General features: G+C 46.2%; 47 protein-coding genes. 17 read left to right on the top strand and 30 right to left on the bottom strand.

Annotated elements, in window-relative coordinates; translation table 11 throughout:
- Positions 1–172: 172 nt before the first annotated feature.
- From BLV62_RS16390 to BLV62_RS16380, 3 genes are all read right to left on the bottom strand, one after another.
- The gene (locus tag BLV62_RS16390) at positions 173–3,121 is read right to left on the bottom strand and encodes an efflux RND transporter permease subunit (protein WP_211118330.1); all 2,949 of its coding nucleotides are present in this window, start codon (positions 3,119–3,121) and stop codon (positions 173–175) included.
- Positions 3,122–3,202: 81 nt separating this feature from the next.
- Positions 3,203–4,357, bottom strand: coding sequence for an efflux RND transporter periplasmic adaptor subunit (locus BLV62_RS16385; RefSeq protein WP_089763044.1), 1,155 nt, complete (start codon positions 4,355–4,357; stop codon positions 3,203–3,205).
- Positions 4,354–4,827: a superoxide dismutase gene (locus BLV62_RS16380; protein ID WP_089763043.1), complete on the bottom strand. Its 474-nt coding sequence runs from the start codon at positions 4,825–4,827 to the stop codon at positions 4,354–4,356. The genes BLV62_RS16385 and BLV62_RS16380 overlap by 4 nt, the downstream gene beginning before the upstream one ends.
- A gap of 269 nt (positions 4,828–5,096) precedes the next feature.
- On the opposite strand from BLV62_RS16380, the gene BLV62_RS16375 reads away from it, so the two are divergent.
- Both BLV62_RS16375 and BLV62_RS16370 read left to right on the top strand, forming a co-directional pair.
- Positions 5,097–5,711: a helix-turn-helix transcriptional regulator gene (locus tag BLV62_RS16375; protein ID WP_089763042.1), complete on the top strand. Its 615-nt coding sequence runs from the start codon at positions 5,097–5,099 to the stop codon at positions 5,709–5,711.
- Between the two features lie 286 nt (positions 5,712–5,997).
- A complete protein-coding gene (locus tag BLV62_RS16370) occupies positions 5,998–7,329 on the top strand; it encodes a RagB/SusD family nutrient uptake outer membrane protein (protein ID WP_089763041.1) in 1,332 nt (443 codons plus the stop codon).
- A 108-nt stretch (positions 7,330–7,437) separates the two neighbouring features.
- Here the strand turns inward: BLV62_RS16370 and BLV62_RS16365 are convergent, their stop codons facing one another.
- Positions 7,438–8,682, bottom strand: a complete 1,245-nt coding sequence (locus BLV62_RS16365; RefSeq protein WP_089763040.1) for a GTP-binding protein — start codon at positions 8,680–8,682, stop codon at positions 7,438–7,440.
- 429 nt (positions 8,683–9,111) lie between these two features.
- Between BLV62_RS16365 and BLV62_RS16360 the strand changes: the two genes are divergently transcribed.
- Positions 9,112–9,702, top strand: coding sequence for an SUKH-4 family immunity protein (locus BLV62_RS16360; protein ID WP_168927876.1), 591 nt, complete (start codon positions 9,112–9,114; stop codon positions 9,700–9,702).
- Between the two features lie 45 nt (positions 9,703–9,747).
- The gene (locus tag BLV62_RS16355; protein ID WP_089763038.1) at positions 9,748–10,131 is read left to right on the top strand and encodes an SRPBCC domain-containing protein; all 384 of its coding nucleotides are present in this window, start codon (positions 9,748–9,750) and stop codon (positions 10,129–10,131) included.
- 6 nt (positions 10,132–10,137) lie between these two features.
- On the opposite strand, the gene BLV62_RS16350 is transcribed toward BLV62_RS16355, so the two are convergent.
- Positions 10,138–10,959: a metallophosphoesterase family protein gene (locus BLV62_RS16350; RefSeq protein ID WP_211117810.1), complete on the bottom strand. Its 822-nt coding sequence runs from the start codon at positions 10,957–10,959 to the stop codon at positions 10,138–10,140.
- 214 nt (positions 10,960–11,173) lie between these two features.
- Here BLV62_RS16350 and BLV62_RS16345 point away from each other — a divergent pair, with 214 nt between their 5' ends.
- Positions 11,174–12,688, top strand: coding sequence for a malate:quinone oxidoreductase (locus tag BLV62_RS16345; RefSeq protein ID WP_089763037.1), 1,515 nt, complete (start codon positions 11,174–11,176; stop codon positions 12,686–12,688).
- Between the two features lie 70 nt (positions 12,689–12,758).
- Here BLV62_RS16345 and BLV62_RS16340 read toward each other — a convergent pair whose 3' ends face one another.
- The gene (locus BLV62_RS16340) at positions 12,759–13,604 is read right to left on the bottom strand and encodes a helix-turn-helix domain-containing protein (RefSeq protein WP_089763036.1); all 846 of its coding nucleotides are present in this window, start codon (positions 13,602–13,604) and stop codon (positions 12,759–12,761) included.
- Between the two features lie 184 nt (positions 13,605–13,788).
- Between BLV62_RS16340 and BLV62_RS16335 the strand changes: the two genes are divergently transcribed.
- Both BLV62_RS16335 and BLV62_RS16330 read left to right on the top strand, forming a co-directional pair.
- Positions 13,789–14,079, top strand: coding sequence for a helix-turn-helix domain-containing protein (locus BLV62_RS16335; protein ID WP_089763035.1), 291 nt, complete (start codon positions 13,789–13,791; stop codon positions 14,077–14,079).
- Complete coding sequence (locus BLV62_RS16330; RefSeq protein WP_089763034.1) at positions 14,080–15,330, top strand: type II toxin-antitoxin system HipA family toxin; 1,251 nt, start codon at positions 14,080–14,082, stop codon at positions 15,328–15,330. It begins immediately after the preceding gene.
- Between the two features lie 34 nt (positions 15,331–15,364).
- Here the strand turns inward: BLV62_RS16330 and BLV62_RS16325 are convergent, their stop codons facing one another.
- The 4 genes from BLV62_RS16325 to BLV62_RS16310 all read right to left on the bottom strand — a co-directional run bounded on the left by BLV62_RS16325 (position 15,365) and on the right by BLV62_RS16310 (position 19,247).
- Positions 15,365–16,582 (bottom strand): amidohydrolase, encoded by a 1,218-nt coding sequence (locus tag BLV62_RS16325; RefSeq protein WP_089763033.1) that lies wholly within the window; start codon positions 16,580–16,582, stop codon positions 15,365–15,367.
- 18 nt (positions 16,583–16,600) lie between these two features.
- Complete coding sequence (locus BLV62_RS16320) at positions 16,601–17,926, bottom strand: amidohydrolase (RefSeq protein ID WP_089763032.1); 1,326 nt, start codon at positions 17,924–17,926, stop codon at positions 16,601–16,603.
- Positions 17,927–18,014: 88 nt separating this feature from the next.
- Positions 18,015–18,407, bottom strand: a complete 393-nt coding sequence (locus BLV62_RS16315; protein WP_089763031.1) for a DUF1634 domain-containing protein — start codon at positions 18,405–18,407, stop codon at positions 18,015–18,017.
- Positions 18,408–18,410: 3 nt separating this feature from the next.
- The gene (locus BLV62_RS16310; protein ID WP_089763030.1) at positions 18,411–19,247 is read right to left on the bottom strand and encodes a sulfite exporter TauE/SafE family protein; all 837 of its coding nucleotides are present in this window, start codon (positions 19,245–19,247) and stop codon (positions 18,411–18,413) included.
- Between the two features lie 122 nt (positions 19,248–19,369).
- On the opposite strand from BLV62_RS16310, the gene BLV62_RS16305 reads away from it, so the two are divergent.
- On the top strand, positions 19,370–20,200 hold the full coding sequence (locus tag BLV62_RS16305) for a CvfB family protein (RefSeq protein ID WP_089763054.1): 831 nt from the start codon (positions 19,370–19,372) through the stop codon (positions 20,198–20,200).
- A gap of 91 nt (positions 20,201–20,291) precedes the next feature.
- On the opposite strand, the gene BLV62_RS16300 is transcribed toward BLV62_RS16305, so the two are convergent.
- Positions 20,292–20,510, bottom strand: a complete 219-nt coding sequence (locus BLV62_RS16300) for a hypothetical protein (protein ID WP_089763029.1) — start codon at positions 20,508–20,510, stop codon at positions 20,292–20,294.
- 644 nt (positions 20,511–21,154) lie between these two features.
- On the opposite strand from BLV62_RS16300, the gene BLV62_RS16295 reads away from it, so the two are divergent.
- The 4 genes from BLV62_RS16295 (at position 21,155) to BLV62_RS16285 (ending at position 27,294) form a co-directional block, all read left to right on the top strand.
- Complete coding sequence (locus BLV62_RS16295; RefSeq protein WP_089763028.1) at positions 21,155–22,786, top strand: DUF1800 domain-containing protein; 1,632 nt, start codon at positions 21,155–21,157, stop codon at positions 22,784–22,786.
- Between the two features lie 18 nt (positions 22,787–22,804).
- A complete protein-coding gene (locus BLV62_RS16290) occupies positions 22,805–24,385 on the top strand; it encodes a DUF1501 domain-containing protein (RefSeq protein WP_089763053.1) in 1,581 nt (526 codons plus the stop codon).
- 53 nt (positions 24,386–24,438) lie between these two features.
- On the top strand, positions 24,439–24,768 hold the full coding sequence (locus tag BLV62_RS28115) for a hypothetical protein (protein ID WP_139170207.1): 330 nt from the start codon (positions 24,439–24,441) through the stop codon (positions 24,766–24,768).
- A gap of 72 nt (positions 24,769–24,840) precedes the next feature.
- On the top strand, positions 24,841–27,294 hold the full coding sequence (locus tag BLV62_RS16285; RefSeq protein ID WP_211117808.1) for a TonB-dependent receptor: 2,454 nt from the start codon (positions 24,841–24,843) through the stop codon (positions 27,292–27,294).
- Here the strand turns inward: BLV62_RS16285 and BLV62_RS16280 are convergent, their stop codons facing one another.
- The 3 genes from BLV62_RS16280 to BLV62_RS16270 all read right to left on the bottom strand — a co-directional run bounded on the left by BLV62_RS16280 (position 27,295) and on the right by BLV62_RS16270 (position 30,245).
- Positions 27,295–27,696 (bottom strand): hypothetical protein, encoded by a 402-nt coding sequence (locus tag BLV62_RS16280; protein ID WP_139170205.1) that lies wholly within the window; start codon positions 27,694–27,696, stop codon positions 27,295–27,297.
- A gap of 314 nt (positions 27,697–28,010) precedes the next feature.
- Complete coding sequence (locus tag BLV62_RS16275) at positions 28,011–28,439, bottom strand: DUF983 domain-containing protein (RefSeq protein ID WP_089763025.1); 429 nt, start codon at positions 28,437–28,439, stop codon at positions 28,011–28,013.
- Positions 28,440–28,466: 27 nt separating this feature from the next.
- Complete coding sequence (locus BLV62_RS16270) at positions 28,467–30,245, bottom strand: ABC transporter ATP-binding protein (protein ID WP_089763052.1); 1,779 nt, start codon at positions 30,243–30,245, stop codon at positions 28,467–28,469.
- A 148-nt stretch (positions 30,246–30,393) separates the two neighbouring features.
- Between BLV62_RS16270 and BLV62_RS16265 the strand changes: the two genes are divergently transcribed.
- Together BLV62_RS16265 and BLV62_RS16260 are read left to right on the top strand one after the other, a co-directional pair.
- Positions 30,394–32,520: an elongation factor G gene (locus BLV62_RS16265; RefSeq protein WP_089763024.1), complete on the top strand. Its 2,127-nt coding sequence runs from the start codon at positions 30,394–30,396 to the stop codon at positions 32,518–32,520.
- Between the two features lie 233 nt (positions 32,521–32,753).
- On the top strand, positions 32,754–33,260 hold the full coding sequence (locus BLV62_RS16260; RefSeq protein ID WP_089763023.1) for a hypothetical protein: 507 nt from the start codon (positions 32,754–32,756) through the stop codon (positions 33,258–33,260).
- A 21-nt stretch (positions 33,261–33,281) separates the two neighbouring features.
- Here the strand turns inward: BLV62_RS16260 and BLV62_RS16255 are convergent, their stop codons facing one another.
- The 5 genes from BLV62_RS16255 to ubiE form a co-directional block, all read right to left on the bottom strand.
- Positions 33,282–34,820, bottom strand: coding sequence for a YifB family Mg chelatase-like AAA ATPase (locus tag BLV62_RS16255; protein WP_089763022.1), 1,539 nt, complete (start codon positions 34,818–34,820; stop codon positions 33,282–33,284).
- A 65-nt stretch (positions 34,821–34,885) separates the two neighbouring features.
- Positions 34,886–36,214: a MutS-related protein gene (locus BLV62_RS16250; protein ID WP_089763021.1), complete on the bottom strand. Its 1,329-nt coding sequence runs from the start codon at positions 36,212–36,214 to the stop codon at positions 34,886–34,888.
- A 101-nt stretch (positions 36,215–36,315) separates the two neighbouring features.
- Entirely contained in the window at positions 36,316–37,662 is a 1,347-nt protein-coding gene (locus BLV62_RS16245) for a dihydroorotase (RefSeq protein ID WP_089763020.1), read from the bottom strand.
- Between the two features lie 144 nt (positions 37,663–37,806).
- A complete protein-coding gene (gene porT / locus BLV62_RS16240; RefSeq protein WP_225889611.1) occupies positions 37,807–38,502 on the bottom strand; it encodes a type IX secretion/gliding motility protein PorT/SprT in 696 nt (231 codons plus the stop codon).
- Positions 38,487–39,233 carry a bifunctional demethylmenaquinone methyltransferase/2-methoxy-6-polyprenyl-1,4-benzoquinol methylase UbiE gene (ubiE, locus tag BLV62_RS16235; protein WP_089763018.1) on the bottom strand — a complete coding sequence of 249 codons (747 nt, stop codon included), beginning with the start codon at positions 39,231–39,233 and terminating at the stop codon, positions 38,487–38,489. Before ubiE ends, porT begins: the two co-directional genes overlap by 16 nt.
- 67 nt (positions 39,234–39,300) lie before the next feature.
- Here ubiE and yihA point away from each other — a divergent pair, with 67 nt between their 5' ends.
- Positions 39,301–39,909, top strand: a complete 609-nt coding sequence (gene yihA, locus BLV62_RS16230) for a ribosome biogenesis GTP-binding protein YihA/YsxC (protein WP_089763051.1) — start codon at positions 39,301–39,303, stop codon at positions 39,907–39,909.
- Positions 39,910–39,999: 90 nt separating this feature from the next.
- On the opposite strand, the gene BLV62_RS16225 is transcribed toward yihA, so the two are convergent.
- The 10 genes from BLV62_RS16225 to BLV62_RS16180 all read right to left on the bottom strand — a co-directional run bounded on the left by BLV62_RS16225 (position 40,000) and on the right by BLV62_RS16180 (position 51,105).
- Positions 40,000–40,473: a ribonuclease H-like YkuK family protein gene (locus BLV62_RS16225; RefSeq protein WP_089763017.1), complete on the bottom strand. Its 474-nt coding sequence runs from the start codon at positions 40,471–40,473 to the stop codon at positions 40,000–40,002.
- A gap of 304 nt (positions 40,474–40,777) precedes the next feature.
- Complete coding sequence (locus BLV62_RS16220) at positions 40,778–41,155, bottom strand: CoA-binding protein (RefSeq protein ID WP_089763016.1); 378 nt, start codon at positions 41,153–41,155, stop codon at positions 40,778–40,780.
- A gap of 18 nt (positions 41,156–41,173) precedes the next feature.
- Positions 41,174–42,121 (bottom strand): TIGR01777 family oxidoreductase, encoded by a 948-nt coding sequence (locus tag BLV62_RS16215; RefSeq protein WP_089763015.1) that lies wholly within the window; start codon positions 42,119–42,121, stop codon positions 41,174–41,176.
- A gap of 26 nt (positions 42,122–42,147) precedes the next feature.
- Positions 42,148–42,522: a hypothetical protein gene (locus BLV62_RS16210; protein WP_089763014.1), complete on the bottom strand. Its 375-nt coding sequence runs from the start codon at positions 42,520–42,522 to the stop codon at positions 42,148–42,150.
- Between the two features lie 52 nt (positions 42,523–42,574).
- The gene (locus tag BLV62_RS16205) at positions 42,575–42,997 is read right to left on the bottom strand and encodes a hypothetical protein (protein WP_089763013.1); all 423 of its coding nucleotides are present in this window, start codon (positions 42,995–42,997) and stop codon (positions 42,575–42,577) included.
- Positions 42,998–43,050: 53 nt separating this feature from the next.
- Positions 43,051–43,557, bottom strand: coding sequence for a GbsR/MarR family transcriptional regulator (locus tag BLV62_RS16200; protein ID WP_089763012.1), 507 nt, complete (start codon positions 43,555–43,557; stop codon positions 43,051–43,053).
- 262 nt (positions 43,558–43,819) lie between these two features.
- The gene (locus BLV62_RS16195; RefSeq protein WP_089763011.1) at positions 43,820–45,469 is read right to left on the bottom strand and encodes a pyruvate dehydrogenase complex dihydrolipoamide acetyltransferase; all 1,650 of its coding nucleotides are present in this window, start codon (positions 45,467–45,469) and stop codon (positions 43,820–43,822) included.
- A 114-nt stretch (positions 45,470–45,583) separates the two neighbouring features.
- Complete coding sequence (locus tag BLV62_RS16190; protein WP_089763010.1) at positions 45,584–47,488, bottom strand: DNA polymerase III subunit gamma/tau; 1,905 nt, start codon at positions 47,486–47,488, stop codon at positions 45,584–45,586.
- A gap of 84 nt (positions 47,489–47,572) precedes the next feature.
- On the bottom strand, positions 47,573–49,672 hold the full coding sequence (locus tag BLV62_RS16185) for a M48 family metallopeptidase (RefSeq protein ID WP_168927875.1): 2,100 nt from the start codon (positions 49,670–49,672) through the stop codon (positions 47,573–47,575).
- A 269-nt stretch (positions 49,673–49,941) separates the two neighbouring features.
- Positions 49,942–51,105 (bottom strand): hypothetical protein, encoded by a 1,164-nt coding sequence (locus BLV62_RS16180; RefSeq protein ID WP_089763008.1) that lies wholly within the window; start codon positions 51,103–51,105, stop codon positions 49,942–49,944.
- A 64-nt stretch (positions 51,106–51,169) separates the two neighbouring features.
- On the opposite strand from BLV62_RS16180, the gene BLV62_RS16175 reads away from it, so the two are divergent.
- Positions 51,170–51,787, top strand: coding sequence for a hypothetical protein (locus tag BLV62_RS16175; protein ID WP_089763007.1), 618 nt, complete (start codon positions 51,170–51,172; stop codon positions 51,785–51,787).
- Between the two features lie 15 nt (positions 51,788–51,802).
- A complete protein-coding gene (locus tag BLV62_RS16170; RefSeq protein WP_089763006.1) occupies positions 51,803–52,312 on the top strand; it encodes a GNAT family N-acetyltransferase in 510 nt (169 codons plus the stop codon).
- Positions 52,313–52,370: 58 nt separating this feature from the next.
- Here BLV62_RS16170 and BLV62_RS28110 read toward each other — a convergent pair whose 3' ends face one another.
- Positions 52,371–53,891 carry a DUF6600 domain-containing protein gene (locus tag BLV62_RS28110; protein WP_139170203.1) on the bottom strand — a complete coding sequence of 507 codons (1,521 nt, stop codon included), beginning with the start codon at positions 53,889–53,891 and terminating at the stop codon, positions 52,371–52,373.
- Between the last annotated feature and the right edge of the window lie 70 nt (positions 53,892–53,961).

Here is a 53,961-nt window from a genome sequence, read left to right as displayed (position 1 = left end):
ACACTATTGTCCGACTAAAATAATGTTTTAGGATGAAAAAAGGCAGTTCCGAAGAACCGCCCAATTTGGTAAGTTTGAGTTACCACACTTAAAATTACCATGGGCGAAAATAAAAGTTTTTCCGGACAGCCGGTATTATCTCAAATATTAGATGTAATACCCAGTGCTATAATCAATGCGGCAAACAGAAAGCATCAATCAAACCGTTATTATAAGCGCTTACCCTTGCTGATACCGCCGAACGTACCAGGCTTAAGCCGCTGTTCCTGCGTTGCACTGAGAACTCAACTATCAGGATCGCATTTTTCGCCAGCAGCCCAATCAGCATAATGAGGCTGATCTGCAGGAAGATGTTATTGTCTAGCCCCGCTATGCGCGCAAAGAGGAAAGCTCCTGCCAGTCCTATAGGTAACGATAACAATACGGCCAGCGGAAGTATATAGCTTTTATACTGGGCGCTTAGCAGGAAGTAAACGAAGATGAGGCAAAGCCCAAAGATGACCAGCGTTTGGTTGCCGCTGTTGATCTCTTCTCTTGTTAAAGCGCTGTAGTCGAAGTCGACGTTCCTGGGCAGGGTTTGTTGCGCTACTTCCCTGATGGCGCGGATGGCGTCCCCCGAGCTGTAGCCCGCATTCGGCGCACCGCTGACGGCTGCGGAAGTATACAGGTTAAAGCGGTTGATGAATTCAGGGCCGCTGGTTCTTTCCAGCGTCACGAAAGAAGAAACAGGCGCCATCTGGCCTTTGTCGTTGCGGACATATATTTTTTCAAGATCCGCTTCTTCTGCGCGGTAGCCGGGGGCAGACTGGATCAGCACTTTGTACTGTTTGCCAAACCGGTTGAAGTCGGATGCGTATATGCCTCCCAGGTAACCCTGCAAGGTCTTCAGCAGGTTATTAACATCTACTCCTGCTTCTTTAGCCAGCGGCACATTTACTTTTACCCTGTACTGGGGCAGGTTGGTGTTATATGGAGTAGCGGCATACATGATCTCCGGGCGTTTTCTCAGGCCATCCATAAACTTGTTAACCGATGCGCCGAACTGCTCGTAACTGCCGCCTGCCTTGTCGAGCAGCTGGATCTCGAAACCGGAGCTGTTGCCAAATCCCTGGAGCGTAGGAGCGGCAAAGAAGATGATGTTCGCGCCTTTGATATGCCGCGTTTGCGCAAAGAGTTTTTCTACCAGGCTGTTGATATCCTGTCCTTTTTTCTTTCTCTCTTCCCATGGTTTCAGTGCAATGAATAAGCAACCATAGGAGCCCCCGGTTCCGCTGATCAGGTTCATTCCTACCAGGCGGGAACTGACCTCTACTTCCGGAATAGTGCGTATGATACTATCTACCTCATCGGTGATCTTTGTTGTTTGTTCAAGGGTAGATGCAGGCGGCAAGATGATATCGCCGTAAATAGCGCCTGAATCTTCATTGGGAACAAAGCCGGTTGGCGTTGTTTTCAGGAAAAATACCAGCATCCCTGCAAAGGCTGCGATCCCGGCAATACTGATCCATTTGTGTTTTACCAGGAATTTTACAGAGCGTATATACCTTCCTGTTATTGCATTGAAGGCAGTGTTAAATGCCGTGAAGAAACGTTGCAGGGTATTCCTTTTATGCGAAGTATCTTCCTGGTGGGGTTTGAGGAACAGGGCGCAAAGCGCGGGGCTCAATGTCAGCGCATTGACCGCCGAGATAATAATTGCCACAGCCAACGTAAGCCCGAATTGTTTATAAAATACGCCTGCCGAACCCTGTATAAATGTAACAGGCACAAATACAGCAGCCATGATGAGGGTAATGGAGATGATGGCGGCGCTGATCTCGTGCATGGCGTGCAAAGTCGCTTTCCTGGCCGATCTTGCACCCTGGTCGATCTTTGCATGCACCGCTTCCACTACTACAATGGCATCATCTACCACGATACCTATAGCCAGCACCAGTGCAAAGAGCGTTAACAGGTTCAGTGTAAAACCAAATATCTTCAGGAAGAAGAAGGTACCAATGATAGAAACAGGAACGGCTATGGCCGGGATGAGAGTAGACCGGAAGTCTTGCAGGAAGATGAATACGATGATAAATACCAGGATGAAAGCTTCTACCAGCGTTTGCACCAGCTTGGCAATAGAGGCGTCCAGGAAGCTGTTGATATTATTGAACGTGGCCCATTTGACGCCCGGAGGAAAATTGGCTGCAGCTTTATTCAGCATTGCTTCCACCTGTTTGTTGATCTCATGGGCGTTGGCGCCGGCCGATTGGATCACGGATCCACCGGAGGACGGATGGCCGTAAGCGGTGAAATCCATGTTGTAACTGAACGCGCCCAGTTCTACCCTGGCCACATCTTTCAGCCGCAGGATCTGCCCCGTGTTCGTTGCTTTCAGCACTATGTCTTCAAACTGTTCCGGCGCTTCCAGCCTGCCCGTATATTTGAGTACATATTCGAAGGTCTTCTTGCTGTTTTCCCCGAGTTTACCTGGCGCCGCTTCAATGTTCTGTTCAGACAATGCCCTGATAACATCGTCTGGCACCAGCCCGTAGGCGGCCATTACGTCGGGTTTAAGCCAGATGCGCATTGAGTAGGCCTGGTCGCTCCATATTTCGAAATCGGCTACCCCGGGTATGCGTTTCAGTTCGGGAATGATGTTTATACGCAGGTAGTTATCCAGGAAGCTGACGTCGTACGACTTGCTTGTACTATAGAGGAAGAAACCGAATATCTGTGCATTCAGCCTCTTGGTAGTAGTGATGCCTGTTTTCAATACTTCGGGAGGCATTACGCCTGTTGCCTTTGCTACACGGTTTTGTACGTTCACCGCAGCCAGGTCGGGATCGGTTCCCTGTTCGAAGTTTACCGTAATAATGGCGGTACCGTCGTTGCTGGCTTTGGAAGTCATATAGGTCATGTGCTCCACTCCATTGATCTGTTCTTCGAGCGGGATGATAACGCTTTTCATGACCACATCGGCGTTGGCGCCCTGGTAAGAAGCTGTTACCTGCACGGTTGGAGGAGCAATTTCCGGGTATTGGGAAATGGGTAAAGTTGATAGTCCCAGTATGCCCAGTATGACGATGATGATGGAGATAACGGTTGAAAGGACCGGGTTATCCACAAATTTCTTTAACATGATTCAAGTTTTTCCGGGTAAAGCAGTAGCTAAGGCATGCCCTTTTGCAGGGCTGCCTGTACAGTCTGGCTGCCCGTTTAATTATCGTGCAGCCGTAGCCGTTACTATACTTTTAGGTTTGATCTTATCGCCATCCTTTATTGCGCCTACATCTTCAGAAACGATGCGGTCGCCTGTGGTCAAGCCACTTTTTACAATAAAGGAATCGCCTGCCGGCAGGGCGTTTACATTGATCTCTACTGAATGTGCAGTGCCTGTACTGTCGATCTTTACCACGAACTTTTTGCCCTGTACTTCGTAAGTTGCTTTGGCAGGTACGATGAGCGCATTTTTTACCGGCTGGGAAATACGGACAGTTGCGCTGCTGCCGCTGCGGATAATACCTGCTTTATTGGAAAATAACGCCCGCATGCTGATAGCGCCTGTGCCGGAGTTGATCTGTCCGCCCGTCGTTTCGATAATGCCTTTCTCTCCGTATACATTCCCGTTTGCCAGTACCAGTTGTACCGGTGGTAATTGCTTCAATGCTTCTTCCACGCTCCGGTTGCCGGTATGATCCACGAGGTCGAGGAACTGCTTTTCAGAAAAAGAGAAGTATACGTGAACGTTAGAGATATCCGACAGTACGGTGAGCGGCTGTTCTGCAGTGCTGCTCACCAGGCTGCCGGCTTTGTAGGGGAGGGCGCCTATCACCCCGGCGGCAGGGCTATAGATAGTAGTATAACCCAGGTTGGTGCTGGCATTCCTGAGCGCGGCCCTGGCCTGCGCCAATTCGGCCTGCCTGGCTTCCAGCTCCAGGTGTGCGGTTTGCAGGTCAAATTCGCTGATGATCCCCTTCTTTACCAGGGGTTCTGTTTTGGTTACTTTCATCTGCGCGGTATTGACAGCTGTTTCAGCTCTTTTTACCGAAGCCTGTGCCGTGATCACTTCCTGTTCGTAGATGGGATTGCTGATACGGAAAAGCAATTGGCCTTTCTTCACCTTGGCTCCCTCGTCTACGAAGATCTGCGAAATGTACCCATCGATCTTAGGGCGGATGTCGACATTCTGCTGCCCGCGTACTGTTGCCGGGTAATCGAAGTATATTTCGGCGTCCCGGGGTGCGAGGGTAATAACAGGAAATTCCTGGGGTGCGGATGGGCCGGCGTTTTGGTTTCCTTGTCCGCAACCCGCCAGCACTGCCAGCATTGCTGCTGCCAGGCCGGTACGCGTCACGGATCTGATATCTTGTATCATTTGTTGTCAGTATATAATTGAGAAGCTTGTTTCCAGTCTACTACCTTCCAGTATGCGTTAAGGTAGTCTGCCCGTTTGCGGATAAGCCATGCCCAGCCTGAACCGAAGCGGGAGGTAGCTGCTGTATTGAACTGTGTTTTGAATGCATCGAACGAACCGAATGTTGCGTTGATGTCGTCTGCCAGCAGTCCTTCCGGCGCTTCGCCGCCAGCGGGCGACAGGCTTTTCCAGAAGAAACTATGGTTCCAGTGTCCGCCGCCGTTATTCCTGACTGCTGCACTGATGGCGCCTGCATTGGCTACCAGTTCTTCCAATGACTTGTTTTCGTTGGTCGTTCCTGCAATGGCTTTATTAAGATTGTCGACATACGCCTGGTGATGTTTGCCATGATGTATTTCCATGGTCAATGTATCGATATATGGTTCCAGTGCGCTGTGCTCATATGGGAGAGATGGAAGTTGAAATGCCATAACATTAATTATTTGGTTAGAAATCTTGTTTGCCGGTTCAAAAGTAAATCAAAAATATTAAACCAAATAAACACTGTGTAAAATATGTTAAATATCAATACTGGTATAGAATTTATTAATAGGGCTAATCTTGATGTAATTTATTGATTAACAGATGTTTATGTTGAAAGAGGAAGACCTGGAACTTATGAGGCATGTCTCCGCAAAGAGCCTATACGCTTATTTAACCCAATATTCTTTTCGTATATTTGGCTTTTAATATTGATGTTATGATTGGAGAAAATGAAAAGGCCTTATTGATCCTGAAGAGAAACGGTCCTATGCCCCTGAGCGCATTGGCAAAGGAACTGGGACTGTCTACCGAAGGGGCGCGCTTTCACCTGATAAAGCTGGCCAATGAAGGTCTTGTGGTGTCATCAACTGAAGTGAAAGGCCGTGGGCGTCCTCAACAGGTTTGGGCGCTGGCGCCAGCGGGGCATTCCCGGTTCCCCGACGCGCATGCCGAAGTATCTGTGAAACTGATAAACAAAGTAAGAACCCTGTTTGGTGAAGAGGGATTAAAATCTGTTATCGCCGCCAGCGCACAAGACGCGAAAGAACGTTATATACGGAGTGTTGGCGAAGAAGAAGACCTTGAGTCGCGCGTTCGTAAACTGGCCGAAATACGCGACCAGGAAGGATATATGGCCCGTTATGAAAAAGACGGGGATAGTTATTTGCTGATAGAAGACCATTGCCCTATCTGCACCGCCGCTGCTGCATGCCAGGGCTTCTGCAATGCAGAGCTGAATACCTTCAGGGAAGTATTGAATGCTAATGTAAACCGTGTGGAACACGTACTGACAAACGGACGGCGCTGCACCTATAAAGTAGAACCAAGGTAACATCAATTCATCTCTTCTCTCTATACCCATACCTTAAAGACAAGGCTATTGACCTTTGGTCTATAATATTATTAACACCTTTTTGTTGTAGTATTTTGTTGAAAAAATACATTCGCTCCCCGCATCAGAACCGGATCATAACAGAACCAGGAATATTTTCTGAAAATTGGTAAATCAATTAAAAGAATGCTTAATTTTCATACAAGAAACTGATAAGGATAGAGAGAAGAAAAAGAATAAACATGTAAGAATAATTCCACGACATTGCCCTGCCAATGTTAAGTCAATGCTATATTTTCCTGGTCATACTTTTCTAATCCTCTCGTCCACTATTTTTGTTCATTCCAGTTTTGGAGGTATCAACGCCTGCAACCGCATCTATGAATTATTCCAGAATGCAGCGGATATTCCCGGAAAGCAGGCTTCCATTGCGGAGATCCGCACTATGCGCGCCCTGTACTATTATTTCATGATGGACCTGTATGCCAACATCCCGCTGATCACGAAGTTCAATGCGCCGGAGTTGCCAAAGCAGGCCAACAGGGCAACGATCTTTGCATTCATTGAAAAGGAATTGAAAGAAGTGATACCATCATTGACAGACAAAGTAAATCAGCAAACGTATTCACGTCCTACCAAATGGCTGGCATTTGCGATCCTTCAGAAAATGTACCTGAACGCGGAGGTTTATATCAATAAGTCTATGTACCCGGAGTCGGTAGCCATGGGCGACAGTATCCTGGCGGGTAACAAGTATAGCCTGAGCAGCGATTTTGCGTCTATCTTCGCGCCGGATAATGGGCCATCGACCCCGGAAATCATTTTCGCTATTCCTTACGATGCCAATATCATTGAAGGAAACCAGTTTTCCCGCTTTGGCCTGCATACAGGATTACAAAACAAGTATGGCCTGCCATTCCGTCCGAGTATTGCCATGAGTACCATTAAATCGTTCTACGAGAAATTTAACCTGCCTAACGATACACGCAATTCTACCTGGCTGGCTGGTAAGCAATACAATTTCGATGGTTCGCCCATTTTGATTTCCACAACAAATAAGGGACTAGACGATACGTATAGCGGCCCTGATCCTTCAGCCCCTGTTAAATGGCATCTTGAATTCACTCCTGAAATGCCGTTGAAGAAAGTAGAAACAATGGATGTAGGGAACGACGAATTAGGGAAGGCAAGAGGAGTGCGTAGTATCAAATACTATCCTGATAAAGGCGCTAACCCAAGTACCCGCAATTCCAATAACGATGTTCCTATTTTCAGGCTGGCAGATGTATTGCTGATGAAAGCGGAGGCTATTTTACGCGGCGCGGCGCCAACAGCGGTAGCAGGAGAAATGCAGACGGCGGATGTATTGGTGACCAAGCTCCGTACCCGCGCAAAAACAGAAGCAGCTAAAAACATCACGCTGGACGAGTTGCTGGAAGAAAGGGCCCGGGAAATGGCATGGGAAGCCTGGAGAAGGAATGACCTGATCCGCTTCGGGAAATATGAAGCCGCCTGGGGTTATAAAACAGACAATGATGTGCGTAAACGTATTTACCCGATCCCCGCTACAGAGATCACTTTAAATACGAACCTTACCCAGAACCCTGGTTATAATTGATAAATATTACAAGACGGAAAAAATACCTATCTCTTTTCAGGGAGATAGGTATTTTTTATTTGCGCTACATGCGCGTCACTCTGTACCGAAAAAAAACTAGGGTGTTCATTATAACTCAAGAGGGAAGGGATCGTGAAAACGCAGGCGTTTTTCGAAAAGTGCAATTTCATCGTCCCGGAGTAAACACTTTTCCAGGTCGGCAATGATCTTTGTTTTATCCATATCCTGGCCTATAAACACAAGCTCATTCAGCCTGTCGCCCCATTGGCTGCTCCACCTGCTTTCTATCACTTCTTTGTTGTAAACATAGGCGGCGTACCTGGTTCGCTCGGCATACGACATGCTGCACCACCATACGCCGGCTTTCTCTAATCGCGATGAGCCCCCGGCCTGGGAGAAGTTAAGCGCGTCGTTCGGTCTTGACGCCAGCCAGAATAAACCTTTGGCCCGTATAATGCCTGCGGGATATTCGTTCTGCAGGTAGTTCCAGAATCGTTGAGGATGGAAAGGTTTGCTGTTGCGGAATACGAATGAACTGATGCCATATTCTTCCGTTTCGGGCGTATGCTGTTCAGCTTCCAGTTCTTTCTGCCAGCCTGCAGACGTTTGCGCTTCTTCAAAATCGAATAGTCCTGTATTGAGTATGCAGGCAGGATCTACTTTCCCGAACGAGGAGGCGATTATCCTGGCGCCGGGATTAAGCTTATGGATAGCGGCTTTCAGGACATTCAGCGTAGTATCGTCAACCAGGTCTGTTTTATTGAGGATGATCACGTTGGCAAATTCTACCTGGTCGGTGAGCAGGTTTACGATAGTACGGTTATCTTCTTCCATATCTGTCAACCGCCTGTCGGCCAGCCGTTCGTTAGTAGAAAAATCTTTGAAGAAGTTGAAACAATCCACCACTGTTACCATTGTGTCTATATAACTGAATTTCGAGAGATCTATTCCCTGGTTCTCATCTGCATAAGAAAACGTTTGCGCAACCGGTACAGGTTCGCTGATCCCCGTACTTTCTATCAGCAGGTAGTCGAAACGCTGTTCCCTGGCCAGCCTTTCTACTTCCAGCATCAGGTCTTCCCTCAATGTGCAGCATATACAACCATTGCTCAGTTCTACCAGTTTTTCTTCGGTGCGCGATAAGCTGTTTTGTTCTTCTACCAACCGCGCGTCTACATTCACTTCACTCATATCGTTGACAATAACGGCAACCTTAAGCCCTTCTTTATTATGCAGGATATGATTGAGCAGGGTGGTTTTGCCTGCGCCCAGGAAGCCGCTTAATACGGTTACAGGCAATTTCTTTATCTCTTGCCGCCTGCCGGGAGGAGATATTTTTATTTGTTCTTGCATGGATGTCTCTTTTTATTTTATGCAACATTGTTGCAAATATATGGTAATAAATATAAAATGCAACTATGTTGCATAAAATAAAATAACAGCATAAAGCCTGCAACATGGCGGGCTTTATTTATTGTTACAACTTATGGTAGCTTCCAGGAGTGTGCCTGTTTTTACCTCCCATTTTTTTACTGAACAATTATAGGAGTTATAAATGCCATATACATTCTGTTGAGTTGCTGGCCTGGCAGTTCAAACGGCAGCTGCCTGTAGGTATTATCGTCTTCTATACCATTCAATATTTAGATAGCCAGTTGACCGGGACGAAGACAACGTCATTAGCTGCGCCCTGGGGATTTATAGGCGTTGACGATGTTTACAATAAAAAACATAAATTTAATCCCATATAAACATCAGGTAATCCTATTTAAATTCCGCCTTATGTACTATGATCAGCAAGCCTTCCGGAAAGACTGGGTCTCGCGATTCGGAGACCAGCGATTTTGCTTTTCAGGAGAGTTCGCCGCCTCGCTTGACCTTCCCGGGGAAGCAGCTGTGTTTCTCACGGAAATGGGATTACCCAGATCTGTACCTCCGTATTTGTATTTTGCTTCGGGAAAGAACGACGAAAACGGGAGCCGGCTTGCCGCCGGCAGGTTAAAGGATTTCCTTCCAGGGCATCCGAACGAAAACGCTATTGTGATCGGCACCGATGATGCCGGCAGTTACATAGTGCTGGACCCTACGCAAAACTATGCAGTGGTTTTACTGGAGTACGACGATTCTTTCCGGCCGGTATTCATGAATACCTCGTTATGGGAAATGGCCCGTTGTTTACTGGCGTACGCTGATTTCATTAAAATGTTAAGCCGGGAGAACGGGGAAGAAGCCTGGGAAGACGCTACCTGCAGCGAACAGCAGCTGGCCGATCTGCGGGAAGTGTTATGGGAGATAGATCCGCCCTGTGTGGAAAATGGTTTCTGGAAACAGGAGCTGGATGCTTACAACAATATTGACCCGGATTTTGACTAGGTCATAATTCTTCCTTCACAATGCAGAAATATGTAGTTTTGACCTATGAAGGATTATAAAAAACATTTCAAATTAGCCGCTCCGCCTGAAGAAGTATATGCAGCGCTGACCAATCCTGCTACCATCCAGCTATGGTCAGGGGAAGTGGCGGTGATGTCAACAGAACCCGGCTCTGAATTTTCGTTATGGGAAGACAGTATTGTTGGCAGAAACCTGGAGTTTGAAGAAGGAAAGAAGATTGTGCAGGAATGGTATTTTGGAGAAGATAGTGAAGAACACCCTTCCATCGTAACCATTAAGCTGCATGCAAACCCTAAAGGCACAGACGTGGAGCTGAAACATACAAACATCCCGGATGAGGCGTACGAGGATATCGTTGCCGGCTGGAACGAGCAATATTTCGGGGCGCTGATCGACTTCTATTCCTGATATTGTCTATTTAAATACCTTTTCTCCTTGTTTCTGGACAGGGTTCATGATATAGGAGAAAAGGCTTCCATCTTTCTTTAACTCCACCACGCGGAAGCCATGGTAGTTCACACCCCAGCTGCCTCCTACATGGCCGTCGAACAGGAAAGGAACTTTACAACCATCCAGCTGCTTTACGCCATCCTGGTCGTGATCATGGCCGCTGAAAACGCCTTTAATATTCGGGTATTTCCTTACCAGTTGCTGGAACTCCTGTGCATCTACCCCGTTGGCTGTCCACTTCACAGGGGTGATATGCACGAAAATGAAGATATGTTTAGCGTCTTTATATTGCTCCAGTTTCCGGGAAAACCAATCAACATCCGGCGATACGTATTTGCCTTCGATAGTGGCAGTATCTCCCAACAAGATAACTTTGTCTCCCATTACCACATCATGGTTTAATGGATGACCCCAGGCTTGTTGCCAGGCTTCGGGAGTAACCCTGTCGTGGTTTCCCCTGGTCACGTAAACGGCTGGATGAATAGTTTTTACCTTTTCAGCTGCCGGGAGAAGGAGATCCGGGTTGTTATGAAAGATATCGCCATTCAACACGAAGAACTCGCAAGGATTTTCGGCATTGAATTTTGTGAAGGCATTTTTAAGATCAGTAAAATATTGATCAGATGGCGTATTAGGCTCTCCGTAGTGCCAGTCGGAACCTACAGCAAAACGGAACGTGGTTTTCATGTCCAGGTCTGCAGGCGTAATGGCCCTGGCAATTTTGCCGCAGGCGGTAATAACAACGGCTGCAGATACTCCTTTGAAGAATTGACGTCTGTTCATCATGTGATAAAGATAAGGCTCGTAAATGAACAATTATTTAATATACAACGGCTTAACTAAAAGTTAAAATTAAATATATTGCGTCGAAATATTCAAAACTTTCAATCGATTCTGAAACAATTGTAATAAGTTTGTTAAAGTGTGGCAAAACAATCAATTTAAACTCCCTGTTTATGTGTTTAGATTGTAACTTTGCACCTCGAATAAAATAGGGGTTATGTTTATAAGCAAGAGTACGGCTGGAACAGGTCCGGATGTGGTCTTAATCGGCGCCGGAATCATGAGCGCAACGCTGGGAATGCTCCTGAAAGAGCTGGAACCCGGCTTAACCATTGCAATTTATGAGCGACTGGATGTGGCGGCAGCCGAAAGTTCAGATGCATGGAACAATGCAGGTACAGGACACTCTGCATTTTGTGAACTGAATTATACGCCACAAAAACCAGATGGGTCAGTTGACATTAAGAAAGCAGTGAACATCGCGGAACAGTTCGAAGTATCTCGCCAGTTCTGGGCTTATTTAGTTGAAAACAACATCATCTCCAATCCACATAGTTTTATTCAATCCATCCCTCACATGAGTTTTGTCTGGGGAGAAGAGAATGTAGACTACCTGAAAAAGCGTTTTACCGCTTTGAAGCAATGTTACCTCTTCAAGGAGATGCAATACTCCGAAGACAAAGAACAGCTGAAAAACTGGATGCCATTGGTTATGAATGGTCGCGATCCCAACCAGAAGGTAGCTGCTACCCGCATGGAGATCGGGACCGACGTTAACTTTGGTGCATTGAGCCGTGCGCTTTTCAACCATCTGCAGAAGATGGATGGCGTTACCATGCACTTCAACTACGACGTTCGCGACCTGAAAAAACAGGACGATGGCACCTGGAGAATAAAAGTGAAGAACCGCGAAACCCGCGATAAAGAATGGGTAACCACTCAATTCGTATTTATCGGCGCCGGCGGCGGATCTTTACCCCTGCTTGAAAAATCAGATATTCCTGAAGGAAAAGGCTTTGGCGGTTTCCCTGTAAGCGGTCAGTGGCTTCGCTGCACTAACCCTGAAGTGATAGAACAACACCGTGCAAAAGTTTATGGCAAGGCATCTGTAGGCGCTCCCCCGATGTCTGTACCGCACCTCGACACCAGGATGATCGATGGTCAGAAAGCCCTGCTTTTCGGCCCCTATGCAGGCTTCTCTACCAAGTTCCTGAAAAACGGTTCTTACCTGGATCTGCCTCTCTCTATCAAGGCGAATAACATCCGCCCTATGGTTTCTGCAGGTTTGGATAATATTCCGCTTACCAAATATCTTATTGCACAGGTACGTCAGAAACCTGAAGACAGGTTAGACGCCCTGCGTGAATATTTCCCGGAAGCTAAAATGGAAGACTGGCAGCTCGAGATCGCCGGCCAGCGTGTACAGGTAATTAAGAAAGATCCTGAGCACGGAGGTATCCTGGAATTCGGTACTGAAGTGGTAAGCGCAGCCGATGGTTCGCTCGCCGCGCTGCTGGGCGCTTCACCAGGCGCTTCTACCGCGGTGTCCATCATGCTTAACCTGTTGAAACGCTGCTTTAAAGAGCAGGTAGAAACAGCTGCATGGCAGGAAAAACTGAAAAAGATGATCCCTTCTTATGGCCAGTCATTGCTCAATAATACGGCGTTGACCGACCAACTCAGAGCCTGGACAACCCAGGTGCTGGAACTGGGAGAAATGCAACCCGCCTGATAATATTTTATTCGATATACCGCGCTCCATTCACGCCCCGTGAATGGAGCGTTCTTTTTTCCAGCCAGTTCTAAGATTGCAGCCTGAATGCAGTAGGCGTAGTGCCGGTAAGCGATTTAAAGAATTTGGTGAAATAAGCGTGATCATAAAACCCCAGCTCAAAACCAATTTCTTTAACTGAGAGGTCTGAGGCCTGCAACAGGCGCTTAGCCTCTAATACAGCCCTGCTTTGTATCAGGTAGGTTGCTGGTACTTTAAAATGCTTCTTGCTAAGGATGTTCAGGTAATTAGGCGTGATGTTTAACTGTCCGGCATAGAACGAAACGGAATGTTCTTCTTTAAAGTGCCGGTCGATCAGCGACAGGAATTTATTCAGGATCGGATGTGTGTGGTGGATATCCAGCTCTTTAAACTGCTTTTCTGCCGCCTTGCTTACCAGCAGCGCTATTACTTCATTTCGCGCCCGTATAAGCTCCCACAATACCTGTTTACTGCCCAATTCGTTCTTTACGGCGATTATTTCATTTAATATTTGCTGGTAAGCATTTTTAGTAAGATCTATGATTGGGTGGTTCCGGTAATATGCAAAGGTGAAACGGAAGGAAGGGGAGAAGCTCTCAAAAAGTGTTCGGCTTACCATAAGCTGGTGAGCTACTGTTTTGCGCCCGAAATTCCATTTATGCACCTGGCCGGGAAGCACCAGATGCACCTGGTGAGCCGATACAGGGTAGTCTTTAAAGTCGATGGTATGAGTACCGTTGCCGGATTCAAAAAGCATTATAATGAAGAAATCATGTTTATGCGCTTTTTCGATCTGCCTGGCGCCTTTAAGTTCGTGGTACAGCAGGTTAAGATCTGGCGTCCAGGATTCGCCGAATTCCTGCATGCTCAGCACAGGGAAATGATCTTTGTTCATACAAACCGGTTTGTAATAGCAAGATAACCTGATCTTTCGTTTTTCATGAAGCTATATTTGATTAGGATGGTTTGAAACGGTATCCGAACCGTAAATATGATAGAGTCCGCTAAATTAGAAAATGTCCGTTATTTCGTACAAAATGCGTATTTTTGTCTGAAATAACGGACATTTTGTTAAATGGATGAATAGAAAAAAACAGATCATTTTCCCGAAATATAATCGGCTGCTGGAGCAAATGGGGGAAAATATAAAGCTGGCCCGCAAGCGCCGCAAACTTACCTCTATCCAGGTTGCGGAACGTGCAGATATTGCCCGTTCTACACTTCACCTGATTGAAAAAGGTGACCCAAGTGTAGCATTGGGGGCATATTTTAATGTTCTCCGGGTATTAGGTTTACAGGAGGATGTATTAAAGCTGGCAGCTGATGATGAGTTCGGAAGAAAATTACAGGATTTAGAATTGTTGAAGTAGATGACACAAAATAAATTTGACATATTCGTATATGCTGATTGGAAGGGAATGCCTGAAGCTACGCTTATGGGCGTGTTATCCGCTCATTTTGCAATGGGAAAAAAAGCTTTCAGCTTTGAATATGATAAAACCTGGCTGAGAACAAAACAACAACAACTTTTAGACCCGGATATTCAATTTTTTCCGGGTGCACAGTTTCCTAATAAAAAGGAAAATTTTGGTTTGTTCCTCGATAGCATGCCCGACACCTGGGGCCGTACACTGATGAAGAGGCGAGCAGCACAACAGGCTAAGGAACGAAATGAAAAGGCTCCGGTATTATATGACATTGATTATTTACTGGGTGTTTATGATGAAAGCCGCATGGGAGCTTTACGTTTCAAAACAGATCCCCGAGGTATGTTTTTAGACAACAATGGAGAGAAAGCTACTCCTCCCTGGTCGTCTATTCGTGAATTGCAACATGCAGCAGACAGTTTGGAAAAAGATGAGGATAACAACGATGCGAAAACATGGTTGGCCATTTTAATGGCTCCAGGGTCCTCCCTGGGAGGAGCAAGACCTAAAGCCAATATAACTGACGAAACAAAAGAATTATGGATAGCGAAGTTTCCCTCCAAAAATGATACGCTCGACAAAGGGGCCTGGGAATTCTTAGCGTATAAGCTGGCTATTGAAGCAGGCGTTAACATGGCGCCAAGTAAAATAGAAAAGATCGCGGGGAGGTATCATACATTTTTTACAAAGCGGTTTGATAGAGAAAAAGGACAACGTATTCATTTTGCATCTGCCATGACAATGACGGGTAATAATGAAGATACGATACGCGACAATCCCGCAAGCTATCTAGATATTGCTGATTTTATCCAAACCTATGGTACAAATGTAGAAGGAAATTTACGCCAGCTATGGAGAAGAATTGTTTTCAATATTGCCATTTCAAATACTGATGATCATTTAAGAAATCATGGATTTATTTTAACCGACGAAGGTTGGATTTTGTCGCCGGCTTACGATTTAAATCCCTCTATTGATAAAGATGCGCTATCCCTGAATATTGATATGGAAAATAATTCACTTGACTTTGACCTGGCCAGAAGTGTAGGCGAATTCTTTAGGCTTGACAGGAAGGAAATGGATACTATCTTTCAGGATGTAGTTAATAGTGTAAGCCGGTGGGAGAAGGTCGCGGACAACCTGGGAATTTCAAGAAATGAAAAGGAGCTTATGAGGGGTGCATTTAAAGTATAACTATTTGCACCCTCTCTTTCAAAAATTTTGCCTGTTATATAGAAACTTTGGCAACCCTTCCCTCATGCACCAACGACTTCACCGGCGAAATCCTGGAAACCGCTTCCGCAGAACAACCCGCATCTACCAACACCAGGTTCGCTGCATCGCCCTCCTTCGGCCATTGCTGCTTTCCTTCATCATCTAACGGCAAAATACCCCGCGTAGCGATCTTTAAACACCTGGAAAGATCATACTCCGTTGCATAGCCGTATAACTGCGCTACCAGGTTGGCTTTCTGCAACATGCTTCCGCTGCCGAATGTACTCCAGTGATCCTGCACATTGTCGTTGCCTGCCAAAACTTCTACTCCATGTTTAAAGAGCGTTGGAAGCGGCATAATAGTTCCCCTGAAAGGTATAGACGATACGATCCCCACTTTTGCAGCAGCCAGTTTCTCTGCGATCGCTTCAGTGGCGGAAGGGCTCAGATGCCCCAACGCGAAGCTATGACTAACAAAGGCCTTCCCTTTCAGTACAGGGTTTTCGTTCACTTTATCTACCAGGTATTCGATAGTCCGGATCCCCGATTCTCCGGCTTCATGCAAATGGATATCTATACCTTTATTGTTATCCAGCGCCAGTTGTACGATCAGGTCCATTGGTTTTTCTATGCTTCCGTCGATAGAGTAAGGGTCCAACCCTCCTATAAAGCCGATATCCATTTTAGCCGCTTCCTTCAACAGGTCTTTTGTTTTAGTGTAATAAATGCCGTGTTGGGGGAAGGCCACCAGCTCGGCCCCAAAGGAACTCTTTTTATTTTCCAGTGCTTTTTCAAGATGCCGCAGCGAGTCGAAACCGGAGGTAGGATCAATATTGAAATGCGTTCTGGCATAATGGGTGCCATACGACTGGAGCAGCGAGATCAGTTGCATTGCCCGGTCTGTAGACGTTTTAAGAAGTTCGGGAATGATCTGCTGTTCGTAGGCGATCATGTCCTTCACCGTTCTCCTTTTGCCGGATGCGGCCTGCCATGGAAGCCCGTACAGTGTTTTGTCGAGATGGATATGCATATCACTGAATGCAGGCAGCATGAGATAGCCTTTCCCATCCACCCCCGCGGCGGGCGATTGCCCCCGTTCAATGGAATCAATCCGGCCATTGAGAATGGTGATAGTGAACAGGTCTGTAGTGGTATGAGTGATTTCATCGCCGGTATATCCGAAGCCAGTTTCCAGCCTTACATTTTTTATGACAAGTTTTTCGTTGTTCATGATAGTCGATTGATCGGGTTAGTACACAATATTGCCGTTATGGATCAGCGATCGTACGGGCGAGATCCTGGATACTGCCTCTGCGCTGCAGCTGGCGTCTATCAACACCATATCTGCTTTATCGCCCGGTTTAGGCCATTGCTGTTTGCCATTATCGTCTAACGGCAGTAGGTTATGTGTTGCAAGTTTCAGGCTGCGGGAAAGCCCGAACTCAGTAGAGTAGCCATATAACTGCGCCATCAGTTTTGCTTTTTCCAGTACGCTGCCCGACCCCCAGGTATTCCAGTGATCAACAATGCTGTCGTTGCCCGTTGCAACGTTGACGTTATGTTTGTAAAGCGTAGGAATAGGCATGATCAACCCGCCGAAAGGAATGGTAGAAATAATGCCTACCTGCGCATCGCCCAGCTTCGCTGCAATATCTTCCTGTTGCTGTTTTTCCAGCTTCCCTAATACAAAGCAGTGGCTGATAAATGTTTTGCCTTTCAATGCCGGGTTTTCGTTCACTTTCTGAACCAGGTATTCTACTGTTTTGAGTCCTGAATCGCCTGTTTCATGCAGGTGAATATCTATTCCTTTGTTATTGTCCAGCGCCAGTTGTACAATGAAGTCGATAGGCTTTTCCACGCTTCCGTCTATGGAATATGGGTCCAGGCCCCCGATGAAATCGATATCCATTTTGGCGGCTTCTTTCATCCATTTTGCAGAATCGGTGTAATAAATACCGTGCTGCGGAAATGCCACCAGTTCTGCGCTGAATGACTGTTTTTTATTTTCCAGCGCTTTCTGAAGATGGGTTAGTGAATCGAGTTTGCTGGTAGGTTCAATGTTCACATGGCTGCGGGCGAAACTGGTGCCTTTCGACTGCAGGAGTTCTACCAGCTTTTCTGCTTTATAGGTAGAGGTTTTCAGCATCTCGGGCAGTATCTGCTGCTCCAGCGCTATCATCCCTTTAACTCCTCCCTGTCTTCTTCTTACCGCCTGCCATTTATCGCCGTAAAATGTTTTGTCGAGATGAATGTGCATATCCCTGAACGCCGGGAGCATTAATAGCCCCTTTGCATCTGTGGCTTTAGCTTTGGGGTCGTTCGGCCTTATGTTTTTTATCCTGCCATTTTCAACTTCAACAATAAACAGGTCTGTTTTTGTATGCACCACTTCTCCATCTTCATATTCAAATCCTGTTTCCAGTCTTACATTCTTAAATGTATGTGAAGCAGTAATCCCATTCAGCCCATCGGATGTTGGCACTGCCTTCAATATAGTGTTGGATGCTGTGATACCTGCAAAAGCAAGGGCGGATGTTTTCAGAAAATCTTTCCTGCTTAGTTTATTTGAATCCATGATATTCTTTCAGTTCATGCAAATGTACTTGTGAAGAGGAAGAAATATGGAGTACGATTTATTACATGGCTTGTAATATTTATAACGATTACCCTGCCAGCCCGCCCAGCATGCTATAAGTAATAATGCCCAGGACCAGCAAGGTTATAAAAACATACAGGTAATCTTTTTCAATAAAGAAGGCAATAACGGAAAAGACTATACGGATTATGGGCGTGGCGATGAGTAGTACTATGCCCAGTTGTATGATATTCATTCCCCTGTTCTCCAATACCCCCTGCCAGATACCGGGCAGGTGATTCAGTCCTTCTCTTACCCCTGTAAAGGTGCGGTAGGAGGGATTTTCGTGGCCATGCCGTACCAGGTAAATGACGCCGCCAATAGTTACAATGATACTGGAAATTATAACTCCGAAACGAAGCTGCTTGCCTATGAGCTGTTGTATGTCTTTGTCTTTTAATTTTGAAAGCAGTTGTTTCATAAGCTAGAGTTTATGGGTTAAACCGTTGTAGATCATTTGCACGGCAAGAAAGCTGATCACCAGGCTGAATACAATACGCAGCCACTTAACATTGGCCCGGGTGAGTATCCTGGAACCTGCGAAGGCGCCGGCCAATACTCCCAATACCACGGGCATGCAAAGCCCGGGAGAAATATATCCTCTCTGCAGGTATACCACTGCGCTGGCAGCCGCTGTAACTCCTATCATGAAATTGCTGGTGGTAGTGGAAACTTTAAAGGGAATACGCATGATATTATCCATAGCCAATACTTTCAACGCGCCGGAGCCTATGCCCAGGAGGCCCGACATAATTCCTGCAAACATCATCATGCAATATCCGCCAACTACATGGTGTACCCGGTAACTGACAACGCCTTCTTCTGTGGGGTAGCTGCTGTTCAGCCGCAACCGCTCCGCCAGTTTGCTCTCGCCCTCGCCTGCCCGGAATCCCTGCTTTTTCCTGAAAGAAGTGATTGCAGAAAAGATCAGGACACAGCCAAAGATAATAGCAACAACATGCGTGGGCATAAGCACCGCTATTAATGCGCCTGCAACTGCGCCTGTAGTAGTGGCGATTTCCAGGAACATACCCAAACGGATATTCGTAATGCCTTCTTTTACATATGCGGATGCGGAGCCGGATGAAGTAGCTATAGACGCAATGAGCGCAGTACCTATCGCATACCTGATATCGGCGTGAAAAATAAGTGTGAGTAAAGGAATGATAACAACGCCGCCGCCAAGGCCTGTCAACGAACCGAGCAACCCCGCCAGGAAAGCCCCGAGTAAAAGAATGAGCGTGAAGGATAGAATAGTCATAGATTCGATAGTTCTGGTTGGTTTAGATCGACTGGAATTATACAGGTCAATATCAACAAATGTAACATGATTTCTGCAATCGGGCTTAGCGACGTAAATTGCAGCCTGAAACAATAATGAATATGGTAAAAGTAGGTGCGTATAACCTGTTGCGGGTAAAGAAAGAAGCAGATTTTGGCGTATACCTGGAAGGGGTGGACCAGGAAATTTTATTGCCCTCGAGGTTTGTACCTAAAGGAACGAAGGTAGGAGATGAACTGGAAGTATTCCTTTACCATGATTCGGAGAACCGACTGATCGCTACTACCCAGAAACCTTTCGGGATCGCGGGGGATGTAGTGTTGCTGAAAGCGGTAAGTGTAACCAAACAGGGTGCATTCCTGGATTGGGGCCTGATGAAAGACCTGTTTGTTCCAGCTTCCCAGCAACTGACTAAAATGGTGCCCGGACAGGAATATCTTGTTCGGATCTATATAGATGACCTTACCGGCCGTTTGGCGGCTACAGAAAAGATAGACCAGTTCCTCAGCAACGACGACCTGACTGTTCAGGAACTGGAGCTGGTAGACGTGATCGTTTACCGGCGCACAGATATTGGTTACGTAGTGATCATTAACAACAAGCATACGGGAATTATCCATCATAACGAAGTGTTCAGAACATTGGAAACCGGCGATAAACTGAAAGGCTTTATCCGCAGGATCAATGGTGATAAGATCGATGTGGTGCTGGGAAAACCGGGGTTCAACAAAGTAGAAGATACTGCCACTACTATTCTTCGCCTGCTCGATGAACATGATGGTTACTTGCCGTACAACGATAAGTCATCGCCTGAAGAGATCCAGGAGTTTTTCCAGATGAGTAAGAAGACGTTTAAAATGACTATCGGGAATCTATATAAACAGCGGAAGATAGAATTTACCCAAACGGGTATAAAAAAGATAGAGGAATAAGTAGCGGGCTGTATTGAAAAGTAATTGTCACCCTTCTTTGTGAAAGAATTTACCTTGTCTTTGGATTACTTTTTATACAGCCCCTCCTGTTTTAATCATTGCCGCGTTTTTCTACAGTACTTAAATGACGGTAAGCCACCGCTGAAATTTTCAAGGGATCGGAAAATACAATTTTGTGCAAGTCCGGATTCTGCCTGAGATCAATTCCAAATACTTCCATCATTCGCTCATGAAAGAATGTGCTTCCCCTGGAGCGACCGGATTCGTAGGTCCGGAAACACTGCACTGTGATACCCAGTTTATTACTCATTTCCTGCTGTGTAAGATTTAGTGTCTTGCGTATCAATTTGATAAACCGTCTATTATATGGGTAATTCATAATGAAAATTCTGTTAAGAATTGTATACAATATTGTATGATTGACTATATTTGCATTGTATATGTAAGTTGTTGATATGAAACTACTTATATTGATACTCCATATTGGTTTTTGATATTTTCTCAATCAAATTGATATAAAGATCCTGGCCGGTTAATTAGCCGGCGAATGGAGTAACAACATAAAGGAACTCAGGAAGGGCAGCTTATCGGCTGTCCAGGTAAGAAATGTTCCGTAAAATATAAGTGAAAGTGACTAAGTGATAAGCGGGGTGATAAGACATTTGATCTGCTTTTGTTCTTGTGACAAAGGCTGAACCTAGGGGCGCACTTCTTTGGACGAGAGACGCCCCGATGGTTCAGAACTCCAAATGGAATCGTGGCAATATTAAGAATTTCCACGACTCCAAACAAATTTTCTTTGCTATAACTATTTGATTTGCAACTTGATATGATATTAATCATATTGATCCAATAATTATCATTTCCTCACATTTTTGCGATAGGTTAGCATTAGATTAAAGTTTTTACTAATTTGGAGCCTAAACGGCCCCTAGCCATCAACCATATCGATTTATGGATCGCAGACAATTCCTAACCTTATCGCCAAATCGCCAGAAGCGACCTGCTGCTGTTGCCGGCAGAACAAGCTCCGGACTCGCGCCCTTTACCGGCCCCTGGACTGAACTTGAAATCATTCACCTGCTTAAACGTACGCTCTTTGGCGTGTCGCCCGCTACTTTCAATGCCTTCAAAAATATGAGCATGCAACAGGCGCTGGATACCTTGCTCACTCCACAGGCCAACCCCCAACCTCCTGTAAACAACTATGGCATCGATGATACCGGCGTAGCACCAGGCGCTGTATGGGTTACAGCTCCCATGGGCAACGAAATGCTCGAAAGGAAAAGAATTGCATCTTATAAAGCCTGGTGGACAGGGCAAATGATCAACCAACAGCATAGCATACACGAAAAAATGGTGCTCTTCTGGCATAATCATTTTGTGACCGAAACTTCCATGGTAAACGATAGCAGGTTTATCTACCAATATAATCTTACCCTCCGCCAGCATGCCCTGGGCAACTTTAAAGACCTTACCAAAGCAATAACACTCGACCCTGCGATGCTGGTATACCTCAACGGCTACCTGAACTCTAAAGGCGCCGCAGATGAAAACTATGCAAGAGAGCTGCACGAGTTGTTTACAGTAGGTAAAGGACCGGATTCGCATTATACCGAAGACGATGTAAGAGCTACCGCCAGGGTACTGACAGGGTACCGGGTCGACAGAACTACCATCACCAGCAGGTTCGATACCACACAACACGATATAGGGAACAAAGAATTTTCCAGCTTCTACCAGAACAAAGTGATTTCCGGTAAAACTGGTCCCGATGGCATGACAGAACTGGACGACCTGTTGAAGATCATCTTCGCTCAACCTGAAGTGGCTAAATTCATTTGCCGGAAATTATACCGGTTCTTCGTCTACTACGATATCGACGCCGCCACCGAAGAAAACGTGATCACCCCGCTGGCTGATATTTTCAGGAGCAGCGAATATGATATTAAAGTCACGCTCAACGCCTTGTTCAGCAGCGAACACTTCTTTGATCCGCTGAATATGGCCTGCCTTATTAAAAGCCCGGCCGATTTCTGCATAGGCATGTGCAGGGAATACAATATCAAGTTTCCTTCTAACTATACTGACCTCTATAATGGCTGGTCCTTTATCCATGGCAGCGCGGCCGGCATGCTGCAGAACTTCGGCGATCCGCCGCTGGTAGCCGGCTGGGACGCCTACTACCAGGAGCCTGCCTTCCATGAACTATGGATCAATACAGATACGCTTCCAAAAAGAAATAAACTGAGCGACGCGCTGATCAGCAACAACGGCGTAAACGGCCTGCGGATCGATGTGCTGGCCTACGCCAGCAGTCTTCCGAACCCGGCCGACCCTGTTGCGCTGATCCACGATGCCCTGAACCTATTATATCGTGTAGGCGTTTCCGATAACCTGAAAGCTTTCCTGAAGAACACAATATTACTGAGCGGCCAAAGCCCGGATAGCAACTACTACTGGACCCAGGCCTGGAATGCCTATGTAGCCTCACCTAACAATGCAACGCTGAAAGAGAATGTGGAAATCCGGTTGCAGGCGCTGTTCAAGTACATTATGAACTTATCAGAATACCAACTAGCCTGATAGTTGAAAAACCTTTATATGAAAAGAAGAGATTTTCTAAAATATACAGCCCCGGCTGCAGTACTGCCCGCATTCATCAATGGCTTTTCCATTAAGGCGTTTGCAGCTTCCCCTATGCTCAATGCCCTGTCTGCCGCCGCAGATAATGATCACGTGTTGGTAATGATCCAGCTGACAGGAGGTAACGATGGCCTGAACATGGTGATCCCGTTGGACATTTATGGTAAATACCAGGCCGCCAGGACAAATATCGCCATCAAAGAAGATAAAGTACTGCGACTGGAGAGTTATAAAAAATCCGGCCTGCACCCCGCCATGACCGGCATCCAGCAACTATACGGCGAAGGCAAGGTAAGTATTGTGCAAAGCGTAGGCTATCCTACTCCCAATTTCTCGCACTTCCGGGCAACAGATATCTGGCTTACAGGGTCCAATTCCGATGAAGTACTGACAACCGGTTGGGGCGGAAGATACCTCGATAGCCAATATCCCGGCTTTCCCGATGGCTACCCTAATACCGATGCCCCGGATCCGCTGGCTATCCAGATCGGGTCGATCGTTTCGCCTGCTTTCCAGGGCGAAAACGCCAGCATGGGAATTGCCATCACCAGCGCCACAGATTTCTATAACCTGATAGACGGGATAACAGATCCTGTTCCCAATACCAAATGGGGAAAAGAACTGGAATATATTCGCCTGATCGCAAAACAGACGAACAGCTACGAACAATCCATCAAGAAAGCCGCTGCCAAAGTAACTTCCCAGGGCCCGTACCCTGCTAACAATTATCTCGCGGAACAACTGAAGATCGTTGCCCGTTTGGTAGCCGGGGGATTAAAGACCAGGTTGTACATGGTGAGCACCGGAGGTTTCGATACGCATGCCAACCAGACCGAAAGCGGCGATACCAGCAAAGGCGGTCATGCTGCCCTCCTGGGCGGCGTTTCAGACGCTATCAAAGCGTTTATGGACGATCTGAAAGGCTTGCATGTTTCCAGGCGGGTAGTGGGAATGACCTTCTCAGAATTTGGCCGGCGCATCAAATCTAATTTCAGTATGGGCACCGATCACGGGGCAGCCGCTCCAATGATCATTTTTGGCGACTATGTGAACCAGGGCGTGCTGGGTAACAGTCCGGCCATTCCTGATAACACCGCCGTTGCCGACAACATCCCCATGCAATACGACTTCAGGTCTATCTATGCCTCGATCCTGGAACAATGGTTCTGTGTAGACCAGACGACCCTGCAAAAGATCATGGGGCGCGATTATCAGCGCCTGCCCCTTATCAGCGGAGTGGCCTGCGGCACTATTACCGGCATCCCGGAGCTGAACACAGACGGGAAAAAACTGATCACCAACGCACCTAATCCGTTCACTAACTATACCACTATTACCTATATCACCACCGGGGGGAATACCATGATCCAGGTATTCGATACAACCGGCCGGCTGATCAGCGTACCTGTGAATAAAGTCCATACAGCGGGCGCCTATTCCTTTACCTTTGACGGTCAACAACTTCCTTCAGGTATTTACTACGCCCGTTTCCAGAATGGACCTTTTCAACAGGTCAGGCCGATGTTAAAAGTCAATTAATATTTGTATTGCAACGGAGTTGCAAATAGAATGATTTCATTACCTTTGCTGCCGTGTATAGGCAGAAATGGTATAAGATATTATCAATAATCCTACTGGGAGTATTTACACTAAATACCCTCCCACGGGAGTTTATACACGAATTTGCAGGGCATCATGATACGGTCGACTCTTTACAGCATCACCACGGCGCCGTATTGTCGGTTCAGCACCAGCACTGCGACTTTCTCCAGATCGCAATAGAGCCCTATGAGCCCATATCGGTATTCTATTTTGTATTGGCAGAACCAGTAGAATGGATATACCCTGTTTTAAAAGTATCCGGTTCCCGCACCGTTACTGTTGATCATTCCTCCCCCCGGGCGCCTCCTGCCACCGCTTAAAATGCCTTTTTAATTGCAAGCACGAACATCCCGTTGGTGCAGGTTATTCATTATTGAACTTATTTTATTGTTATGCACAATTTGCGTGTATACATGCTCAGTTTATGGAGCATGTTATTATTAGCCATGCCAGCGGCTTTTGCCGCTAACCCGGTTGAAGGAGGTTATGCCAATTCACTGACAGGAAAAGTAACAGACAAAAATTCAAACCAGGGCCTGCCCGGCGCCACTATATATTTGCCGGATCTTAAACTGGGCGCAACCACAGACGCGCAGGGTAACTATATCATCAAAAATGTTCCGAAAGGAAGGTTCCTGGTAGAAGTACACTATATAGGCTATGCCGCTTATACGGAAACAGTTGCCATAAACGGGGCAACAACAAAAGACTTTGTATTATCTGAAACGTTGATAGAAAAGAATGAAATAGTGGTGACAGGCGTCAGCCTCGCTACTTCCATGAAAAAAACGCCAACGCCGGTTAGCATTATCCGCCGCGATTACCTGGATGATAATATCTCTACCAATATCATCGACGCTATCTCCAAAGTGCCAGGCGTTACCCAGCTGTCTACAGGTCCTGCTATCTCCAAACCTTTTATCCGCGGTTTGGGTTACAACAGGGTAGTGGTAGTAGGAGACGGTATCAGGCAGGAAGGCCAGCAATGGGGAGATGAACATGGCATCGAGATCGACGATTATAACGTTAGCCGGATAGAAGTGCTGAAAGGCCCTGCTTCCCTGGTATATGGCTCCGATGCCCTGGCAGGGGTAGTGAACATCGTGCCACCGGCCCCGTTGCCTTTGGGTAAAATAAAAGGGAACGTTGAGGCCAACTACCAGAGTAATAATGGCCTGATGGCTTACCACGCCGACATCGCCGGCAACAATAACGGCATCAGCTGGAGCGCTTTTATAACACAGAAACAGGCGCACGATTACCAGAATAAATATGACGGTTACGTGTTCAATTCCCGCTTCAATAACACCAACTATGGCGCTACCTTGGGGATCAATAAAGAATGGGGTTTCAGCCACCTGAGCTTTACTTCGTTTAACCAGCACCTGGGGCTGGTAGAAGGAGAAAGGGCCAGCGACGGAACGTTTATCAAACCGGTAGTAATAGATGGAGAAGCAGATGAAGCGCCTATCACCAACAAAGATCACCGCGATTACAGCATGGCTGTTCCAAAGCAACAGATCAATCATAACAAAATCGTGTGGGATAATAGCCTGTACCTGAACAATGGCGGCAGGTTGGGGCTTACTTTAGGCTACCAGGTCAATAACCGCCGCGAGTACGGGGATGTACTGGAACCGAATAAACCGGAGCTCTTCCTGAACCTCCATACATTCAACTATGCATTCAAATACTATTTGCCGGAGATGAACGGCTGGCAAACAACCGTGGGCGTAAACGGGATGCAGCAGGACAATAAAAACAAGGGAAGCGAGTTCCTGATTCCTGCCTATTCGTTATTTGACATAGGGGCTTTCGCGGTAACAAGCAAAACCTTTAATAAGCTGACCTTAAGCGGAGGGGTACGGTTCGATAACAGGAGCCTGCATTCAAAAAGCCTGTTCCTGAACGAGGAAGAACAACCGGCGCCGGAAGGATCGGCCAAATTCACCGCTTTTAACCGTAATTTCTCCAACGTTTCCGCCAGTGCAGGACTTAGCTATGAAGCCAGCGACCGCGTTACCCTTAAGTTTAACGTGGCAAGAGGTTTCAGGGCGCCCAACATTGCGGAGCTTTCGGCCAATGGGGTGCACGAAGGAACTATCAAGTATGAATACGGAAACCAGGACCTGAAGCCTGAAGTAAGCACCCAGGCCGATGCCGGCATCGACTTCAATACGCAGCACGTCAGCATTACTGCCAACGTATTCTACAACTATATCAATAATTTCATTTTCTCCCGTAAACTTGTCAACAGCCAGGGCAGCGATTCTATTCCAGCGGTGGACAACGACGAAGGATTTGCCGCATTCAAGTTCCAGCAAACCAACGCGCATCTGTACGGAGGCGAGGTGATGGTCGATATTCATCCGCATCCTATCGACTGGCTGCACTTCGAAAATACTTTTTCTTACGTGAGGGCTACTACTGCCAATGGTACCGATTCTACCAGGTATTTGCCTAATATACCGGCAGGCAGATGGCTTTCCGAATTGAAAGGCAAGTTTAAGACAGTAGGAAAAAGCCCGCTGCGCAACGCTTACATCGGTCTGCAGATGGATCTGAACATGGCCCAGAACAATATTTTCTCGGCTTACCAGACAGAAACCAGCACTAAAGGCTATACATTGCTGAATGCCGGCTTAGGTACTGATTTTGTCAATAAACAGAACAAAACACTGTTTTCTCTACATTTCGCTGTTAATAACATAACGGACGAAGCTTACCAGAATCACTTAAGCAGGCTTAAATATGCGCCTGTTAACGAGGTGACAGGCAGGAGCGGCGTATTCAATATGGGAAGGAATTTCAGTGTAAAACTGGCTATTCCAATTGATTTCAACTAGTTAACGTTGTTTTATTAAGGTTGCCTTATTCTCTTTTATCCTGAATGAATAACGTTGCTGTTGATAATCCACTACTACAATGGTATCCTTGTTCGTTGTAACAAGCGACGGAACAGGGATACCCGTTGTAGGGCTATCGATTGCATGAAGATAATTGATCAGTCGCTTCCCCTGCAGGCTGATGTTGATATTTTGCATAGGAAGTGTATTCACTACCGTTACCCTGATCCCGTTCAGCTCATAAGCCCCGCTATCTTCATTCTCGCTAGTACTCAATACTTTAAAGGATCTTATTTTTTTATTTGTTGCACCATCAGTTGTAGGAATTGATGAAGCGTTTCCTGGTGCAGTTTGTTGACAGGCCAGTGCCAGCAAGGGTATCAGTAAGTACAGTTTATGCACGACAAATATATTTGAATAGGTTAAGTAGGTAAGGAACTCCCGGTAGGTAACTATACGTATAAAGCGTGTTGGTAACTAACCGTTTATTACCATTGGTGTAATTTAATCAATAAAATAATAATAGATTTTGTAGCTTAGCGAACCGTTATGACAAGCACCTGAATGACAGCCTACCAGCGCGTTACGCATGTTTCCCTCAGTATTCAATTGGTTTTTTGCAAGATGATAAAGATTTTCTGACCACCATTGGTTCAGATTTTGGTTGAAAAAGATAGGGGCTGTTTTTACAGCCCCCAAATCTTAACAACTATCTTTTAGTGATCATGTTTATGTTTCTCCAAATGCTTCGTACTCTCATCGTAATACACAAAGAAGTACAGGTAAATAACCCTTGATAAACGCATCAGCCAGGGTTGTATCAATACCAGCAATACCGTGTTAACTCCCAGCCAGATAAAAATGCTATTGTCTCTCCAGCTTATCCCGAAAAATACCGCGTACCAGATCAGGTTAAATACGCTGAAAGCTACTGATAAGGCATAGCTCACATAACCGGTACCGAACCAGAAACCCGTTTCCAATTCATACTTCTGGCCGCATACAGGGCAGTTGTCATACATGTTGAAGATCCTGGAGAGCTTTACATGGAATGGGTTTTGGTCCCTGAACATATCGCCTTTCCTGCATCTCGGGCATTTCATCGTCAACAGGCTGATGAAATAATTAGGTCGTTTTGTACTCATCCGGCAAATTTAGACAATTTGTATTGTTTATACAGCTTCAACCTTACGTTCGCCGATCTGTTGACGCCACATTGCATAGTAGAGGCCTTTTTCATCTACCAGGTCCTGGTGCTTGCCTACCTCAACGATCTGGCCTTTTTCCAGTACATAGATCCTGTCGGCGTGCATAATAGTGCTTAAACGATGCGCGATCATTACCGTAATATGTTGCTTGCTTGCTGTTACCTGTCTTACGGTCGTAGTGATCTCTTCTTCTGTAATAGAATCCAGCGCCGAGGTAGCTTCATCAAATACCAGCAAACGAGGCTTTCTTAACAAGGCCCGGGCAATGGATAAACGTTGTTTTTCTCCACCTGAGATCTTGATGCCGCCTTCTCCGATTACTGTTTCCAATCCTTTGTCTGCCCTTGCCAGCAAAGAATAGCAGGAGGCTTTATCCAACGCTTCCATTATTTCCGCATCTGTGGCTCCCGGGTTAACGAACAGCAGGTTCTCTTTGATCGTTCCTGCGAACAACTGGGTGTCCTGCGTCACAAAACCAACCTGGTGGCGGAGTTCTTCCATATCCACTTCATTGGCGTCGACACCGTTGTAATAGATATGCCCTTCATTGGGCTTATATAACCCTACCAGCAACTTCACCAAAGTTGTTTTGCCGGAGCCGGAAGGCCCCACAAATGCAATGGTTTCACCCACTTTTACATCAAAATTTACTTCGTTCAAAGCCTTGTTGGCAGCAGTTAAATGCTTGAATCCAACATTCCTGAACGTTAATTCATCGATCTGCGAAATTTTGATAGGATTGTCAGGCATTTTCTCTACAGGAGTATTTAAAATGCTCTGGAAGTTTAAAAGCGATACCTGTGCTTCCCTGTAATTCAAAATAATATTTCCCAACTCCTGCAACGGCCCGAAAATGAAGAAGGAGTACAATTGCAGGGTCATTAACTGCCCCAGGGTGGCAATATCCCTGTAGATGTAAAAGAGCAGCAGGAACAGGATGCTCTGGCGCATCAGGTTCACAAAAGTTCCCTGCACAAAGCTGATGCTTCGTATGCTTCTTACTTTCTTCAGTTCCAGCATTAAGATCTTTAAGGTGGTGGAGTTCAATCTTCTTATTTCCTGTTGGGTAAGCCCCAGGCTCTTAACCAGCTCAATGTTCCGCAGCGATTCGGTAGTAGATCCGGCCAATGCAGTGGTTTCCTTTACAATGGTTTTCTGGATCACCTTTATCTTCCGGCTCAGCACACTCATGAGGATGGAAAGAAGTATGCAGCCTACCAGGTATACGAAAGGCAGCGACCAATGCACCATTCCTGCATATACGATCACTACAACCACCCCGATCAACGAAACGAATAATACGTTCACAAAGGAAGTAATGAACTTCTCGCAATCCACTCTTACTTTCTGCAGGATAGCCAGGGTTTCACCGCTTCGTTGGTCTTCGAACTGCTGGTATGGCAGGCGTAAAGAATGCTTCAAACCGTCGGTATATACCTGTGCGCCGAATTTCTGTACGATCACGTTCACAAAATAGTCCTGGAAGGCCTTCGCGATCCTCGACACCATGGCCACGCCAATTGCAGCCAAAACCAGCCAAAGTACGCCGTTTAAATAGGTGTTTTCCGGCCTGAAAATATCCCCCCCCTTTACGGTGGTTTTAGGATGAGAGGCAAACCTGTCAATAATCCACCCGAAGATCATCGGGTCCATCAACGAAAAAAGCTGGTTAATGCTGGCTAATGCCATCGCTAATACAACCAGCCATTTATATTTCTTGAGGTAATGTAGTAGTAGTTTCATAAATCGTTCTGTCGTTTCTGTCTTAAGCTGCAAAGGTACTGCATGTTGCCACATATTTAGGGAAAGGGCCATGCTATTTTGGTCAAAAAACAGTAACTTAATACTAAGTTCTTTCAAAAGGCACATTTTCCCACTTAAATCTCCACATATGAAATCGTATGATGATAAACACATAAAAAACATCGTACTGGTAGGTGCACCCAAAAGCGGCAAAACAACCCTCTCCGAAACAATGTTATTCGAAGCCGGCATCATCAGTAAAAGGGGAACTATAGAAGAAAAAAATACTGTGTCGGATTATCACGAAATAGAACTGGAAAGAGGAAATTCCGTTTATGCCACATTGTTACACACGGAATGGAAAGACTATAAGATCAATATCATAGATACCCCGGGATTGGAAGACTTTATCGGCGAAGTAATAGCCGCCATCCGCGTGGCCGATACGGCCGTAGTGCTGCTGAACGCCCAATATGGAGTGGAAGTAAGCACTGAAATATTATGGGAGTATATAGATAGATACCGGAAGCCGACTATCCTGGCCGTTAACCAGCTGGATACTGAATTGGCTTCTTTTACCAAAGCCGTTGAAGATGCCAGGCGGGCCTTCGGCAACAACGTAACCCTGATGCAGTATCCCGTTAACCAGGGCCCGGGGTTTAACGCGATCATCGACCTGCTTAAAATGACGATGTATCGCTTCCCTAAAGACGGCGGGAAACCCGAAAAATTGCCCATCCCTGAAGAGGAAAGAGAGAAAGCGGAGCAATTACACAATGAATTGGTGGAGAAAGCCGCGGAAAATGATGATACCCTGATGGAACTGTATTTCGAAAAAGGCAGCCTGGATGAAGATGAACTAAGAGAAGGAATTCAGAAAGGAATGCTGCAGCACCAGGTATTCCCGGTATTCTGTTTGTCGGCCAGGAACAATATGGGAAGTGGAAGATTGATGGGATTTATAGACAATGTTGCCCCTGCCGCTATAGACGTTCCTGCCGAACACACTGCCGACGGAAAGGAGGTAGCCATAGATCCGGCAGGCCCCACAGGAATATTTGTATTTAAAACCCTCGTAGAACCTCATATAGGCCGGCTTTCTTTTTTTAAAGTGATAGCAGGGGAAGTAAAAGCAGGAATGGAACTGACAAATTTTGCCAATAATACCACAGAAAGAATAAGCCAGTTATTTATTGCCGACGGCAAAAACCGTAATACCGCAGATCGCCTGCGGGCCGGCGATATCGGCTGTACGCTTAAGCTGAAGAACACCCGAACCAACGATACCCTGGGCGATAAACATTTCCCCGGCCCAATTGCGGCGCTGGAATTCCCTTCTCCCAAAGTCAGGGTAGCAGTGGAGCCGCAAAATAAAGGCGACGATGAAAAACTAAGTGAAGTACTCGCAGAAATCCACCTGGAAGACCCTACGCTGCTGGTAGAGTTTAACCGTGAACTGAAACAGGTGATCCTGCATGGGCAGGGAGAACTGCACCTGCTTGTAACGAAATGGAGACTGGAGAACATCTACAAAATGCCGGTGGTGTTCCTTCCCGCCAGGATACCTTACAGGGAAACCATCCAGAAGCCTGCACAGGCTTCTTACAGGCATAAAAAGCAATCAGGGGGCGCAGGCCAGTTCGGGGAAGTATACCTGGCAATAGAACCCTGGTACGATGGCATGCCGCCCTATAAAGACCACCCGGTGCGGGATTCAGAAGAAATTACTTTGAGTTGGGGAGGAAAACTGGTCTTCAATAATTGCATCGTTGGCGGGGCAATCGATAGCCGTTTCTTACCCGCCATACTGAAAGGGGTAATGGAGAAAATGCAGGAAGGACCACTAACCGGTTCCTATGTACGGGATATAAGGGTAAGTGTTTATGACGGCAAGATGCACCCCGTCGACAGCAACGAAATATCGTTCAAAATAGCCGGTATGATGGCATTCAGGGATGCATTTCACCAGGCGGCGCCCCAGCTCCTGGAACCCGTGTACGACCTTGAAGCTACCGCTCCTGATACCATGATGGGAGATATTATGAGCGAGCTGCAAAGCCACCGCAGCATCATCACCGGTATGGACGCCGCCAACGGCAACCAGGTGATCAAAGCCCGGATACCACAGGCCGAAATTGACAAGCTGTTTGCCGCCCTGAGAAACGTGACCCAGGGCAAAGCCAAGATAAAGGCCGAATTTGCAGATTATGCCCCCGTACCCGCCGACCTGCAAAAAAAGCTAAGCGAAAACTATAAAGAAACGGTAGCTGTTTAGCTTCTTTATTGAGTCTGGTAGCTTGATATGCGCCCTGTCTGAAAAATTATCAAGCTTAAACTAATATCGGTAGAAAAACCCGAGTTAGTTGTTCTATTAAATGTCCTGGCAGCATCAAATGAAACAGGGATTCACCCGGGGAGAAGTAGCACATCTCCTAAAATGGCGGCAAGCCGATTGGATCGGGGCAAGGACTTTTTTTAAAGAACAACTACTATAAACGGCGCATTTTCATGACATTCTTAAAAATTAATCAGGTATTCGTACTGCTATCTTTAATATTTATCTTAAGTAGTTGTCAAACTGACCATAAATTTCGGAAAGGCTTTACAGTCGAGATATCTCATACTTCATTTCTGGAACAAAAAACCGGCTGGACTAAGGTATACAGTTTTGAACCCTTCATGGTAACTTATCAACCCGATAAGAAGTTGATGATTTTTGGCCGGGGAACAGTGCCGGATTCATTGCATATGTTCCCGCTTTCAAAGGCAGAACAGGAAAAAACGATCATGAAATATGGTGATTTCCATTTCCTGGGGGCATTCGAAGATCATAATCTGCCAGCGGAAATGTCGCATCTCTTTTATGTAAATCCATCAACGCTGGATATTTTACAGGTGGATAGGATCACTTCAAATGCCAAAGGAGACGAGAAGTTCAATGGGGCAATAATGTACATGAGAGATTCGATTAATCTTTTGAGTAACGACAGGCTTTTTTCTAAAGAAAAAAAATAGAATAAGTATCCCGCCAGCTGTTTAGCGCTTCCATATTTCCCTGTCCAGGCTCCTGTACCTGATGGCTTCCGACATATGCCTGGGAAGTACTGTGGCGCTGTTATCCAGGTCGGCGATGGTGCGGCTAACCTTCAGTATCCTGTCGTAAGCCCTGGCAGAAAGCTGCAGCTTTTCCATAGCCTGGCTAAGCAACGTAATACCAGCCGGTTCAATCTCGCACAATGCATGTATCAACTGGGCCGGCAGTTGTGCATTGCAGTGAATTTCTTCATACGCCGCATACCTCGTTGCCTGTAGGTTCCTGGCCGCTTCCACCCGTTCCCTGATTACAGCGCTGCTTTCGGAAGCCTGCGGATGCGTTAACGCCGCAAAAGTAACAGGAGTAACTTCTACATGCAGATCGATACGATCCAGTAGCGGCCCCGAAATTTTATTGATGTATTTCTGCACCTGCCCGGGCAGGCAGCTGCAGGAACGCGAAGGGTGATTGAAATACCCGCAGGGACAAGGGTTCATCGAAGCCAGCAGCATAAAACCCGCAGGAAATTCTATAGTGGTACGCGCCCTGGAAATGGTCACCCTTCTTTCTTCCAGCGGTTGCCTCAATACTTCCAATGCTTTTCGTTTGAATTCCGGCAACTCGTCCAGGAACAACACCCCGTTATGAGCCAGCGAAATTTCGCCGGGCTGCGGAATGCCTCCGCCTCCAACCAGGGCGGTATCGCTGATGGAATGGTGCGGATGCCTGAACGGGCGTTGAGAGATCAGCGCGGCATCGTTGATCAGCTTTCCCGCCACAGAATGGATCTTCGTTGTTTCCAGCGCTTCCTGCAAACTGAGCGGAGGCAGTATGGTTGGCAAACGCTTTGCCAGCATGGTTTTGCCGGCTCCGGGAGGCCCTATCAGTATAGCGTTGTGGCCTCCCGCTGCTGCAATCTCCAGGGCTCTCTTGATCTGCAGCTGCCCTTTTACATCCCGGAAATCTACCTGTGGAGTAAAGGTATCTTCAATGCTGTTTAACCTGTCGGGCACAAAAGGAGAGATCCTTTTACCGTGTTTGAAATGTTCTATCGCCACTTGTAAACTGCTGACGCCAAGAATGGGTATCTCCTTTACCAGCGATGCTTCCGGCGCATTGTGTACAGGCAGCATGAACGCATCCAATGATTCTTTAGCCGCCTGCACAGCCATTGAAAGCGCTCCTTTAAGCGGGAGCACACTGCCATCCAGCGATAATTCTCCCATTATCATGCAACGGGTTAATTCGGTATGCGGAATATATTTGGCCGCAGCCAGCATGCAGATAGCAATGGGCAGGTCATAAGCCGCCCCGGCTTTTCGTATATCCGCCGGCGCCATATTCACTACTGTGCGTGTCCTGGGCATTTGCAATCCAAGGTGCTGGATAGCAGATTCTATCCTCCTTTCACTCTCTTTAACAGCATTATCGGGCAAGCCTACTATAAACAGCTTATTGCCCCTGGAGGAAACGTTCACTTCAATTGTAATGGTTAAGGCGTTAACGCCGTGAATGGCGCTGCCAAAGGTTTTTACGATCATATAGCTGGGTTAACAATAAAAAAAGAAGCCGAATTTAATGAATTTAAACCCGGCTTCCGTTTTTGCTATTTAATTTCTTTTAAAAGATCCAATACCTTTTCTCTTTTCAGAATAAGATACCCGATCTTTTCTTTAGCTATACCATCTTTCAGTTGATAAGTAAAATGAAGATCGTCGCTCACCACTGTGGATTCAAAATACTTAAACTGTATGCGTCCTTCATCACTCAGGTCTTCTGCAATTTCATACAGGTGAGTAGAGAGGATAAACAAACAGTTGGAACTGTTCAGCAGCCCGCGGATTACGGCCAGCGAACAGTTGCGGGCATCTTCAATATTAGTGCCCTTGAACATTTCATCTATCAGCACCAGCCAGTTTTTACCATTATTGATCTGGATGATGGTGTTCTTAATACGTAAAACTTCGCTGTAGAAATAACTTTCTCCTTTAAAGATATTATCCTGTACCTGGATGTTGCTGAATATACCATGGAAGAAACTCAGCTGCATTTTTTGCGCAGGTACTCCCATCCCGATGTGAGCAAGAAAAGTGGCCACACCAACAGCTTTGATGAACGTGGTTTTCCCGGCCATATTCGCGCCGGTCAGGAACATGAAGTGGCTGTTATCGTCCAGCATTACATCATAAGCAACCGGGTTGGAAAGGATGATATGATAGAGTTGTGAAGCATTGATCACGGGCCTGTCGCTGTCTATGAAGGTTGGAAAAACCAGGTTATATTTTTTCATAGCCAGCGCCATGGAATGATAAGCGTCCAGTTGTTCGTAGATGGTCACCAGCTCCGCTACCACTTTGCTGTGATGCTTGCGCACGTGGTTGTCAAAACGTAATATCTCAACGAAGTTCAGCTTGTTCGCTTCATCGGCTACCAGGATGTCATAGAAATCTTTCCTTGACAGCAACTGCTGTGCCCTGTCCAGCAACGTTTTCAAAACCTTTGGCGTTTCATCTGTATTATACGCATTAATAAAAGCCCTGAAACCTTTCAACAGGTTGATGAGTTGTGCAAAAGAGAATTTAATGAATCCGAAGTCGGGCGCATACAGGGTTTTATTGATCAATGCCTGTATATACAGCCCAAGGCCGTCGGCATTGGAAATAGGCTCTATCTGTGCATCCAGGTAGTTTTCAACTACTACAACGGTGCCGTTGGAAATATTGGCCGGCCAGTTATCTTCTTTCGAAATCAGGAATTGCAATGCAGCCTGCCGGTTGGAGATATCAGTGGTGTTCTGAAGCGGGTTGCTGAAGAGCTGACGTAAATACTCGCGTCCTCCTGCCGTAGTTGTGAAATCCAGCCGGTGAAAGAGCGAATACTCTTCGTCTCTGTTGAAAATAGAGAGATCGTAATAGGAGGTTTTGTCCAATTGCATGCTGCTTCGTTTTTAGGAGTGTATACGTTGGTAGATGCAAGGATAAAAAATTTCCATATCAGATGCAGGATTTTTATTACAAAAATCCTGCATCTGTAAGATTACCTGTTGAAAGTCAGCCGCTGACCCTGAACGCTTTCATTGAAAGTGCCGTTCTCGTAGGCCAGGTGCCCGCTAACAAAAGTATGGGTAACCGCAGCAGGGAAGGTATGGCCTTCAAATGGGCTCCAGCCGCATTTATAGTAGATGTTTTGTTTCTCTACCGTGCTGTTGCCTGCCAGGTCTACAATCACGCAGTCTGCGAAATATCCTTCTCTTAAGAAACCTCTTTCCCTGATCTGGAAACAGATAGCAGGAGCATGCGACATTTTGTTCACCAGTTGCTCCAGCGTCAGTTTGCCTTTCTTTACATATTCGAGCATCAGCAACAGGCTATGTTGCACCAATGGTACACCGGATGGCGCTTGTACATATGCTTGTTGTTTTTCTTCCCAGGTATGCGGGGCGTGGTCGGTAGCAATGATATCTAACCTGTCGTCTAATAATCCCTGCCAGAGGGCATCCCTGTTATCGGCCGATTTGATCGCCGGGTTGCATTTGATCAGGTTGCCGTAGCGGGCGTAGTCATCGGCGGTGAAATGCAGGTGATGTACGCAAACCTCGTTCGTGATCCGTTTTTCGGCCAGCGGCAACATGTTGCTGAAGAGTTGCAGCTCCCTGCCGGTGCTGATATGCAGGATATGCAGGCGGGCGTTATGTTTCTGCGCGAACTGGATAGCTACTAAAGAGGATTCAAAGCAGGCTTCCACGTTCCTGATCAACGGGTGATCTGCAGCTGTCAGGTTTTCGGCGCCTTTCTCTTTGGTAAAGGTTTCCATGTTCTGGCGGATGATCTTTTCATCTTCACAGTGGGTAGCGATCAGCAGCTCGGTATTGCCAAAGATCTTTTCCAGGGTGAGGTAGTTATCTACCAGCATATTGCCGGTAGATGAGCCCATGAATATTTTGATGCCACAGACAATATCTTTCTTTGCGTTTGTTTTCAGTACTTCTTCTGCATTGTCGTTGGCCACGCCCATGAAAAAGGAATAGTTAGCCAGCGAATGCTGTTTTGCAATGTTGTATTTATCTTCCAGTAATTCCTGGGTAAGCGCCGCAGGTTTGGTATTAGGCATTTCCATAAAAGTGGTGGTACCGCCGGCTACTGCTGCCCGTGCTTCCGTGTAAATGGTCGCTTTCTGGGTTAAGCCCGGTTCGCGGAAATGTACCTGGTCGTCTATCACCCCTGGCAGCAGGTGTTTGCCTTCGCCATTGATCTCAGTATAATTTCCTGTTACGGTAATGTTGGGAGCCATTTTCTCGATACGGCCGTCTTTGATCCAAACATCCTGGACTGTGGTTGTGCCTTCATTTACCACAGCAATATTTCTGATAAGATAGTTTTGCATGGTGCAAAGGTATGACGATAGGAGACAACTAGCTAGCATTGTCGCTATTTGTTGGCGACCGGAGCTGTCATAAAACACGAAATCCAGCCATGGTGCGCTGCCTGGAGCAGGAGCATGTCCGGATCTGTTGATGAATTGACGGTATTATCCTTCCAGGTGAATGGAGAAGACGATCATCCTTGATTGCAGTTTATCCACGACATTGGAGTACCTGAGGTTGGGATCTTTCACGTGCACATTACCAAAACCGTTGCTGATCTTGAATTCAGGGCTGAAAATGAAGCTTTCGAAATAGAATTCGAAGCCTGCACCCAGTTCATAACCGTAGTCGCCTTTGCGGATCTTTACGAGGTCGTCGGCCCGGCGAAGCCTGGCGTTGGACGAAAGATCGTAATCGTATTTCAGGCCGCCTATCGTATATACGCGCATGTTACCGATACGGTCCGATTTGAATTTGATTTGTACAGGGAAAGAAAGGAGGATAGATTCTATCTTCTTTTCAGTATCCTGGGGTTTGGGATAGGTATCCCGGTAGTAAAGGTTTTTGGAGGCGAAAACCAGTTGCGGGTTAAATCGCAGGTCGAAATGCTCCGTTAAACGGGCGTTAGCCAGTAACCCGAGGTTGAAGCCCATGGTTTTCATTGGTTCGGCTATCATGATAGAGTCGGTTGCCAGGAAGGCCGGCGAGTGCTCCAGTTTGAAATACGACTGGTTTGCGGCCAGTGTGATACCGAAATAATAGGGTTTTGCATCATGATCCAGCATATTCAGGTTGGTTTGCTGGGCATTTGCCTTAGGGGCTGCCAGCAACAGGAGAATACCTATTAACGCGTTGCGCAATAGATGGAACAGATACCGAATGTTAGCGTTTTGCATGTAACGGCTTGGAAACCAACGTTTTTTAAAATAGATTTCATCGTTTCGCCCTGTGGGAACGCTTTCACAGATTCTGGCAGGTAGCTATAGGCTTCCTGGCTTTTAGCTATCCATTTTCCGAACAGGGGAGTGATATAACGAAAATACAAATTATATAATTGTTTAATAGGAAAAACTGTCGGATTGGAAAATTCCAGTATCACCAATTTGCCTCCGGGTTTTAATACCCGGTTCATTTCTGACAATCCTTTTTCCAGGTTTTCAAAGTTTCGAACCCCGAATGCTACGGTTATGGCATCAAACGTTTTGTCGGGAAAACTTATTGTTTCGCTATCTCCTGCCTGCAGGGTAATTTTATCGCTCAACCCCAGTTTGGCTACTTTCTCACGGCCATGGGCCAGCATTCCTTCTGAAATATCAATACCTATGATCTTTTCAGGATGCAGGCGTTTTTCGGCCATAATTGCAAAATCGCCGGTGCCAGTTGCAACGTCCAGCATCATTTTAGGTTGCAGTTCGCGCAGGTAGTTTAACGCCTTCTTTCGCCAGATAATATCGATGCCCATCGACATAAAATGGTTGAGAAAGTCGTATCGATAAGCAATATTATCGAACATGGTCGCTATCTGCTCCTTCTTGCTTAATTTTGATCCTTCAAAAGGAACAATCTTCTGAACATTTTGCATTTCTGACATAGTGCGCAAAGTTAAGGCAAATGTCGGCATGCTGTATCAGTTTTTAATACAACAAAGCGGTTTCATTATGGTTATCAAAACAGCAACATATCTTATCAGCAGTCCGGATTATACAAAGTGTCCGAAACCTGTGTTCCCTGAGTACGCATTCATCGGACGTTCCAATGTTGGCAAATCTTCCCTGATCAATTTGTTAACCAATAACGAGAAATTGGCCAAAACTTCCGGGACTCCGGGAAAAACGCAACTGATCAACCATTTTGAGATCAATAACAGCTGGTACCTGGTGGACCTGCCCGGTTACGGCTTTGCAAAAAGAAGCATGTCGCAGCGCAAGCAATGGGAAAAAATGATTGAAGATTACCTGCGCAAGCGGGAAAACCTGGTAAATGTATTTGTACTGATCGATAGCCGTCATAATCCCCAGAAAATAGACATCGATTTTGTTAACCAGTTGGGAGAATGGGAAATCCCTTTCAGCCTTGTTTTTACGAAGGCAGATAAAAGCACGCAGGCAGAGGTAAGCCGCAATATCAAAGCGTTCCTGAACAAGATGAAGGAAACCTGGCAGTTCCTGCCTCCGCATTTTGTTACCTCTACAGTAAAGAAGTCGGGCAGAGATGCGATACTGGATTACATTGAAGAGTTGAATATACAGTTCAGGGCTATTGCGTAGGGCTGGAATAGGGGAGAGAAAGCCTTACAACGTGTTTTCACGTTGTTCAGAGGTCATTTGAAAGAGGTACACAAACAATCAGCGCTTCCGCTAATTCACTACTTTATTGGCGCAGCTGCTGCTGGCAAAAGCTTCGGGTTTTGCTTTGAAGGCAAAGCCCATTCCCAGGATGTAGCCCATGGCTTCATGAAGGGCAAGGTTGCTTTTGAACTGGGGGTTAGTATTGATATCGGCATGCACTTCCATGTCCACATCATATTCAGTGAACAGGTCGCAAAGTTCATACGCGATCTCAATACTTTTCGCTACTTCTACCAACATCCTTTCCTTAATCGTGTAACGGTCCTTGGATTTTTCGTTGTGGATAAACATAAATCCTCCATGACCTTCTCTCAGGAAAACAATAACGGTAGCAAATTCTGTATCGGCGCCTTTGACCTGGGAATCTGTCCCGATACAAACTTTCAGACGGAATCCTTTTGCCGCTTCACGGATGATAGCCTGTCGTACTTCTTCCTTGATCGGAAGATGAATGGCTTCTCCATTGAATCTTCTCCATTGCATAAAACATATAATTAAAGGGTGAACATGCGAACCGGGTTTTAAACTAAATACCTGTCTATTGAAGAAATTCCAAGCTTTACGGGTTAACAACTATATCTACGAATATACGAATAGTTTCACGCAAAGGAGCAAAGGAGGCTAAGAGCGCAAAGGATTTTTAAAGAAAATTAAGAGGCAAAGGAGTAGAATTATGTTATATAACACAACATAATTTCTATTCCTTTGCCTCTTAAAATCCGCTTCGGTCCAAAAAATCCTTTGCGCTCTTGGCCTTCTTTGCGCCTTCGCGTGAAACTTGTGACACCTAGAATTGGTTGGTGCTCAGCATTACGAGCGTACAGGCTTCTATGGGTTGGATATTGTGTTCCTTCGCTATGGCTTCCAGTTCCGGGTTTTCGGCGCCCGGATTGAAGATGATTCTTTTAGGCTGGAGTTGCAGAATGTAATCATAGTACTCTTTCTGCGCTACCGGATTCAGGTACATGGTAACGGTATCTACCTCCTCCAATGCCGGGTGTTCGGTGATGATAGGCGTGTCGCCTATCGCGGCGGCCCGTTTACCTATAGCCACAACCGGATGGCCTTTGGCCTGCAGCCGGTTGACAGCCATATTGCTGTACCGCTCGGGGTTTGGAGACGCACCCAAAACTACTGTCAGTTTTTTATCGCTGGTCTTTTCCATACATCTAAATTACTAAATTCAGAACAGGTGGTAAGCGCTCCGGGGCACATGGGCAAGTATGTGATCAATCGCTTTACTGAGCTCCGGGTACCGGAAGGTATACCCTTCTTTCAACGCCCTGGTTGGCAGTACCCACCTGCTTTTCAACAGCAGTTCAGATTCCGTGCCAATGATGGCTGCACCTATTTCCAGCATGAATGCCGGGGCGGGAAGACCAAACAGATATCCCGTCGCCTGCCGTAAGGTTCTCATGAAATCCTTGTTCAGCACGGGATTGGGAGAGGTACAGTTAAATACGCCGCTTAAATGTTCATTCTCGTATAGCCAGGTTATCATTCCTGCCACATCGGCAATATGCACCCAGGTGTAGCGTTGCTTCCCGTTGCCCTGGTATCCTCCCAACCCAAATTTCAACAGGTTCATATAGGGATACATTACGCCGCCTTTCTCCCAGCCCAGTACTATTCCCATTCTCAATATCGCTTTTCGTGTGTGCGGCAACGTAATATCGTTAAATGTTTGCTCCCATTTTTTGCAAACCTGTACAGAAAAATCGTTCATCATTTCTCCGGTGAATTCATCCATCGGCCTGTCTTCCGCATGCCTGTAAATGGTAGCGCTGGCGGCGTTCACCCACAGTTTTGGCGGTTGTTTTAAGCCGGCTATCACTTCTCCCAGCAGCCTGGTAGTTACAGTTCTGCTGTCAAATATTTCCTGTTTATTCTTCCCGGTATACCTACAGTTTACGCTCTTGCCAGCCAGGTTGATAAGTATATCGGCTTGCTCCAGCGCTTCGCACCAGGGCCCTTTATGTACGCCATCCCAATGTAAATAACGTACCCGGTCTGCAGACGGCATTTCCTGCCGGCTGATAACTATGATATCGTTGTTGTGCTGCCAGAGATCGATCAGGCTGCGGCCAATGAAGCCGCTGCCTCCGGTGATTACTATGCGTTTGTTTTTCATTTTGAAGATCTTTTATAGCGGTTAAATCAGCAACATAATGTCAGGAGATCTGACAGGATAACAACAAGGTGAAAGGCCAGCACAAGAGGGAAAACAACTAACAGGATAAAGCGGAAAGTGGCCTCAAAAGGAGTAAAACTCCTGGCAAGGAAACAACTGCCGGCAAGCAAAAGGATAGTCCCTGTTAGCTCCCAGTATATCTTTTCCAGGAAGTTCACAGGAACGTTCAACTGGCATTTCACCAGGAAGGCGCCTGCCAATTGGTAAAATAACAAGCCGGTAAGCAAGCCAGGCAAAGGTTTGTGATTAAGACACCGTTCAACGATCACAGCAAACCACACCAATTCTATACTGTAAACAACCGGCGGAAGGAGTTTTAAGCAGAAAGATGTTGTTTTCATGTTTCAGAACTTTTAGTAAAAATTGAAAGTAGTTTGCAAAAAAAATATCTCGCTATGTGGCATCATTGGTCTGAGCTGTATGCCGGGTCGATTTTCCGCCTTTCTGTTTACTGATAACAATTTTTAAGTCCAGCAACGTTGCAAACAGGTGAAGGATCAAAAGTATAGGGATAGCCAGGATTATGGCCAGGTATGGTACGACAAAGAAAGGCGGCACCGCTAACCCGATAAGCGCACAAACGGCGCTTACAGCGAATATGCCCAATGCTAAATACCTGTATATTAATTCTAAAAAATTAGCATGAACTGTCAGCAGTCTTTTCAGGAAAAATGAGCTGAACAACTGGTATATGAACAGAACGAAATAAACCGGCGAATAAGGCTGCTGGTGAAACAGCGTATAAGTATAGATCGCAGCCAGTACGATTTCTATACTGTAAACAGCCATCAGGAGATATTTTTTGAGCGGTATCATGTTTTTATATTTCAGAATTTTCAGTAAAAATTGAAATATCGGAGCAAAAAAATTTACTTGATTAGCTTGATCAGGCTGCTATAGAACCAGCTTTCTTCTGATTTGATGAACGCGCTGATTGTTTTGTCTGTTTGTGCAGCAAACTTGGTGATATTGGAGATCGAATCTTTAAACGCCTTCATTTCCTTGTCTTTCGGGTCTCCCTCTGCCTGTTGCAATTGCTGTAAGACCTTCATGATCGGGTCCAGTTCCCGTTTCTTCCTCTCCCTGGCGATATAGGTAGCTACTTTCCAGATATCTTTTTCTGCTACGAAGAATTCCTTCCTTTCGCCCGGGATCAGGATACGCTCTACAAGTCCCCAGTTGATCAGCTCCCGTACGTTCATATTGGTATTTCCCCTGGAAATATTCAATTCCTCCATGATATCGTCTGCACTCAGCGGATCGGGCATTATGAGCAGGAGCGCATGGATCTGGGCCATAGTGCGGTTAATACCCCATTGAGCGCCCAGTGATCCCCAGGTTTGAATGAATTGTGCCTTTGCTTCTGCTAAGTTCATTGTAGGTTGTAATTTATAGCTAAAACAATGTTTATAATGTCAAATGTATGCCAAGTTTTTGAACTTTCAAAAGTTTATGAAAGAAATTTTCACAGGGAGTTTCACGCAAAGAAGCAAAGAAGCAAAGTTCGCAAAGGAATTTTTTTAAGGAAAATAAGGAAGCTAAGGAGCGGAGATTATGTTATATAACAAAACACAGTCTCTGCTCCTTAGCTTCCTTAAAAAAATTCCTTTGCGAACTTTGCTTCTTTGCGTGAAAAAACTACACCAGCATGGTAACCGGGTTTTCCAGGTAGCCTTTCAGGGTAGCCAGGAAACGGGCGCCTACAGCGCCGTCAACGGTCCTGTGGTCGCAGCTCATAGTCAATTTCATGATGTTAGCCACTTTGATCTGGCCTTTTTCCACAACAGCTGTTTCTTTAATACCGCCTACAGCGAGGATAGCTGAATCAGGAGGATTAATGATAGCGGTGAATTCATCGATACCCAGCATACCTAAGTTAGATACGGTGAAGGTGTTACCGGTGAAGTCCTGTGGTTGCAATTTCTTGTTCTTGGCTTTATCGTACAGCACTTTTGCCTCACTTGCGATCTGGCTCAGTGTTTTCTGATCTGCAAAACGAATTACCGGAACGATCAGGCCATCTTCGATAGCTACTGCAGAACCGATATGTACGTGATGGTTTTGACGGATAAAGTCGCCCATCCAGCTGCTGTTAACATCCGGATGCTGACGCAATGCCAAAGCGCAGGCTTTGATCACCATATCATTGAAGGAAATCTTAACAGGAGAGATCTCGTTGATAGATTTTCTGGCTTCGATTGCCTTATCCATGTTCACATCTATCTTCAGGTAGAAGTGAGGTGCAGTGAATTTGCTTTCGCTGAGGCGCTTCGCGATCACTTTACGCATCTGGGACAGCGGTGCATCGGTGTATCCTTCCTGTCCGGCCGGTACAAATGCAGGAGCAGATGGCGTAGCGGCAGTAGCAGCAGGAGCGCTGGTTTTGGCAGCAGGAACAAAGTTATCCACATCTGCTTTCACCACGCGGCCGCCATCGCCTGAACCAGGGATCTGGCTGATATCTATACCTTTTTCAGCAGCCAGTTTCTTAGCTAATGGAGAGGCTTTCACCCTGCCATCGCCGGATGCGCTGGCAGCGGGAGCAGCGGTAGGGGTAGCAGTAGTTGCAGGCGCACTTGCAGGAGCAGCAGCGGCGGGAGCTTCAGGAGCGGCAGCCTTTGCAGGAGCAGCGCCTTCGCCAGCCAGTATTGCATCTACATTGGTGCCTGGCTTGCCTACTATCGCAATGATATCATTTACTTTAGCAGCACTACCTTCTTTAACGCCAACATATAATAATGTACCGTCAGCATACCCGATCACCTCCATGGTAGCCTTGTCGGTTTCCACTTCAGCCAATACGTCGTCGCTTTTTACGGTATCGCCTACTTTTTTATTCCAGGCTACTATTTTACCTTCTGTCATGGTGTCGCTCAACAGCGGCATTCTGATAACAGTAGCATTTTTCAGTGCTTCTTTTAAGGCAGCATCATCAGCCGGTGCAGCTGCAGGAGCAGGAGCGGCTTTTGGTGCCGGAGCAGCGTCTGCCTGCGCAGGAGCAGCGGCAGGTGCATCTTTTTTACCTTCAAGCAGAGAAGTATAGTCTTCTCCCGGCTTTCCTACAATGGCAATGATATCATTCACTTTAGCCGCTTTCCCTTTCTCAACACCCAGGTATAATAAAGTACCTTCTACGTACCCCATTACTTCCATGGTTGCTTTATCCGTTTCTACTTCAGCTATAACATCGTCTGCCTTTACTGTATCGCCCACCTTTTTATGCCATTCCGCAATCACCCCTTCCGTCATTGTATCACTTAAAAGGGGCATTCTGATAACTTCTGCCATAATGCTTATTCAAAATTTTGCTCAAACCTACAAGTTTTTGCGCAAAAACGCAAAGAAGGAATTGCAAACTGTTTAAAAATGTATGTTGTACGTTAATAATCTATCAGACAGGTTTTAGAAATCCAGCTCCATATTCAGGCGGTCTTTCAGCTCCTTCACCAGCGGGTATTTTTCAGCTATCTGCAGGAACTGTTCCTTGGCTGATAATGGCGCCGGGCCTATATCCTGCTGCTGCTGACTTTCATCTAACAGCAAGGTCAGTACGATACCCGGGTTATTGAACCGCTTTTTCAGGAAGTCGGCTATTACCAGCTTTTCCTCTTCCATGAACCGGAATTGTACAATGTTGCGGCTGACAATACCTATTTCATCCTTCTTTCCCTCCATCAGCTTCAGTTGCGCCAGTTGCAGGTTGCTTACTACCGTCATTTTATTGGCCTGCCGGTACAGATCAATAAATTCTTCCCAGTACACATGCAGCGCGCCTAATGTAAGCGGCAGCGATTGGGTTTGTGTATTGGTCTGTTGCCTGGCGGCCATAGCTTCTTTCATGGCTGCCAATCCTGTGAGCTTAGGCGTAGCCGCACTGGCAGTTGTTGTAGCTGCGGGAGCGGGAGCTGGTTGAGCCGCCGGGGCAGCAACCGGTTGACTTACAGGAGGCGGCGCCGGTACGGTGGCAGGTTGACTGGCAGCTGCCGGTTGAACCGGTGGAGCGGTTACCGGTGAAGGCGGCATCGGAGCCGGAGCCACAGGGGCTGCCGTTGCCGCCTGTTGTGCAATGGTTTCCGTGGTAGCCGGTTTAACTATCGTTTTAGCCGTAACTGGTTGAGCGCCAGGCGCTCGCAGTTTTTGCGGCGCACTGCCATCAGGAACTAGTTTTTTTTTTGCTACTTCTCCATTACTATCATCTCCCACTAACAATACCGCCTGCTGCAGGTAACAGAGCTTGATCAACGCCATTTCCACATGCAAACGCTTGTTGCGGGCCATACGGTAGTTGATCTCCGTTTCATTCAGCAAATTAAGGGCGGTGATCAGGTAAGCAGGACTTACTCTTCCCGAAAGCTGTTTATACCGGTCTTTCAGGTTGCCCGAAACTTCCACCAGGTGCAGGGCTTTTTCTTCCTTGCATAACAACAGGTTACGCAGGAACTCCGCCCATCCGTTCAGGAAGTTATCTCCTTCGAACCCTTTCCTCAATACTTCATCAAAAATTAATAAAGCGTTGGCAACATCCTGTTGCAAAACAGCTTCCATTACCCTGAAAAAGTAGTCGTAGTCCAGGATATTCAAATGCTCAAGGGTATTCTGGTAGGTCAGGTGCCCGCTGGTAAAACTCACGATCTTATCCAGTGTGCTGAGCGAGTCGCGCATACAACCATCTGTTTTCTGCGCTAACAGGTGCAGGGCATCGGGTTCGGCCTGTATATGTTCTTTGTTGCAGATCTCCTGCAGGTGATCTACCGTATCCTGGATGGTGATCCGTTTGAAATCAAAGATCTGGCATCGGCTCAGGATAGTTGGCAGGATCTTATGCTTTTCCGTTGTAGCCAATATAAATATGGCGTAGGAAGGCGGTTCTTCCAGCGTTTTCAGGAAAGCGTTGAAAGCCGAGGAGCTAAGCATGTGCACCTCGTCTATTATATATATCTTATACTTTCCGGCCTGGGGAGCGAAACGTACCTGCTCTACCAGCGTCCGGATATCGTCTACCGAGTTGTTAGACGCCGCATCCAGTTCATGTATATTGAAGGAACTGCCCTCGTTAAACGAAGTACAGGAATGGCACTGGTTACATGCTTCCCCGTCTGGCTGCAGGTTCTCACAGTTAATTGTTTTAGCTAAAATACGCGCACAGGTAGTTTTACCTACCCCCCTTGGTCCACAGAACAGAAAGGCATGCGCTAACTGGTGATTGCGTATGGCATTCTTTAATGTAGTGGTAATATGTGCTTGTCCTACAACTGTTGAAAAATTTTGTGGACGATATTTTCGGGCTGAAACGATAAAATTCTCCATATAACTGCTTACGCTTTCGCGAGCGTCGAAAATACGCACAAATTCACTAAGAGAAAAATAACGGGTAAGATTAAGGCCGCGATCTTACGGTTCAAGCGTCAGCAGGAAGTCCAGATATGTTTTTTTCAGTAATATAATACCGCTGTTATAATGTTCCATTAAGGAAGAAGAAATTTCATGCAGGGATTGGATCGCCACGTAGTCAGGTATTATATCGTCTGCAAAGCGGCAGCCCTGTTCCCTGAACGTACGGATCCTGTTATCCATTTCTTCCGGGAAGGAATGGTATATAGGGGAATTCGTGATCTGGTTCAGCAACATTTTGAAATTCCAGCATTCTGTTGATAAAGTTTCATAGAGATCGGCCGGATGTTGTTCTACGCTGTTGAAGATCAGGCTGATGCAGTGAATCAGTTTAATAACCTGGTTATTCAGTTGTTGCCCGCTTTGCTGGTATTTCAGGATCTCGGTATACTGCTCTGCCAGCAGGTCCGCAATTTCCTGGCTTTCCTGCCTGGCAATAGTATAATGGTAACGGAATGCCAGCTGGTCGTGTTGTTTCAGCCATTCCTGCTCTTTATCCACATGTTCCCAAAGCATCCGGGATAACTGCCTGGCCCGGGGAGCGCTGTATTTCTGCCCGTCAAACTCAAAATACCTGGTCTTAATCTCTCCTTTGCTGATAGCTCCCAGCATTTCGGCATCCTGGCGGTCACGGTACAATGTCCGCATCCTCAATACGCATTCCGGGCTGTAAATAACGCCTGTACTTAATCCCGCCAGCTCTTCAGCGCTCAGGGGCTGAATAAACCCTTCATTGAATTCGCTGAAGTTGCGGTTGTCGTAATACTCGTTAAAAACAGGTGGGAATTCATATAACTGGTGCTTCCCCGCCAACTCGCTGATGTATTCGTCGGCGGTGATCCGCTCAAAATTACTGGCGCTGGGAGTGGTCAGTGCATAGATCTGGTCGGTCATTTTCCGCTGGATCTCTTCGGGTTCAGAGAACAAAGCCCAGGCGCTGAGCGGTGACGCATTGCAGGAGATGGCCGTGTTCCTGAAATGGCTTTCTCTTGCTTCCCTGACCAGGTGAGAGGTCCACTGATCGCGGAGTTGCACCCTGCTTTTCAGGAATGCCTGGAAATAATGGTCTGTGATTACGGGCAGCGCTGCTTCGTCCAGCTGCAGGTTGTGCTGCGTGGCGTAGTAGTGGATCAGCGCCCGTTGTACCCGGAAAATATTATCGAAACGCAGCGACCTGTCAGTCAGATTGGGCATTTTATGAAAACAGTGGTCCAGGCAATACGCGCCCATTTCCTGCCGCCTGACGGCTCCTATTGCCGAATCAGTACTTGTCAGGTTAACGGCTATGGTATCTGCATACCATTCCATTTCCCTGCTGAGTTGCTGGTACTGGCGGTTGGTAACAGTATATACTTTCTTTAAGATAAACTGTATGGCATGCAATATCCTTGTAGTAATATGGGCATAGAAGCTGAGTAAATGATTGCGTTGCTGCCACCTGGCTTCTATCTCATCCCATTGTTCATTTTCATACAACAGGCTATATAATCGTTTGTTTAAAGTATAGATATAGCTGCCCAGTTTCATGCTTCTTTTGGAGAAGTGCGCAAATTCGTGGGCCAGCAGCATCTTAAATTCGCTGAGATTGACGCTGTTCACCAGGCCTATGCCTATCTCCAGGTTTTTCCTTGCAGGCCAGAAAAGGCTCAGGAAGTTGGAATCATCGTACATGCCGGTATTGGTATCGGGCACCAGGAAAATTTTTTTGGGAAAACGGATACGGGTATCTCTTACCAATTGCCTGATAAAATCGAAGAGGTGAGGATGATGATCTGCCAGCAATTCTTCGCGATAAGGATTTATTGCCGCCTTTTTGCTGAACATGAATTTTAAGAGGAAAAACAATACCATGCCTCCCAGCACAATGAGGCTTAAACCTATTGCGCCGGTGATCCAGCCAGGATAAGTGCGAAACAACAGCGCACCTCCCGAAATGCAGGTTACAGCCAGGGCCAAGGCTGCAAGCAAAAGAACCACGTAAAGAATAAAGAACAACACAACACAACTGATCGCTTTTACTATTTGTTGTTTAAACAATAACGTAGGTTCAATAAGTGCCAGGTTAATTTCATTCTGGCACCCGGGATAGAAGTTGGTCATGGTAAACATCAGGTTAGATAAGATCGTAACAGCAAAAAGGAATTAAATGTAGGCAATATTCACTATTTCTTTTTCTACCGGGCTCACTCGTATATCGATATTATCCTGGCAAACACGCCATTGATAAGGATTTGAGATGTTTTAGAAATTATATTTTTTTAATATTTATATATGAATAGAAATATGTTTTGATGGTCCGTAAAAAAAAGATGCACAGTTTTATTTTTCAAACTATGCATCTTTTTCAACCAAAAAGTATCAATATAATATTACCCGATGATCGGATGTCTTTCGTATGGAGCAGAACGATCGAATAAATACCTGTAAGTGGTCAATACCCTGGATGGTACTGCTCCCAGGCTCTCGCAAACATTCATCATCTTTGGATTAAAATCGCCGATCCACTGCATTTCATAATCTATATAATTGGTTTTAGGCTGAATGATGAAAGAGCCTTCCACAATAAGATAAGAATCCACTCCTTTGCCCTGGAACTCAGGAACTACGCCGAAAATAATACCGACCATTTTTTTGCAATAGCCTGTATTTTTCAGCCAGAGGAATTTTAGTTTTTGCAACAGCCCGAATTTTCCATCCATCAATTTAATATATTGATTCAGGTCAGGCAGGTTTAACCAGATCGCAATCGGCTCGTCTTTATAATAGGCAAACCATGCAATACGCTCATCCAGCAAAGGTTTCATTTGCTTAAACAGCGCCAGCGCCTGTGTTTTCCCCATTTCCTTTCCTCCTCCGTGCTTAGCCCAGGCCTTATTATACACCACGCTGAATGCTTCTGCATATTTGTCGAGGTTTTTCTTGGTAATATGTTCCGCGCGGTAATTAGGATCTGCGGCAATGGCCTTATGACGGTCATAAAACTTCGGCATTAGCTGATCTTTAACCGGCATGCCATAGCATATCTGGTTGAAGAATAGTTTGAACCCGTAATTTTCAAAGAGTTGTATATAATAAGGAGGGTTGAAGTTCATGCAGTACATAGGCTCCTTGAAACCCTCTGTCAGTAATCCCCACCAGTTATTCCTTTCTCCGAAATTGATAGGACCGTCCATTCCTATCACTCCTCTTGCCTGCAACCATTCTTTAGCGTTATCAAAAAGGTAGTTGGCCGCCGACTGGTCATTGATGCAGTCGAAAAATCCTACGCCGCCTATCGGTCCAGGGTCGCCCTTCGACTTATATTTTTTATTGACAAATGCAGCGATCCTTCCTATCAGGGCGCCTTTATCGTCCTGAAGCACCCACCGGATACACTCCCCATGCCGGAATGCCTTGTTCTGTTCGGGGTCAAATACCTGGTTGATATCCTTATCCAGCGGCCTTATCCACCCTGGTACATCTTTATTCAATGCAATATGTACTTCGAGAAACTGCCTGGCTGTTTGTTCATTGTTTACAATTATCAGTTGCATTGCGACCATTTGTGCAAAAATAAATAAAAACTGTATTGGCATTATTTTTTCTCTGCAAGTGTTTATGAAGAGAAATTTAATATATCCTGTTATTATCCTGCTCCTCACCGTCATCTTCAGCCTTGGCTATTGCCAGCAGCAACGATATACACGCAAAATATTATCAGAAAATCAGCGACTCTGGAACGAAAACCGTGACTTACGCAAAAGTCTTCAGCAATCAGGGGCGGTTGATCAACAAATTGCCAGCCATCAGGCGGTTCAGCAACGGACTGCGGGTCAGTTCATAGAACGTCGTGCATATTACAGGAGAAACTGGCAACAATTCATTGCTGTATCGGCCGACGACTATAAAACGGGGTTCCTGGGCGGTATTAAAAACCTTCATATCCAGGTAAAAAACCAAACAGAATACCCGATCGACAATGTGGTAGTTACCGTAACTTATCTGCGCAATAATAACGAAGTATTTAAAACCGAGCAATATACGATCAGCAATATCGCTGAAAAATCCCAAAGAAGTATCGCTGCCTCCAACAGCCGAAAAGGCAGCAAGGTAAGCGTAAAGATCCAGAGTATTACCAGCCAGGCTATGAATTTCTGTTACTCTGTTTCCAAACCCGCGCCTGCAGGGAATCCGGATCCTTATGAATGCGTACCTTCAACGGGATCTGCAAATTAATCGGTATTTTAGCGAATGATCCATTTATACCCGGCAACTACTGCCCGTCCATACATCCGGCAATTATACATCCAGGCCTTTCCTGAAAATGAAAGAAGAGGATGGCCTGCACAAATGGAATTGCTTTCTACAGGAAAGCTGAAATTGCTGGAAGTCCGAAAAGGTGAAGAGGCAGTAGGATTTGTATTCTACTGGCAACTCTCTGCTTTTTCTTTTATCGAACATTTTGCCATCGATCCGGGTACCAGGGGAGGAGGTATCGGTTCCGCGGTTATGACGCAGTTGGACCTGGCCCTGAAACAAATAGTCCTGGAAGTGGAACCGCCCCTAACAGAAATGGCTATACGCCGCATTGGCTTTTACGAGCGATTAGGTTACCGGACATTTCCGGATACTTATTATCAGCCGCCGTATAAGCTGGGCGATCCGCCGCTGGAGCTCAGGTTGATGTATAAAGGGCTGCCGGAGGAAATAAGCTTTGAAAAAGTAAAAGAAGAATTATACAGCTTTGTATACCAGCAATAGAAAAGCCGTTCCTGCTTTCGCGGAAACGGCTTTTCTTTTATTTAACCTACGTTTATATTTAACCTACCCTGGAAGGGCGTTGTTGCGGCTGTTGTCTTTCCTGTGGCTGCGGCCTGGGCGGCTCTTGTCTTTGTTGTTGTTGTTGCCTTTGCTGTTGTTCTATCTGTATCCTCCGCTGTTGTTCCTGCTGCTGCCTTTGTTGCTGTTGCATCCTTTGCTGTTCCTGTTGCTGCATTCTTTGCTGTTCCGCCTGGATCCTTCTTTGTTCCTGCTGTTGTTGCTGTTGTATCCTCTGTTGTTCCTGCTGCTGTTGTTGCATGATCCGTTGCTGTTGTTGCTGTTGCTGACGTTGCTGATCCTGCATCCTTTGCTGTTGTATCCTTTGTTGTTCCTGTTGTTGCTGCTGTATCCTCTGCTGTTCCTGTTGCATCCTTTGCTGATCCTGCACCGGTGAAACCCTTGAAGGCCTGTTGCCAGGGTTTACAGAGTTGCCCGGGTTTGGATTGTTTGGTGTTATCCTGCCGCCAGGGTTGTTGTTATTATTATTGTCAGGAAATACTCTTGTTGGCCTGTTGCCAGGGTTTACAGAGCTGCCCGGATTTGGATTGTTCGGTGTGATCCGTCCCGGAACGTTGTTGTTGTTATCAGGAGACACTCTCGAAGGTCTGTTGCCAGGGAAATTATTATTTCCTGAGTTGCCCGGGTTATTAGGTGTTATCCTTCCCCCGTTATTGTTATTATCGCCCCTCACCGGTCTGCCGTTGTTATTAACCGATTGTACCGGCCTGGTACGGTCTACTTCCGATCCTCTCTGTAAAGCCGTTCTGTCTGGCCTGTAGATCTGTATCCTGTTGTTATCGCCCCTGGACGGACGACCAGGCTGGTTTGTCGTTTCCATTCTTACTGGCCTGATCTGCTGGCCGGTATATCTTCCTACCTCGTTGCCGGATGGACCAACATAGATCCTGTTACCCCGGTAAACGTTGGTGTTGTTGATAATAGTGGTATTGTTGATTATTGTGGTGTTACGGCCGTAGTTAACGTAATAATTATTGATCCTCGGGCTGTTGATATATTGTCTTGGTACAAATGTCCAGTAATCGGCCGGCGCATTGTAGCCGTAAGAAGGACCCATTGGCGCCCAACCGTAATAGTCGCCTCCTGATCTCCAGCTTACCCATGCCGGACCCCAGTCATAACCTGGTATCCACATCCATCCCTGGAAATCGTCATATAACCATCTTCCATAGTGGAATGGCGCCCAACCCCATGAGTAATCAGACATCCAGGTCCAACCATAATCTGTATACACCCAGTGACCGTTACTTGCATACGGTCTGAAATCTCTTCCCACATTTGGTATCCAAACCCTGTCATATCCCGGGTAACTTACCCAACGGCCGTATGGACTTAATGCATCATAGAACGATACGGATACCCCAACCTGCACCTGTGGGCCGGAAGGGTAATTGCCATACTGGTCGTCGTAGGCCGGAGCATAAGCCTGAGTAGCGCAACTGCTCAAAAAGCCTGATATGATGAACAGGGATAAACCTGCATATTTTATGAATCTGTTCATGACTCCTGTTATTTATATTGAATGATATAGGTCAAAGTACATCCGGAGATGTTTGTTGTTGCTGTTAGCA

This window comes from Chitinophaga terrae (ex Kim and Jung 2007), from assembly GCF_900107795.1.
In the GTDB taxonomy this organism is placed as follows: Bacteria; Bacteroidota; Bacteroidia; order Chitinophagales; family Chitinophagaceae; genus Chitinophaga; species Chitinophaga terrae.
This window is presented reverse-complemented; position numbering and strand designations above follow the sequence as displayed.

What these genes read in the sequence shown, in the direction of transcription:
- BLV62_RS16210 (WP_089763014.1), bottom strand. Translation starts at nt 42,522, where the DNA reads ATGAAAACAACATCTTTCTGCTTAAAACTCCTTCCGCCGGTTGTTTAC.
- BLV62_RS16305 (WP_089763054.1), top strand. Translation starts at nt 19,370, where the DNA reads ATGGTAAAAGTAGGTGCGTATAACCTGTTGCGGGTAAAGAAAGAAGCA.
- BLV62_RS16310 (WP_089763030.1), bottom strand. Translation starts at nt 19,247, where the DNA reads ATGACTATTCTATCCTTCACGCTCATTCTTTTACTCGGGGCTTTCCTG.
- BLV62_RS16270 (WP_089763052.1), bottom strand. Translation starts at nt 30,245, where the DNA reads ATGAAACTACTACTACATTACCTCAAGAAATATAAATGGCTGGTTGTA.
- BLV62_RS16350 (WP_211117810.1), bottom strand. Translation starts at nt 10,959, where the DNA reads ATGATGAACAGACGTCAATTCTTCAAAGGAGTATCTGCAGCCGTTGTT.
- BLV62_RS16255 (WP_089763022.1), bottom strand. Translation starts at nt 34,820, where the DNA reads ATGATCGTAAAAACCTTTGGCAGCGCCATTCACGGCGTTAACGCCTTA.
- BLV62_RS16380 (WP_089763043.1), bottom strand. Translation starts at nt 4,827, where the DNA reads ATGGCATTTCAACTTCCATCTCTCCCATATGAGCACAGCGCACTGGAA.
- BLV62_RS16295 (WP_089763028.1), top strand. Translation starts at nt 21,155, where the DNA reads ATGGATCGCAGACAATTCCTAACCTTATCGCCAAATCGCCAGAAGCGA.
- BLV62_RS16285 (WP_211117808.1), top strand. Translation starts at nt 24,841, where the DNA reads ATGCACAATTTGCGTGTATACATGCTCAGTTTATGGAGCATGTTATTA.
- BLV62_RS16335 (WP_089763035.1), top strand. Translation starts at nt 13,789, where the DNA reads ATGAATAGAAAAAAACAGATCATTTTCCCGAAATATAATCGGCTGCTG.
- BLV62_RS16265 (WP_089763024.1), top strand. Translation starts at nt 30,394, where the DNA reads ATGAAATCGTATGATGATAAACACATAAAAAACATCGTACTGGTAGGT.
- BLV62_RS16215 (WP_089763015.1), bottom strand. Translation starts at nt 42,121, where the DNA reads ATGAAAAACAAACGCATAGTAATCACCGGAGGCAGCGGCTTCATTGGC.
- yihA (WP_089763051.1), top strand. Translation starts at nt 39,301, where the DNA reads ATGGTTATCAAAACAGCAACATATCTTATCAGCAGTCCGGATTATACA.
- BLV62_RS16275 (WP_089763025.1), bottom strand. Translation starts at nt 28,439, where the DNA reads ATGAGTACAAAACGACCTAATTATTTCATCAGCCTGTTGACGATGAAA.
- BLV62_RS16385 (WP_089763044.1), bottom strand. Translation starts at nt 4,357, where the DNA reads ATGATACAAGATATCAGATCCGTGACGCGTACCGGCCTGGCAGCAGCA.
- BLV62_RS16175 (WP_089763007.1), top strand. Translation starts at nt 51,170, where the DNA reads ATGAAGAGAAATTTAATATATCCTGTTATTATCCTGCTCCTCACCGTC.
- BLV62_RS16320 (WP_089763032.1), bottom strand. Translation starts at nt 17,926, where the DNA reads ATGGATTCAAATAAACTAAGCAGGAAAGATTTTCTGAAAACATCCGCC.
- BLV62_RS16220 (WP_089763016.1), bottom strand. Translation starts at nt 41,155, where the DNA reads ATGGAAAAGACCAGCGATAAAAAACTGACAGTAGTTTTGGGTGCGTCT.
- BLV62_RS16330 (WP_089763034.1), top strand. Translation starts at nt 14,080, where the DNA reads ATGACACAAAATAAATTTGACATATTCGTATATGCTGATTGGAAGGGA.
- BLV62_RS16340 (WP_089763036.1), bottom strand. Translation starts at nt 13,604, where the DNA reads ATGAACAAAGATCATTTCCCTGTGCTGAGCATGCAGGAATTCGGCGAA.
- BLV62_RS16180 (WP_089763008.1), bottom strand. Translation starts at nt 51,105, where the DNA reads ATGCAACTGATAATTGTAAACAATGAACAAACAGCCAGGCAGTTTCTC.
- BLV62_RS16200 (WP_089763012.1), bottom strand. Translation starts at nt 43,557, where the DNA reads ATGAACTTAGCAGAAGCAAAGGCACAATTCATTCAAACCTGGGGATCA.
- BLV62_RS16260 (WP_089763023.1), top strand. Translation starts at nt 32,754, where the DNA reads ATGACATTCTTAAAAATTAATCAGGTATTCGTACTGCTATCTTTAATA.
- BLV62_RS16390 (WP_211118330.1), bottom strand. Translation starts at nt 3,121, where the DNA reads ATGTTAAAGAAATTTGTGGATAACCCGGTCCTTTCAACCGTTATCTCC.
- BLV62_RS16375 (WP_089763042.1), top strand. Translation starts at nt 5,097, where the DNA reads ATGATTGGAGAAAATGAAAAGGCCTTATTGATCCTGAAGAGAAACGGT.
- BLV62_RS16355 (WP_089763038.1), top strand. Translation starts at nt 9,748, where the DNA reads ATGAAGGATTATAAAAAACATTTCAAATTAGCCGCTCCGCCTGAAGAA.
- BLV62_RS16300 (WP_089763029.1), bottom strand. Translation starts at nt 20,510, where the DNA reads ATGAGTAATAAACTGGGTATCACAGTGCAGTGTTTCCGGACCTACGAA.
- BLV62_RS16190 (WP_089763010.1), bottom strand. Translation starts at nt 47,488, where the DNA reads ATGGAGAATTTTATCGTTTCAGCCCGAAAATATCGTCCACAAAATTTT.
- BLV62_RS16245 (WP_089763020.1), bottom strand. Translation starts at nt 37,662, where the DNA reads ATGCAAAACTATCTTATCAGAAATATTGCTGTGGTAAATGAAGGCACA.
- BLV62_RS16345 (WP_089763037.1), top strand. Translation starts at nt 11,174, where the DNA reads ATGTTTATAAGCAAGAGTACGGCTGGAACAGGTCCGGATGTGGTCTTA.
- BLV62_RS16185 (WP_168927875.1), bottom strand. Translation starts at nt 49,672, where the DNA reads ATGACCAACTTCTATCCCGGGTGCCAGAATGAAATTAACCTGGCACTT.
- BLV62_RS16195 (WP_089763011.1), bottom strand. Translation starts at nt 45,469, where the DNA reads ATGGCAGAAGTTATCAGAATGCCCCTTTTAAGTGATACAATGACGGAA.
- BLV62_RS16370 (WP_089763041.1), top strand. Translation starts at nt 5,998, where the DNA reads ATGCTATATTTTCCTGGTCATACTTTTCTAATCCTCTCGTCCACTATT.
- ubiE (WP_089763018.1), bottom strand. Translation starts at nt 39,233, where the DNA reads ATGTCAGAAATGCAAAATGTTCAGAAGATTGTTCCTTTTGAAGGATCA.
- BLV62_RS16205 (WP_089763013.1), bottom strand. Translation starts at nt 42,997, where the DNA reads ATGATACCGCTCAAAAAATATCTCCTGATGGCTGTTTACAGTATAGAA.
- BLV62_RS16325 (WP_089763033.1), bottom strand. Translation starts at nt 16,582, where the DNA reads ATGAACAACGAAAAACTTGTCATAAAAAATGTAAGGCTGGAAACTGGC.
- BLV62_RS16290 (WP_089763053.1), top strand. Translation starts at nt 22,805, where the DNA reads ATGAAAAGAAGAGATTTTCTAAAATATACAGCCCCGGCTGCAGTACTG.
- BLV62_RS16225 (WP_089763017.1), bottom strand. Translation starts at nt 40,473, where the DNA reads ATGCAATGGAGAAGATTCAATGGAGAAGCCATTCATCTTCCGATCAAG.
- BLV62_RS16315 (WP_089763031.1), bottom strand. Translation starts at nt 18,407, where the DNA reads ATGAAACAACTGCTTTCAAAATTAAAAGACAAAGACATACAACAGCTC.
- BLV62_RS16365 (WP_089763040.1), bottom strand. Translation starts at nt 8,682, where the DNA reads ATGCAAGAACAAATAAAAATATCTCCTCCCGGCAGGCGGCAAGAGATA.
- BLV62_RS16360 (WP_168927876.1), top strand. Translation starts at nt 9,112, where the DNA reads ATGTACTATGATCAGCAAGCCTTCCGGAAAGACTGGGTCTCGCGATTC.
- BLV62_RS16170 (WP_089763006.1), top strand. Translation starts at nt 51,803, where the DNA reads ATGATCCATTTATACCCGGCAACTACTGCCCGTCCATACATCCGGCAA.
- BLV62_RS28110 (WP_139170203.1), bottom strand. Translation starts at nt 53,891, where the DNA reads ATGAACAGATTCATAAAATATGCAGGTTTATCCCTGTTCATCATATCA.
- BLV62_RS16250 (WP_089763021.1), bottom strand. Translation starts at nt 36,214, where the DNA reads ATGCAATTGGACAAAACCTCCTATTACGATCTCTCTATTTTCAACAGA.